Raw genomic sequence first — 57,671 nt, 5'->3', positions numbered from 1 at the left:
ACCTGTTCGTTGTCCCAGCTGAGGAAGCTGATCTTGGTTTTGCCAGCATCCGCATCGGATCCGCAGGCCGCCAACGGCAGCAGCATCGCCCCAGCGGAGACGGCTGCGATTACCGTCTTCGTGATTGCCTTGAAGTTCATGGTCTTCTCCTTTTCGCCTTGGGCGCCCGCGCCCGAACCCTGCGTTGGCGTGGCCTCTGCGCCTCGCCTCCTCTTTTGAATCGATTATTTGACACGATTCAAAAAGCTGATGACTCTGTTATACACCCATGATTTGAATCGTGTCAAATTGTTGAGATACACTATTGCGCAGTACAGGAAACGGATACCCCAGCATACGAGAGACAGCCGCTGTACCACCGGGAATCCAAGCGAATTGCAACGAAGGGGCTGAATATGGTCACCATGAGCGACGTGGCAAAGGCGGCCGGCGTGTCGCGAGCCACGGCATCGTACGCATTGCGAGGCGATCCGCGCATCGTGCCAGAAACCGCCGAAAAAGTGCGCACTGCGGCGCGTAGGCTGCACTACACCGCGAATCTGTCGGCAAGATCCCTGCGATCGGGACGCAACGGCGTGATCGGCTTGGCAATCTTCGAACTCGACCGCGCGTATCCGTCCGAAATGGGCGCGGCGATCTCACGAGAGGCGAGTCGACATGGCCTGCAGACCATCGTGCAGGAAACCTCCAATTCCAAAGAAGGTGAGGTCTCCATCCTACGCAAGGTGACCAGCCAATTGTGCGACGGCATGATATTCAGCCCCGGCAACGTCAGCGACGAGGAACTACGCGAGCTTTCCGGAGGCAAGCCGATGGTACTGCTTGACGACCTCTCCCCCGATCCCATCTTCGACACCGTGAACACACCATGCGAGATAGGCGCGCAAACTGCCATCGACCATCTGGTCGACGTCGGCTGCCAAAACATTCTGGTGGTCGGTGCCCGCTACGAAAGCCTTGCCGAAGATGCGCAAAGCACATCAGTGTCCGCCAGACGACTATACGGGTGCCTTAAAGCCTTCGACGACCATGGCATGGAGGTCTCGCCCGAGAACTTTCTGTACATCAACTGGAATCCCGAGGATGCACGAGCTCTCGCCCATCAAGTCGTGCGGTCAGGGCAGCGATTCGACGGCGTATTCTGCATGACCGACACGCTCGCCATGGGATTCATTCGCGGACTCGCCGACTGTGGGGTGCACGTACCCAACGATATGGCGGTGGTCGGCTTCGACGGCATCAACGAATCCGACTACTTCGTGCCGTCCCTCACCACCGTCAGCACTGATCTGAACGATTTGGCGGCCAAAGCCGTCAACCTGCTGCTCAAGCGCATCGACGAGGACGGCACGGATTTCAAGCCCGAAAAGCTCACAGCCGATTTCCGGCTCGTCCGACGCGAATCCACCGGAAGATAGACCGAACGGACACCGTCATCGTTCAGCGGGAACCGAGCCGGTGGTGCCGCGCTGGCGCAATTCGTATGGCTCCTCCATGACGTTGCCGACATGTTCGCCGTCAATGAGTTTGAGCAGCAGTTCGGCGGCCCTCATACCGGTGCCCACCACGTCACGGCCCATGGCGGTGAGATTCGGATAGGCTGCGGTACACATGAAGGAATCATCCCAGGACATGATCGACAGTTCATCGGGCACCGTGATGCCTTCGGCCGTGGCCACACCGAGTCCGGACAGCGCCATCACGTCGTTGTCGTAGATGATGGCCGTGGGGTGCTCGGAGAACGACAGCAGCCTTTTGGTGGCCTCGGAACCGGTTTCCGGCGTGTAATCGGTGTGCAGGCAGCGGTAGCGCATGCCCAGTTCGGTGGCCACGTCGGAGAAGGCGGAATCACGGATGTAGGAGTGCGCCAGCATCTCCGGGCCGGCCACTCGTGCGATATGGCGGTGGCCGAGATCATACAGGTATTGCACCGCCTGATGCACGGCGTCGGCGTCGGCGCTCGAGAGGGTCGACAGTTTGCCGGATACGGAAGCGTCCGCTATGGCGAGCACCGGCATCTCGGTATGCTCCTCAAGCAAGGTCACGCACGGATCGCCTAGTTCGATGTTGACCAGCAGCATGGCGTCCACATTGCCGGTGGCAATCCAGTCCTTGATGATGGACAGCTTGGCGTGCTCACCTACGGCCATGCGCACCAGCAGCGAATAGTCGTGCTTCTCGAGCTCGGCACCGAGGCCGGAGATGAGCTCCATCATGTAGGATTCCACCGCAAGCAGTTTCGGATCATAGCCGAGCACCAGGCCGATACGCTGGGTTTTGGATTTGGCCAGCGCCTGCGCCGCCCCGTTGGGCTTCCAACCCAATTCATGGGCGATCTTCAGCACCTTGGCCCGAGTGCCCTCGGAGACGCCGGATTTGCCGTTCAACGCATATGAGACCGCGCTGCTGGAGACTCCGGAAGCCTTGGCGACATCGAAAATCGTCACCTTACTTTTCTGCACGGCCATGCTGACGTATCCTTCTTCATCATTGAACTTAAGTGATTACTTAAACGGTTCTTTAGTTATCATACAGCAAAAGCGCCGACCAACCCCCCCGAATGCAAGTGTTTGCAACACTTTAATCGCTTAAGGTCGGCGACGCTTTCACTTATGTTCCGGCTTAACAAGCGGCATCAACTGAACATTCAGTGAATCATCACCTCATCTCGGCTGATGGACGCCCGATCACCACTCGCGTTTCAGATCGTTGGCGCTGCGCAGCACATTGACCGCGGCGAAGGCCTGCGGGTCGCCGTCGAAATCGGTGGCGATGCGCAACGTGACGCTCTCGCCCGGCAGCAGAGAGACCATGCCGGCATCCGCGTCGGCCTTGGCGTCGACCTTATCGGCCATGCAGAACAGGTCGCGCACATAGCTCTTGGCGGCGACCTTGAGTTCCACGCCGCCATCCACGTGGGTGGCCACGGCCTCAAACGCTTCAGTCGGCGCCGCGAGCTTCTGATCGATGACTTCGGCCGGATTGAAGATCACACGGGCGAAGGCGCCATCGGATGCAGTGGCCACGATCAGCTCGTTACCGGCATCGGCGTAATCCATGATTTCTTCGGCCAGGGGCAGGCCCACATGGCAAACCGCGCCAAGTTCGACGTCGAAGGTCTGGGAGGCGAGCACTTCGCCGGCCAGGGTCACGCGTTCAACCTTCCAGGAGCCCTTCCAAGCCTCGCGGGTGTCATTGAGCACAATCAATTCGAAGTGGTCGTTGGCCGTCCTGACGCCTTCCCAGCTGTGGGTCTCACGGTATTCCTCGGAAACGCGCGGCTGGATGGTGGCCAGGCGTGGCGCGAAGAAGTCACGGGAGGCGTACCACAGCGGCTTGCGGTGACCGTTGAAGTCGACGGCGGCCCAGGAGACGACCGGCCAGTCATCGTTGAGCTGCCAGATCAGCGCGCCGGCGTTGATCGGCTCGAGGGAGCGCATGTGCTCCACGCCGAAACGCATGGCCTGCGCCTGCTGCAGCTGGCATGCCCAGTGCCAATCCTCGATGTCGGCCCAGTTGTCGGTCGGGATGAGCCAGCCGTGCTCGCCGTCGGACGGCTTGCCGTTGACCACGCCGCCGAAGCTCACGTCGTCGAGATGCCCCGGGGTCAGGTGCGAGCGCATGCCGCGGGCGAGCTTGTAGTTGCCGCCGGAGGCCTTCTGGTGCACAAGCATCTGCTTGCCGAACGGCTCCAGCTTGTCGTCATGCACGGCACCGGTGAGCGTGCTCCATGCCGGCGGCGCCTGGTAGCCGAACTCGTCGGCGAAGCGCGGGGTGTACTGCGCGTACACGGTGTAGTCGGCGCGGTTCCAAGCGTCCCAGATGTGCATGGTGCCATCGGTGTCGAAGTTGGCGCCCACGAACTTGGTGAAGCTCATCGGAGAGCTCGGCAGATAGGCGGAACGGCCCGGATCGAGCTCGGCCAGCAGGGCCGGGAACAGCTCGGCATAGTAGTAGTCGCCCCACGGCTTCTCACCGTAGCCGTATTCGTTGGCCGGCAGGTCGTCGTCGCGCAGGGCCTGCTTGTAGCCGCCCCATTCGGAGTAGGCCACGTAGTTCTCGTTGGAGCCGTTCCACACGATGAGGCTGGCATGTTCGGACAGGCGGATGATGTGCTCGCGGGCCTCGGCCTCGACCTCGGCCTTGGTTTCGGCGTCTTCCGGGTAGGCGGCGCAGGCGAGCATGAAATCCTGCCAGACCATGATGCCGTTGCGGTCGCACAGGTCGTAGAATTCGTCGGATTCGTAGATGCCGCCGCCCCAGGCACGCACCATGTTGGAGTTGGATTCCACCAGATCTCGGATGCCGCGTTCGTAGTCGCGGTTGCTCACGCGGGCGATGAAGGCATCGTCCGGAATCCAGTTGTAGCCGTGCGCATGCACCGGCACGTCGTTGACGTAGATCTGGAACGGACGGCCGATGTTGTCGGCACGGGTGTCGACATGCACGGTGCGGAAACCGACATGGCCGTTCCAAGCCGCTTCGGCGGAATCGCCGGCGGTGACGGTGACGTCATACAGCGGCTGGTCGCCGTAGCCGATCGGCCACCACAGCTTCGCTTCCGGCACGGCGATGGTCAGCACGGTCTCGTTGCGGCCTTCGGCCACCGTACCATCGGCGGCGACATCGGTGCCGAAACCGGACAATTCGACATGCACCGGCACCGCGGCGCGCACGGAATGGCAATCGTACGGGGACATGATACGGCCCTTGCCGGCACGTTCGATCTCGACATGCACGTTGAGCAGTCCGGTGCCGTCGGCGGCCACATCGACCAGCGGACGCACGGAGGCGATGCGCACATCGGACCAGGAGTCGATGCCGATCTCACGCCAGATGCCGGCGTTGGCCACGTCGATGCCCCAGTCCCAGCCGAAGGAGTAGCTCGGCTTGCGAATCTGGTTGAACGCATGGTGCTCGGTGTGCGGGTAGTAGCCTCGGGCCTGCTCCATGCGGTCGGATTCACGCACCGGCGAGGTGAAGGTGACGGTCAGTTCGTTGGAGCCCTCGCGAAGCAGGTCACGCACGTCCCAACGGTAGGAGCGGTGGAAGTTGCGGGTGGAGGCGACCGGGCGGCCGTTCAGGGCGACATCGGCGATGGTGTCGAGACCGTAGGCGACCAGGTCGTGACGGTCGGCACCGTCGTCATGCCAATCGAACCGGCAGGTGAAACGCCAGTCGACGTCACCGATCCACTGCTGGTCGTTCTCGTTGGCGCCGTCGAACGGGTCGGCGATGAGTCCCGCGTTCAGCAGGTCCAGTGCGGCTTCTCCCGGCACGGTAGCCGGAATGCCTGCGGCGAGCGTTTCGCGCAGCGATTCAGGGGCGGCTTCGGTATTGACGGCCGTCAGCGTCCATCCGTCTGCGAGCGGGGCGAACGTGCTAGGAGTGTGAGTCATGCGAGGAATCCTTTGTAAGAAGAAAGAAGGTAAGGCCGTACCGGCGATGATATATCTCGGCACGGCCTTTGATGATGAAAAGAGAGTCTTCAGTTATATGGCGAAGGATTATTCCTTCACGGCACCTGCTGCGACGCCGTTGTATATCTGCTTCTGGAAGACCAGGAAGGCGATCAGGGCCGGCAGCAGGGTGATGATCACGCCTGCGCAGATCAGGTTGTATTTGGAGCCTTGCGGGCCGGTGAAAGCGTACAGCGAGATGGCCACCGTGCCGAGCTTCTGTTTGTCTTGTAGATACAGGTTGGCTGAGTAGTACTCGTTGTAGATGCCGACGCCTTTGAGGATCAGGCAGGTCACGATTGCCGGCTTCAACAGCGGCAGGAGGATGCGGCTGTAGATGGTGAAGTAGCTTGCGCCATCCATCAGGGCGGCCTCATCGAGGGAGATCGACAGGTTCTCGAAATATTGGATGAAGATGTAGATCGAGATGACATCGGTGCCCATCGACATGATGATGTAGCCCCACAGCGAGTTGATCAGGTGGAAGGTGCCCATGATCTTGTAGACCGCGACCTGCATTGCGATGCCCGGCAGCAATGCTGCCATCATGAAGGCGGTGCGGATCAGGGCGTTGCCCGGGAACTGGAAGCGGGACAGCACGTAGGCGAGCTGGGTTCCGATGATGGTGGTCAGGAAGCAGACGCACACGAGCACGATCACCGAGTTACGGAAGGCGATACCCATGTTTGACAGCTTGAAGGCCTCGACGTAGTTCTCGAAGTTGAGGATGTTCTTCGGGAACGTCATCACGGAGGTGGAACGCCATTCGTCGGTACCTTTGGCTGCGGTGAAGAAGCAGGTGACCAGCGGCAGCAGAATCCAGAACGTGATGAACACGAGGCTGAAGTACTTCAGGAAGCTCAGGATCCACAACTTGAGATGGTAGCCGAAGCTGACCTTTTGCACTTCGGCCTGCGGTGCGACGGTTGCAGTAGTCATCACGCACTCACCTTTCCGTTCTTGAACAATGGAGCCTTGCCGGCCTGGACCTTGTTGGCGGCTTTCATGGCGCGCCTGCGGGCCTTGTCGGCCTTCTTGGCCTGCTTACGGGCCTTTGCGGTGCCGTCATCGGCGTCTCTGAACAGGAAGCCCATGACTATCTTCTGTAGCAGTGTGCAGAAGATGATGATGATCAGCAGGATCACGGCCATGGCGGAAGCCAAGCCCACCTTCTGGTCGGTGTGTGCGATCTTGTCCATCTGCACCATGTAGGTGCCGGTGCCGTTGGCGCCAGAGGTGATGACGTACGGGCCTTCGAAGGCGGAGAGCGAGCCGGTGATGGACAGGATGATGTTCAACACCAAGATGGTTTGGATGCCCGGCAGGATGATGTGCTTGAACTGCTGCCACTTGTTGGCGCCGTCAATTTCAGCGGCTTCATACAGGGAGGAGTCGATGGACATGATCGCGCCGATGAACAGGATCAGGGTTGATCCGAGGTAGCGCCAGATGGAGGAGGCCACCAGAGACCAGTTGTTGATGGACTGGTCCCTCAGCCAGTACGGCAGGGTGTCCTGGGTGAAACCACACCACTGGAGTACGGTGTCGAGCACATAGCCGCGGGTGTAGAAGAACTTGAAGATGAAGCCGACTGCGATGCCGTTGATCAGGTAGGGGAAGAACATCGCACCCTTGAAGAAGGAGCCACCGCGAACTTGGAATGCCAGCACGGTTGCCAGATACAGGGCGAGGGCCACCTGGATAAGAGCGCCGGCCATGTAGTAGAGGCTGAGCTTCAGGGTGGCGAGCAGCTCCGGGCGGGTGAAGATATCGATGTAGTTCTTCATACCGATGAAGCGTGGAGTTCCGATGTACTTCATCTTGTAGAAGGAGTATCCACACATCTGGATGAACGGCCAGTAGGTGAACAGCACAAGTAGTGCGACCGGAATGACGCAGAAGGCGATGATGATGCTGACCTTCTTGTAGTCGCGCTTATGAGGGTTGAAAGGGATGTCGTCCACGGAAGTGGCCGTGGCACCCGCAATCGCGGTAGTCATGATTCTCTCTTTTCGTTGACTTACCAGTGACATGAAAGGCCGGCGGCCGCAACCGGAGGGGAGCGGTCGCCGGCAGGAGAAGGATATGGAGGAGAAAGTCGTCGAGGCTTTCAGGTTGTGCTGATCAGATGACGATCAGTACTTGGCTTCCGCGTCGTCGTCCTGCATAGCCTTGTACCAGGCGTCGTTCCATTCCTTCATGATGTCGTCGTAGGACTTGTCCTTGTTGGCGGCATGTTCGACGATGGCCTGGACGCGCTTGTTACCATTGGAGTTGATGCCCAGCTCGGAGTCGGAGTTGACTTCGGTGAACAGATCCTCTTCGCCTTCGAGGGAGTCCTCGTCAGGCTCCATGGTGACGTCCTTGAAGTCCTCGTAGATGGACGGCAGGTCGGTATCGCCGTACTTGATCGGGATGCCGCCTTCGTTCATGGCGTAGCCGGACTCCTCGGTAAGCCACTTGACGAAGATCATGGCGGCTTCCTGGTTGTCCTTGGAGGACTTCTTGTTGATGCCCATGGAGTAGTTGCCGCCCATGGAGGCATACTGCTTGCCATTGATGGAGATCGGGAACGGCATGTAGCCGATGTCATCGGCGTTATCGCCGGCCTGCTGCATCTGGGTCACGGCCCAGGCGCCCAGCACCATGGTGGCGATCTGTCCGTTGTTGATCATGCTCTTGGAGGATTCCCAATCGGTGGTGGAGTAGTCGTCTTCGGTCAGACCGTCGGCGACGGCATCGTAAAGAATCTTGTAGACGTTGTAGGCGTGGGTGCCGTCACCCGGATCCTTGAACGGAGCCTTGGTGTGAACCAGCTTCTGGTTCATGTACTTGGTGTCACCCGTTGCAGTGGTGCCGATATAGGCATCCCAGGCACCCATGGTGAAGCCGGCCGCGTAGTTGGTGTACAGCGGGATGGCGTCAGTCTTTTCCTTGATGAGCTTGAGATCGGCGATGAACTCTTCCGGAGTGGTCGGCAGTTTGGTGATGCCGGCCTTCTTGAAGATGGCCTTGTTGTAGACGACACCGGAGGTCTGGCCGTCGGTGGCGACACCGTAGGACTTGCCGTCGTAAGCCTTCTCGGAGGCGAGCTTGACCTGCTTCTGCATGGTATCGAGGGAACCGTAGGAGATGAAGTAGTTCTCCAGTTCGGATTTATCGACGGACGGAATCATCATGATGTCGCCCCAGTCGCCGCCCTGCAGGCGGGTCAGTGCGTTGTCCGCGTAGTTGGTATCGGTCTGGGCTTCGACCTTGATGTTCGGGTACAGCTTGTTGAAGTCGGCGATATAGGACTTCCAATTCTTACCCGGATAGGAATCCAGACCCATATCAGTGCGGCCATTGTAGAACTTAATGCTGGCCTTGATGTCCTTGCCGGTCTCGCCGAGCTTGATCTGGTCATAGGTCAGGTCCGTCACGCCGCTGGAGCTGTCGCTGCCACCGCAGGCCGCCATGCTCACCGCGCAGACGGCTGCGACGCCGGCTGCGACGATCTTCTTGAGATTCATCTTCTGATCCTTCCTTATGAATCATTGTTCATCACTGTTGAAGACTCGGCACCGATTCTTCGTTGGTGATGCCTCTCATCTCAGGCCTCTCTGCCTGCCCTTGATGAAGTGGTGACTATCACGATAAATGAACCCCTTAAGTTTGTCAAGCGCTTAAGTTGTGTCGTGTCGCGCCGAAACTGTGCGATTCTTCGGACAATCGCACATTCCCAGCATTCTCTCAATTTTCTTTAAACGTTGGAAAATCAGCTGTTTCGACATCTTATCGGAGCTTCAGCAAGCATTCAGTAAGTTAACATTAATGGCGTTAACGTTAATTTCTTTACCCGAGTGTCGTTAAGCGCTTAAGTACCCTTTGGTTACCCGTCACAATGCCGCAGTCACGCCGGAAATCGGCGCATCGCGCCAATCGGGGGTGTGACACGTCGGCAGACTTAAGCACGAACCGAATGCGCGACGGCCACACCCATCCAACCACCTCAATCATGGCGCGGACCACGGATGCTATCAACCCCCTTCAGCCACGTGAGGCGATGAAGTCGCGGTACCACAGGAAGCTGTCCTTCTTCGTGCGCTCCTGCGTCCCGTAATCGACGTAGGTGATGCCGAATCGCTTGGCGTAGCCGAAATACCATTCGAAGTTGTCGAGCAGCGACCACACGAAATAGCCGGTCAGCGGCACGCCATCGTCCAGCGCGCGCTTCGCGGCGGCGAAATGGCGCTGAAGGTAATCGATGCGATCGGCGTCATGCACCGACTTGGTGCCATCCTCGTTCACGACCAACCGGTCCTTGCAGGCCATGCCGTTCTCGGTGATGACCAGATCGACCTCCGGATAGCGGTCGTGCACACGCATCAACGTGTCATACAGACCTTGCGGGTCGATGTTCCAATCCATGTCGGTGTGCGGGCCGTCGGTCGGCAGCCAATCGACGTCACTGGCACCGGGATTCACGGACGGGCCGGTATCCTGCGGGAACTGCGGGCGGTCGCTCATGGCCACGCGATTGGTGGAATAGTAGTTGACGCCCAACACGTCGATCGGCTGGTGCGCATTCTCAAGGTCACCCGGACGCACGAAGCTCCAGTCGCAGATGCCCTTGGTGATGGCGAACAGCTCGTCGGGATAGCGGCCACGCAGCATCGGGTCGAGGAAGGCGCGGTTGGCGATCAGGTCGAGACGGTGGCAGGCGTCGGCGTCCCCACGGTTGAACGGCATGTTCAGCGTGACCGAATACTTCGACTTGTCGCCGACGATGCCTCGCACCGCCTGCACCATCAGGCCATGGGCGAGATTCAGGTGATGCACCGCCGGGAACGCGCCCGGGCCGAGTCCCAGGCCCGGAGCCTGCTCCTTCGCGCCGTAGCTCAGATACGAGGCGCACCAGGGTTCGTTGAGCGTGGTCCAGGTGTCGACACGGTCGCCCAGCCGCTTGGCCACGATGGCGGCGTAATCGCCCAACGCATAGGAGGTCACGCGGTTGAGCCAGCCGCCTCCGTCTTCCAAATACTGCGGCAGGTCCCAATGGTAGAGCGTCACGACCGGCTTGATGCCGTACTCGAGCAGGGTATCGACGATACGCTCGTAGAAGTCAAGGCCCTTCGCATTCGGAATGCCGTTCGGCGCGGGCACGATGCGCGGCATGGCGATGGAGAAACGATAGGCGTCCACGCCCAGATCGCTGAGCAACGCCAGATCCTCCCGCCAACGATGGTATGAATCGGTGGCCACGTCACCGGTGTCTCCGGCGAAGGTGGCTCCCGGGGTATGGCTGAAAGTATCCCAGATCGAGGGGCAGCGACCGTCCTCGTTCACCGCACCTTCGATCTGATAGGCTGCCGTAGCCGCACCGAAGACGAAATCCTTCGGGAATGTGTTCTCCATTGCACGTCCTTTTCTGAAGCGGTTAAGATACCGTTTTGGTCTTTTATTGTAAAGTACCGTTCCCGGCAACGCGCACGGCACGGGGTGCCATCGTCTCCCGAAACGTACGGCGCCGATAATGGCAGCATAGACGATGCGTTCCGACGGCGGGAACCAGAAGGTAAGGGGGCTTTCCATGCGTACAATCCCATTCGACGATCCGGCGCTGCGATCCATGGGGCGTATCGATGACGACGACCCGCGGGCTCCCGTGTGGGTGTTCCCCTATACGCAGGTCTCGTTCCGCTGCACCGGCTCCCGCATACGCGTGAAACTGCGCAACCACTGGAATTACGGCGATATCCTGCTCGGCGCGATCATCGACGGACTGGAGGTGAAGGTGCCCGTGCCAATCGACACCAAGCATGACGGCATCAGCATGGAGAACGGATATCCGAACAGGGTGCCGAACGCAAGCGGAGCCGAACTCGCCGCCATCACCGTCGACATCGCCGAACATCTGCCGGACATCGAGCATGAGGTGACGATTTTCAAACGTCAGGACGGCGGCATGTGCCATCTTGAGATGCTGGGCATCGAACTGGATGACGACGCGGCCATACTGCCGCCAGCCGATACGCGGCCGACGCGACGAATCGAGGTGTACGGCGACTCCGTCTCCTGCGGCGAACGCAATGAGGCCGTACGCTACGTGGGGCAGGCCGACCCGGAAGCCGATCTGAGCGGGTATTCCGACAGCTGGCATTCGTATGCGGCGATCGCCGCGCGGGCGCTCGGGGCGGAACTGCATGACGTGTCGCAGGGCGGCGCTCCCCTGCTCGACGGCATCGGCTGGTTCAATGCGCCCCATTACCTGGGCATGGAAAGCATGTGGGATCGGATTGAATACAATCCGGCGCTGGGAGGGTCGAAGCCGTGGGATTTCGCACGGTACACACCGCATGTCGTGCTTGTGGCGCTGGGCCAGAACGATGCGCATCCGCATGATTTTATGGCGGCGGATTACGCAGGCGAGACGGCCCGGCGCTGGCGTGCGAGATACGTCGACTTCGTGCATGCCCTACGTGCGAGGTATCCGAAGGCGCTGATCGTGCTCGCCACCACGATTCTGGTGCACGATCCGGCATGGGACCGTGCGATCGGCGAGGTGTGCGAGACGGTACGCGGCGAAGGCGACACCCGTGTGGAGCATTTCCTTTACTCCCGCAACGCCTCCGGCACCTACGGCCATCCACGTATCCCCGAAGACGAGGAAATGGCCGGCGAGCTGGTCGCCTATCTGGAGTCCTTCGGCCCGGGTCTGTGGGAGTGAGCCGGTCGGAGAATCCGGCGGTCCCGGCGTCCATCGGATGATCGGCCTACCGGCCTTCAGTCCTCGCGGTCGGTCAGGTCCAGGCGGAACGGCTGGGCGGGCAGATCGTCGCTGTTGAACAGGGGCGCCGGCCCCCAGCTGCGCCAGGCGTACCGCAACGCAACGGGTTTCGGCACCTCAGGGGTCGCCAACGTGATCGTGCCGATGCTGCGGCTGTTGATCGGAATGCCGAATTCCGTGGCGTTGTAGTCGACCACGTTGATCTTCGCATTGACCAGATCCTCGATGTCGCAATCCACGAAGATCGCGGCCGTCGCCCGATGGAACACGCCGTCGGCACCGGCCAGCTCGAAACCCGAACGGTCCGCGTTACGCACCAGCGAAGGCAGCCTGTCTGCGAAGTCATCATCGAAATCATCGGGGGTGACGCCTTCGAAATGCAGGCCGTGCGCATACCGGAAGAACAGGCAGACGTGGCCGTTCTCGCCACAGCGGAACCCCAAAACCGTGGGGCCATGCACCGGCACGTCGTCAAGACCGTAGATCTGCCGCAACGCGCATTCCGCCAGACGTTCGCCCGGCGTGCGCTTGTCGGTCGGATGCACGTTGTCGAATTCGCCGCAGTCGATGGTGCAGATGGCGTATACGTTGTCGATGGTCTGCGCCGCATCCCACTGGGCCTCGCGCAATACCGGCCACCGCATCGGATCGGTGCCCGCGGCGGCGTTGCCCTTATCGATCCACTGCGGCAGCTGCACGATGAGGAACGGCAGGTTCTCGCTCCACAACGCACGCCATTCGCCGATCATCATGCCGAGCAGTTCGCGGTAGGATTCGCAGTACGGCTCATCCTCCTCGCCCTGATACCACAGGAATCCGGCCAGCGAATACGGCATGACACGTTCGAGCATGGCGTGGAACGGGCCGGCCGGGCGCCACTGCGAGGTCGGCGTGACCGGCGGAGGCCACGGGCATTCGCCATACCGCTGGTTCAACGTATCCCAGGTGACATCCGGGTCCGCCTCGCGTGCGGCCGCTATCGAAGCGTTCCATGCGTCGAAACGTTCCTGCCAGGCGGAGGTCTCCAAGTCGAACTGCGCCTGCGTCTTGCCTGCGACCGCGTCGTTGAACCGGTTCAGATAGCCTTGCCCGGCCTCGCTGGATTGCAGTGCGTCCTCGCTCATCCAGCAACTGATCGACGTACCGCCGATATAGCAGTCGATGATGCCGATCGGCAGATCGGGATCGAGTTCATCACGTAGCTTGCGCGCGAAATAGTAGGCGACGGCGCTCATCACGCCACTGGTTTCCGGAGAGGATTCCTGCCAGCCGGAGGCGTTCTCGGCATTACGGTCGACCACGCCGGTTTTCGGCACGTTGTAGAAGCGCAGCAGCGGATCGGTGCAGTCTTCAAGCTCCGCTTCGGCATCGTCGCTGTTGCGCAGCTCGAGTTCCATATTGCTCTGGCCTCCGGCCAGCCAGACCTCGCCGATAAGCACGTCATGGAATTCGATTGAGTCGTTGCCCGCCGTCACGCGCAACGTGTATGGGCCGCCTTCGGACTGGGCCGGCAGCATGATATGCCAGTAGGAGAAGCCTTGCCGGGCCTCCATCGAGGCGTAGGCATGCGCCTGGGCCACCAGGGCGCCGTCAGGCGTGCGGATCTCGGCCGTGACCTTAAGACCGGCGCAGTCGGCATTCAGCGCGCCGAACACCGCAATCGGCTTGTTGCGTTGCAACACCATGTGCGAGGCGAAAATCGGGGCGATGTACAGCACTCCGGATGAGGTGCGGTCTTCCGCCGGCTCAGCCGAGGCCGTCATGTCGGAACCGGGTGCAGGACCAGTCGCTGTAACCATATCTTCTCTTCCTATCGAATCATCCTATGCACAAATCGTAGGCGAAAACTCGTTAAAAATCCGGCAACCAATCATCCTGCGAGTGTCTTCGCGATGCAGCGTCACCACCTACCACCCCCCTCGTGGCGGTGGCACGCGCCCGCAGAACCATATGTGGCGCCTTTCCCGCGTTCCCCGCACTCCTCCGCCCGTGAGACGTTCGGAACGTCATGCAAAAAAGGCGGCCACCCCTTTCGGGATGGTCGCCTTGTGCCGATATGCGGTCGGATGGTTTCAGTCAGCCGATCCGCGGACGCTCACTGCATCCGGGATCGCTACGCAGAGTTCACTGACAGGGTTCACTGCACAGGGTTCACTGCACCTGGGAGCGGGCGATCTTGCCGGTGAAGGTGGCCATATCAGCGTCGTCGTCCTGACCGTTGTTCCAGGAGAACATGGCGCGCAGCTTCGGACCGACGGTCTCGATGCGGACGTTGCCGTACTCCTCCTGCAGCTGCTTGAACTTCGGGGCGCCGGCATCCTGATCGTCGATGAACTCCTTGGCGAAGGAGCCGTCCTGGATGCGGCCCAGGTGGTACTGCATGCGCTTGCGGCAGTCCTCGTTGATGACGGTGTTGGTGTAGTCGCCGTACTGGGCGGTGTCGGAGCAGGACCAACGGGCCTTGTTCAGACCACCCTCGTTCATGAGGTCGACGAGCATCTTGAGTTCGTGGCAGACCTCGAAGTAGGCGATCTCCGGCTGGTAGCCGGCGTCGGTGAGGACCTCGAAGCCCATTTCGACGAGCTTGTTCACGCCGCCCATGAGCACGTTCTGCTCGCCGAACAGATCGGTCTCGGTCTCCTCCTTGAAGGTGGTCTTGATGGCGCCGGCGCGCAGGGCACCAAGGGCCTTGGCGTAAGCCAGGGTGATGTCCCAAGCGTCGCCACGCGGATCCTGCTCGACGGCCACGACGACCGGGACGCCACGGCCGGCAGCATACTCACGACGCACGATATGGCCCGGACCCTTCGGAGCGACCATGAACACCGGATGATCCTCGCTCGGCTTGATATAGCCATAGTGAATGTTGAAACCATGGGCGAAGGCGACGGCTGCGCCCGGCTTGATGTTCGGCTCGATGTCGTTGGCCCAGATGGTGCGCTGGTACTGGTCCGGAGCCAGAATCATGATGATGTCGGCCTCGGCGGCGGCTTCCGGAACGGACTTGACTTCCAGGCCCTGCTCCTTGGCCTGCTCGACGGACTTGGAGGTCGGGCGCAGGCCGACGACCACGTCGACGCCGGAGTCACGCAGGTTCAGCGCATGGGCGTGGCCCTGGGAACCGTAACCGATGATGGCGACCTTCTTGCCGCTGAGGACAGAGAGATCGCCGTCGTTCTCGTACCAGATTTGTGCAGCCATGGTATTGGCACTCCTTTTATCGTAGTGGGGTGAACGCGGGCAAAGCGTTCGGGGTTCTACTATTCGCAGATATGAAAATCGTGTTTTCATGCATGGATTTTGTCCTGCAAACTGGGGTCCATCCTACCCGAGCGCACTCCTAAACCGGCACCCAGTCCAAAAGGTGAGCCACGGTATTGGAAAATCGCCAACTCAAGAGAAGAAAACCGAAAACCGCCACCCGTATCGCAACGGATGGCGGTTTCGCATCCCGGCCGGATCAGGCCTGGATCAGTAGGCAATCAGCCTGCGCCCGACGGCGCGAAGACTCACTGAACCTGAGTACGGGCGATCTTGCCGTTGAAGGACTCGGCCATATCGGCGTCGGCGTCCACCTGATTGTTCCAGGAGAACATGGCGCGCAGCTTCGGGCCGACGGTCTCCAGATGCGGGTGGCTGTACTCCTCCTGCAGCTGCTTGAACTTCGGGGCGCCGGCGGCCTGATCGTCCATGAACTCCTTGGCGAAGGAGCCGTCCTGGATGCGCTTGAGCTGGTACTGCATGCGCTTCTTGGTCTCCTCGGTAATCACCGTGGAGGTGTAGTCGCCGTACTGGGCGGTGTCGGAGCAGGACCAACGGGCCTTGTTCAGACCACCCTCGTTGGCCAGATCGATCAGCATCTTGAGCTCGTGGAACACCTCGAAGTAGGCGATCTCCGGCTGGTAGCCGGCCTCGGTCAGCACGTCGAAGCCCATGTCGCACAGATGGTTGATGCCGCCCATGAGCACATCCTGCTCGCCGAACAGATCGGTCTCGGTCTCCTCGGTGAAGGTGGTCTTGATGGCGCCGGCGCGCAGGGCACCAAGGGCCTTGGCATAGGCGAGGCACAGATCCCAGGTCTTGCCGTCCGGGTCCTGCTCGACGGCCACGACGACCGGGACGCCACGGCCGGCGGCATACTCACGACGCACGATATGGCCCGGACCCTTCGGAGCGACCATGAACACCGGATGATCCTCGCTCGGCTTGATATAGCCGTAGTGGATGTTGAAACCGTGAGCGAAGGCCAGGGCCGCGCCCGGCTTCAGGTTCGGTTCGATCTCGGACTTGTAGACGGCGGCCTGATACTGGTCAGGTAGCAGGATCATCACCACGTCGGCCTCGGCGGTGGCGGCGGCCACGGACTGGACCTCCAGGCCCTGCTCCTTGGCGTATTCCACGGACTTGGAGGTCGGGCGCAGGCCGACGACCACGTCGACGCCGGAGTCACGCAGGTTCAGCGCATGGGCGTGGCCCTGGGAACCGTAACCGATGATGGCGACCTTCTTGCCATCGAACACGGACAGATCGGCGTCCTTCTCGTACCAGATAGTTGCTGCCATGATTGGCGCTCCTTTGATGTTGTGTGTTGTGATTGCGGGATCGAAAGTCTTCCCGGATTCTCGTGATGTTCTACTGTTTTCGGTTGTTGCGGCGGTCTGCGATCCCTGGGATGTTGCTCCCCCCGGATTGTGTCCGCGGAAGTCGCCCCACCTCTCCTGCGGAACTGTTCTAGTCCCGCTTTCCTTATGGTGATCACTGACGTTCACATAGTGGTTATGTTTCTCGTCAAACGGTTTTCCGTAGCGGTATCGACACCCTTACTTGGTGAAGTCGACGTCCTTCGTCTCCTTGCAGCTCAGCACGGCCACAAGGCAGCACAAGGCCATCACGCCAAGGTACAGGCCCACGGAATGCACTCCCCAGTGGTGGGACAGCCAGGTGGCGATGGTCGGCACGAATGCGGCGCCGACGATGGCGGCCAGATTGTAGCCGATGCCGGAACCGGAGTAACGCACATTGGCGTCGAACAGCTCGGGCAGGAAGGCGCCGATCGGGCCGAATGCCGTGCCCATCAGCGCGAAGCCGATGCACAGGAAGGCGAGGTTGGCCACGAAGTTGCGCTGCCCGACGACCGCGGAATCAAGCAGGAACGGGAACAGCAGCGCGAAGGCCACAAGGCAGCAGGACGAGATGACGATCACGCGCCTGCGGCCGAACCGGTCGGCGTTCACGCAGGAGATCACGATGAACGCGGCGAACACGCACACGGCCACCATCAGCATGAACAGATATTCCTGATTGGTGAAGCCGAGGTCGCCACCGCCGTCTTCCACGCTCTTGGTGCCCCATGCGAGCGACCAGGTCGCCAGCGTATAGAACAGCGTATAGGTGACGGCCACCAGGAACGTGGCCTGGATGACCTGCTTCCAGCTCTTCCTGAAGACCTCGGTAAGCGGCGACTTGACGACCTTCTTCTGCTCCTGCGCCATGCGGAAGATCGGAGTCTCCTCCATCTGCACGCGCACGACCAGACCGACGATCACCAGGACCGCGGACAGTAGGAACGGCACACGCCAGCCCCAGGAGAGCATGGCCTGGTCATCATTGAAGGTTTCCAGCAGGAAGTAGGTGCCGTTCGACAGGAAGAAGCCAATCGGAGCGCCCAATTCCGGGAAGGAGCCGTAGAGTGCGCGCTTGTCTTCCGGAGCGTTTTCGGTGGCGACCAGTGCCGCACCAGACCATTCGCCGCCCAGACCGATGCCTTGCACGAAACGGCACAGGCACAGCACCGCCACCGCGGCGACGCCCCACTGGTCATAGGTCGGCAGGCATCCGATCAGGAAAGTCGCGACGCCCATGGTGAGCAGGGAGACCACCAGCGTGGTCTTGCGACCCATACGGTCGCCGAAGTGACCGAACACCAGCGAGCCCAACGGGCGGGCGATGAATGCGATGGCGAAGGTCAGCAGGCTGGCCAGCAGCGCGACGGTCGGATTGGCGGTGTCTCCGAAGAAGACCTTCGGGAAGTAGTTCGCAGCGGCGGTGCCGTATGCGTAGAAGTCGTAGAACTCGATGGCGGTGCCGACCATGGAAGCGGCGATCACGGTCCTGACCGAATCGCGCACCATCGCCTGAGCCTTGCCAGCGGCTACCTCGACTGCACTCATTGATGTACTCCTGTACGTTCCGCGCGTTACCGACTCCCAACTTGCGCCGATAACGCTGTTCGTTCTCTCTTGGCGGCCACAATCCGTTTCGTTGCCTTCACGCCTTGTGGGCGGCAACGAAAAGGCCCCGCTGCTGCAGGGCCATCAACGTGTGTTTCGCGCGCCTCAAACCCTGCCTCCGTTGGCGAGGGATTGAAGCCGTATTGCTCGAATCAGTCCGCCAACGAAAGCGGAATAATAATTCGTGCGGACAGCAGTACGCGTGCGACCATTCCGTGCATCGTGGCGAACCTCCTTTCGCAAGATCTTGATGTTCGGCGAGCGCTTCGCCTGAACTAAGCGGTAAAGATAAGCGCGCCCACTCACCCTCTCCACCAAAGGTTCACTATGTGGACGCGCGCGATCACTTCAGCCGCATCGTCAGCACGCCGGCCGCCAGCATGAAGCCGATGGCGACGCCGAACAGCGGCAGATATGCGGCGAATAGGGTGACCGCAAGGGCACCCGCGATGACGCCAAGCAACGAGCCGAGCGTATTGGCCACGCTGAAGGCGGCCAGCGAACGGCCGACAGAGCGCACGTCCCGCAGGGTCGCCAGATTGAGGCCATGGCTGGTGCCGTCATACATCGCGTAGGCGAAGCCGGCGATCAGGGCGTACAGGCCGACGCCGAACAGCTTGTCGGCCATCATGTACGGGGCGGCGGCGCCGATCACGAACAGCACGCAGGAGGCGACGGCCGGAATACGGGCATCTTCGAAGACGCGGGCGACCGGGCCGAGCAGCGGCACGGCCAGCAGCGAGCCGACGAAAGCGGCGACGGCCATCATCGTCACGACCGCGCCGGCACCGGTCAGACCGTAGCCGGACAGTCCGTCGGCATCAAGACCGAATGCCGCGAGATACCACTGGTATACGGCGATCAGCGTGGTGGCGGCGACGGCCAGCATGCGCGCGACGAAGGCGACGGCGAATTTCGGCGCGCGCTTCGGCGGGCGGTATTGCGAGAAGAACGAGCCCTTACGTACGTCTTCACGCGGCATGTAGGTGCTGGACCCCTCACGAGGCAGTACGAGCAGCGTAACGGCGCCGGCCGCGATGAACCAGATGGCGAACAGCATGATTCCCGAACGGGTGGTGCCATCCCAGCCGAATGCGTCGGGATGCGCGGTGTGTCGGACGGCCACGAGAACACCGAGCAGCTGGCCGAGCGCGAGCCCTACGCCATGCCAGGAATCGGCGCGGTCGCGGAATTTGTCGGGCACCCGTTCACCGAACGCCGCGGCCAGCGGCATGGCGATCATGGCGTAGCCGGTCTGCATGAGCAGCCAGAACACGATGACGAGTTGCAGAAGGCTGCATACCGACAGAATCGCCAGCGAGGCGGCGCTCAGGAGCGTTCCGGCGATGATCCACGGGGTGCGGCGGCCGAGCGGGCCGAAGGTGTGATCGGAACCGACGGCGACCCAGGCGTTCATGAAGAAGCTCAGTACCATGCCGAGGGCCATGGTCAGGGCAAGGCCGGATACACGTCCGTCACCGACGAGCTGATCGATGCGCTGCGGAATGAGCACGGTGTCGAGTGCGGCGATCGGTGCGGCGAACAGCAGCGAACCGATCGCGAAGCCCGCGGTGAGGCGGCTGACCTGCAACTTGGTCGGCTTGCTGCCATCGGGGGCGGTCATCGGGTCGCGCAGATCAAGAAAGGAGGATTCCGGATTCGGCACGGCCGCGTCGAGATGCGCGGCCGCGGTCAGCGGCGAGCCGCCTTCCGCGAGACGTGCGGCCTGCACCTCCGGACGTTCGTTGGAGGCCTCCGGCACCCGCGGACGCTGCTGTACGGCCAAACGTTTCAGGGCGGATTTGGCTTCCGGCGTCAGTGTCTTCTCGTAGTCGGGGCGGTCGTCGATGCCGGGGCGGATGAACACCTGGCCGGGCAGCGGCGGCGGAGTGGGCATGGTTTCGTTCTGGTTATCGTCAGTCATGAAGTCTTCTCTCGAGGCATGTGGGAGCATATACGACGATCGCCCGAACACACTGCGTCGGTGCATTCGGGCGATCGTTCTGCGAGAGAAACTATATCAACACGCTGAGAATACGCTCACTTCACATGCTTGATGCGCATGATCAGGAAAGCGGCGATGAGCACGATGACGATGGCCACGCCGAAGACCACGGTGTAGGCGACTGCCGGGGTCTTAGAGACGCCCATCACGGCCTTCACGATCACGACGAGGATCGAGGTCATGCCGGAGCCGATCACGGTGGAGAGCGTGTTGGCAAGGTTCAGAATGCCGAGATCCTTGCCCGCCTCCTCCGGGTTCGGCAGCACGGAGACGTTCAGCGCCTGGTCGATGGCGTTGTAGACGCCGTAGCCGAGGCCGGCGATGCCGGCGAACAGCAGCATGCCGGTGGAGGAACGGAAGAGCATGGGCATCAGCGCGCCGACGGCGAACAGGCAGCTGGCCAGGGCGACCGGCAGCTTGCGCATGCCGATCTTGTCGGTGATCGGGCCGGCGGCGACGGCGGCGACCAGGGAGACCACCAGCGTGATGACGGCCATGGTGGCGATCAGGCTCGCGGCCTTGACGTCGGCTTCCGGATCGCCGGCGAACACATAATCCTGCGCGATGTACAGCTGATAGGTGTTGATCATCCAGTAGCCGCCCATCATCATGGTGCGGCCGGCGAGCGCGTAGTAGAAGTCGGGCGCGTTCTTCGGCGGGCGGAAGCTCATGAGCATCGACTTGACGTTGAGTTCGCCGCGGGCTTCGTCACGGTTGGACTTCTCGCGGGGCCAGATGATCACCACGACGATGCCGGTGAGGCTGAAGATGGCCATGCCCATCATCCAGCCGCCGAAGATGCCGGCCTCGCCCTGCTTGAGCAACTGCGCGCCGACGAAGGAGCCGAGGGTCTGCCCGACGGCGATGCCGGCACCATAGAAACCGGAGACGGTACCGCGGAACTTGTCGGGCACACGGTCGGACATGGTGGCCACGTACGGGGCGAGCATCATGTTGTAGCCGAGCTGCGCGCAGCACCACAGGAAGATGATGAGCGGTTCGGAGTGGGTCAGGGAAATGGCGCCGATGCTCAGACCGGTCACCAGACCGCCGGCGATCATCCACGGGGTGCGCTTGCCGAAACGGGAGCGGGTCAGATCGGAGAAGGTGCCGAAGATGATGTTGGCGAGCAGCGCCACGATGGAGCCGAAGATGTTGACCAGGCCGAGCATGGACTCCTTGCTGGCCGGGTCGATGGTCTCGAATACGCGAGGCAGGATGATGGAGCTCAGGGCGACCCACGGGATGGCGCAGGCCACGGCGGAGATGGTGAAGCCGATGCCGAGGCGGACGACTTCCATTTTGGTCGGGCGGTGGCCGTCGGCGGAGACCATCGGGTCACGCATGTCCATGAAGGCGGAGGACGGATCCGGCACAGCGGCGTCAACGGCTGCGATGGCACCGAGGCCGGAGCCTGCGGCTTCGGATGATGCGGCGAGGTTGGTGGCCTGCACCTGTGCATCGGTCTGGCTGGCGTCCCCGGCGCGACGTTCCGGCATGGATGTCGCCAGGCGGCTTACCGCCTCTTTTTGTTCCGGAGTCAAAGTGTTGTCATAATCCGGGCGGTCGTCGATGCCCGGGCGAACGAACTTGTCCATAATAAACCCCTTTTATATGGCTCGACCTCGATATCGAACCGGTTCGATATTATCTCGAAACCGAACGTAATTCAATTCTGATTCCCTCCGCGCGTGTCGAACCGGTTCGATACCGTTTTTACGCCTATGGAAAAGTCCCGGTCCCCCGATTCGCCACACCAAGGCACGCATCAGTCATGGCGGGCATGAAAAGGCCCGGATGCGCAATTCGATGCACATCCGGGCCCGTCTGCATTCGACGCGCGGCCCCGCTATGGACAGGCGCGACCGCACATCATCAGCCCTTCACCGCGCCGGAGGTGACGCCTTCGACGATGTACCGCTGCAGGAACAGGTACAGGATGAGGATCGGCAGCATGGCCAGCAGCAGCGCCGCCATGATCAGGCCGATGTCGTTGGAGTAGGTGCCGTAGAAGATCTGGGTCGCGATCGGGATGGTGTACAGCTCGCGGCGGCCCAGGACCAGGGATGGCAGCAGGTAGTCGTTCCAGAAGGCCATGGCGTCGATGATGGCGACCGTGGCTACGGTCGGCTTGAGCAGCGGGAACACGATCGTCCAGAAGGTGCGCCACTTGGAGCAGCCATCGATGCTGGCCGCCTCCTCAAGCTCGTTCGGAATGTTCGTCTTGATGGCGCCATGGAACATGAACACCGCCAGGGACACCGAGAAGCCGGTGTGCATGAGGATCAGCGTGATGCGGCTGTTCAGCACGTTGAGCAGACCGCCATACACGGAGACCAACGGCACCATGAGCACCTGGAACGGAATGACCATGGAGGCCACCATAAGCGCGAAGACCGCGCCGCCGAACCTCCACGAAGGGTTGCGCACGATCACGTACGCGCACATCGCGGAGAACAGGATGGTCAGGATCGTGGCGCTGACGGTGATGACCACGGAATTGCCGAACACGGTGAAGAAATTCATCTTCTCCATTGCCCGGGGGAAGTTGTCCAGGGTGAATCCGTGCTTGCCGATCAGCGCGAGCGGCTCCGTGTTGATGTCGGCCTTGGTCTTGAAGACGTTGATTACGACCAGGATGAACGGCGCGATGAACAGCAGCAGCACGATCGTCAGAACGACGATCATCAATGCATGCAGAACCTTGGTGCGAGTGCTGACTTGACCTTCCATTACGCTGCCACCTCACCTTTCTTGCCGAAGTACACCTGCAGCATGCCGATCACTGCGCAGACGATGAAGAGGACCAGCGCCTCCGCCTGACCGGTGCCGTAGTTCTTGTAGACGAACGCCTGGTTGTAGACGTGCATGGCCGCAAGCACCGACTGGTTGAACGGCTCGCCCTTGGTAAGCGAGAGGTTCAGGTCGTAGACCATAAAGCAGCGGGTGGTGCTCAGGAAGATGCACTGCACGAAGGAGGCGCGCATCAGCGGAATGACCACGTGCCACATGGCCTTGCCCTTGTTGCAGCCATCGATCATGGCCGCTTCCTTCAGGCTCTGGTCCACGCTCATGAAGCCGGCCACGTAGATCAGCATCATGTAGCCCGCGTATTGCCAGACCGATACGAGGATCAGACAGAACATCGCGCCGTTCGGCGTGGACAGTAGCGATGCGTGTTCGGACTGGGTGGCCGCCTCGGCGATGGCGACGAAGGCGCGGTTGAACACGAACTTCCATACGTAGCCCAGGACGATGCCGCCGATGAGGTTCGGAATGAAGAAGCCCGCGCGGAAGAAGTTCTGCCCCTTGATGCCGCTGGTCACCATGTAGGCCAGCAGGAAGGCGACGATGTTGACGAGTACGACCGAGATGACGGAGTAGACGAAGGTGCGGCCGAGCGACTGCCAGTACGCGGTGTCGGCGATGGCCGCCTTGTAGTTGTCGAGACCGACGAACGGCTTCTTCGCCGAAACGCCGTCCCAGCTGGTGAAGGTCAGGTACAGGCCGTAGAAGAACGGCAGGATCACGACGGCGAAGAACAGGATCGTCGCCGGACCGCCGAACATCAGGAACTGGCTGATTTTATAGGAAAGCTTGTTTTGTTTCATGATGAATCCCTTTTTGCGCCGGGGATGTAAGGCCTGCCGTCGGTGCCGGCGGCAGGCCCTGCATCATGTGCCCTGACGGATCAGGCGGTTTCGCCCGTGAACTTGGCGGTCTTCCAGTAATCCTGGATGTCCTTGGCGAGGGTTGCGCGATCCTCTTCGCCGGCGAGCCACTTCTGGAACTTGGCGCCCAGCACGGAGTAGTGGTCGTCCGGCAGGTAGTTGTAGTTCGGGATGAGCTTGCCGCCGTCGGCATAGGACTTCACGGACTTGCTCAGCGGGTCGGCGACATCGAGGGTGTTGCTCTTGAACGGGGAGACCAGCGCGGCGTCGTTGGTGATGAACTCCTGGCCTTCCTTGTCTTCGGCGAGCCAGTTCAGGAAGTCCTTGGCGGCCTTGCGCTGCTCGTCGGAGGTGTTGTCGGAGGAGTCGATGAAGAAGTACTTGGAACCGCCGCCGACGAGCTCCTCGTTGGTGCCGTCGTCCGTGTTCTGCGGGACCGGCATGATGCCCATGTTCTTGGAGTAGTCATACTGGTTGATCACGGACCAGTCCCAGTTGCCGCCGAACATGAAGGCGATCTCGCCTTCGGCCAGCTTCTGTTCGGTCACCTCGCGCTCCGCGGAGATGGCGGAGGACTTGGCGTAGTTGTTGTCCTTCATCACGTCGAAGAAGTTCATGAGGGAGGTCCACTTGGCATTGGAGTTGAGATCGACCTTGCCGTCCTTCATGTCAAGCAGGAAGGCGTTCGGATCCTCCTGCTCCTCGTAGACTTCGGGCAGGAAGTGGGCCGCCAGGGACCAGTCTTCCTTCATCACGCCGGTCGGGGAGGCCATGCCGCCGTCCTTGAGCTCCTGGATGAGCTCCTTGAAGGAATCGAGGGTCTTGTAGTCCTCCGGCTTGAATTCCTTGCCGGTGATCTTCTTGATGGCGTCGGCGTTGTAGATCAGGCCGCGGGCTTCGATGGAGACCGGGTAGCCGTAGGTCTTGCCGTCGATGCTGATGGCATAGTCGGTGTCTTTGACCCAGCTCTGATCGGACAGGTCGATGGCGTGCTCCTTAGCCAGGGAGTAGACATCCTTGGCGTCGACCATGGAGATGGTGTACGGATCCTTGGAGGCGTACTTGGTGGCGAGGTGAGCGGCGACGGTGTCGTTGGAGTAGTAGACCTCGACATCCACGCCCTTCTCCTTGGAGTATTTCTCTGCCATCTCCTCCATCTGGCTTTCGATCTCGACCTTGGAGTTGAAGATGGTGATCTTGGTACCGCTGGAGCTCGATGATCCGCATGCACCCAGCATGCCGACGGCCATCAGCGAAGCGACGACGGCAGCGCCGGCCTTCTTCCACGAAGAGAACTTACTCATTTCCAATCCCTTTCTATCCACTAAGCAACCCTGCTTAATGAGGTGTTCAAGGAGGGGATTCCCGACTTACGTTGTCGGAATTTCTCCGTCCTTGCCGTACAGGTTATCAAACCGGTTCGAGGGTGTCAAACCGGTTTAAGAAAACCCCTAGTTCACAGTCTTTTCATCAGCGTGTCGAGTCAAAGGATTGACGTATTGCAAACGTTAATATCTCAACGTCTCGAAAATGCCATCGGACCGCGCTATGATGGCTTCATACATGCACCCTATAGGGAACTGACCTTTGATACATCGATGTATCACAAGCACAACTAGGAATCAAGGAGATTTTATGGCGAACTGGTTGAACAACGCTATTTTCTATGAAATCTATCCGCAGTCGTTCAAAGACTCCAATGCGGACGGCATCGGGGATTTTCAAGGCATCATCAGCGCACTCGAATACATCCGCGATCTCGGCTGCAACGCCATCTGGATCAACCCCTGCTTCGACTCGTCGTTCTACGACGCCGGCTACGACGTGCGCGACTACTACACCGTCGCGGCGCGCTACGGCAGCAACGAAGACCTTGCGGCGCTATTCGAACGCGCGCACGAACTCGGCATGCACGTACTGCTCGATCTGGTGCCGGGGCATACGGCCATCGACAACCCCTGGTTCAAGGAATCCTGCAAGGACGAACGCAACGCATGGACCGACCGCTACATCTGGAGGCCGCTGAGCCAATCCCCCGACCTGAATTCGCCATACGCATCGATCCGCGGCTTTCTGGGCGGCATCGCGGAACGCCCGGATGCGGCGGCCGTCAACTGCTTCTCCACGCAGGCGTGTCTGAACTACGGCTTCGGCACCGTGACCGAGGACTGGCAGTTCGCGGCGGACTCACCGGAAGCGCAGGCCGGGCGTCTGCTCATCCAAGACATCATGGACTTCTGGCTGGGCCTGGGCTGCGACGGTTTCCGCGTGGACATGGCCGCCAGCCTGGTCAAGGAGGATTCCGACCATCATTGGACGTCGAAACTGTGGCGGCAGGTTCGCGAACACCTGGACGAGCGCTATCCGCAAGCCGTGCTCGTCTCGGAGTGGGGCAACCCCCACGAGGCGCTGCACGCCGGCTTCGACATGGACTTCCTGCTGCACTTCGGGCCGTCGCACTACCTGGACCTGTTCCGGGAGAATCCGTATTTCTCGGCCTCGGCGAACGGCGACATCAGGGCGTTCGCCGACACATACCGGAAGATGCTCGCCGACACCGCAGGCGGCGGCTACATCTGCATTCCGTCAGGCAATCACGACATGATCCGCATGCGCGACACCCTGACCCCCGACGAGATGAAACTTGCATTCACGTTCCTGCTGACCATGCCGGGCTGTCCGTTCATCTACTACGGCGATGAGATCGGCATGCGGTATGCGCATGGACTCAGATCCAAGGAAGGCGGCTATGAACGCACCGGCTCACGCACGCCGATGCAGTGGGATTGTTCGACCAATGCGGGATTCTCGGCCGCCCGCCGGGAGAATCTGTATCTGCCGGTCGACGGCGCCGCGGACGCGCCGAACGTGGCCTCGCAGGAGGAGGACGCCGATTCGCTGCTGCATGCCGTGCGCGCCCTGAACACCCTGCGTATGGCGCATCCGGCGCTGCAGGCCGACGGCGACATCGAATTCCTGCATGCGCAGGACCACGCGTATCCGCTTGTGTATGCAAGAACGACCGGCAGGGCCGGCGGCGCGGATTCCCGCGAACGCATCGTCGTGGCCATCAATCCGTCGTCATCCGAGGCGCGCTGCGCATTGCCGGCGGCATATGGCGGTGCGATCGGCGCAACGGAGGATGACGTGCTGTTCCACATCGGAGCCATCGCCGGCGTCAGGGAAGGCGAGCTGCGCGTTCCGGCGGGCAGTGCGACCGTCTTCAGATGCCGGTGACGACCGAAGGCATCGCACGCTTCGCGAGGGTGCGGCATGACATGGTCGCTCCGCCGGCATCGCGGCCGATGGAGCGGCCTTGCGCACCGATGGTCAGGGCCGCTGTATCTTTCGGCCCTTTGCGTCGATTTCGCCGTCGATGTGCCGGAAGATCCAGCTGTAGATCCAGGCGCAGCAGTACTGCGGCAACGTGACGCCCATCAACAGCAGCAGCGGAATCATGTAGACGAAGAACTGCATGTACAGCGCGGCGAAACCGGCGAGGATCACCAGCATGCACAGCGTGCGCGGGAAAAATCCGAACGCAAGCTTCGCGGCGTTCCCCAAGTGCACGGCGGTCGAATCCTCGTAACGGGACAGCAGCGGAAAGAAATATTGCGCGACGGCGACAAGCAGCAACCCCACGAAGGCCACACAGGCGACAAGCGGGCCACGCATGGACCCCATCGACCATGCGAGCATGCCGTCGACGGCGAGCACGACGGCGGCGAGCAGCAACCCGAGCCATGGCAGAATCGACTGCCTGAGGTTGCGTTTGAACGACTCGAAGAACTGGCGCGCTACATAGGTTTCCTCATGGCGGACCATGCGCCACAGCACGCTGTGCATGGCCGTGAACGCGGCGCCTGCGGTGACGATCGGGATGCAGCACAGCAGCGTGAGCACGTTGAGCACGATCAGGTCGAACAGCACGCCCATGATGGCGAAGAACATGTTGTTCTGATCGAAGAGCTTTGACATCTTTGGCATAACGCCCACCTTACCGGGAAGTGCGGGAAAGTTCCGGCAGGTCGCGAGTTGGCCGGCATGATTCCGCTGCGGGCCGGCGCAACGCCCCACGACGGGCCGGATGCGTACCGCCCGGCATGCCCGATGTATTTTGCCCCTCCCGCATCGCAGGAACGGGCGGGAGGGGCAACGGACATGCCGGACCTTACGGACGGTCGGCCTGGCGTCAGGCGACGACCGGCGGCTCGGCGATCAGATCGTCGGTGCGGTGTTCGCCGGCGGCGTCGGTCCACACGAGCGTGGCGACGGAGGCGGCGTTATCGACGCCAAGGCCCTTACCGGGCTCGAAGGTGAGCGTGGCGGAGGTGGTGGCGCCCTTCCAGGTGAAGCTGATGGACGTGTCGCCATCGGCCTCATAGGAGAAGTCGCCGTCGAAGGCGTCGAGTTCGTTGCGGAACTTCGCCAGGGCGTTCAGGGCCTTGACCACCGGGCGCTCGAGGTTCTCGTCGATCTCCGCGGTGGAGTAGTAGTGACGGTTGATGTCGCGGCCGTTGTTGGTCTTCTTCAGCAGCTCCATGTCGTTCCTGCCGGCGAGGGCGCCGACATAGTAGACCTGCGGGACGCCCGGCAGGAAGAACTGCACGGCGCGGGCTGCGATGTAATGCTGGTCGTTGCAGCCCAGTGCCGAGTAGTAGGTGCTGTTGACCTGGTAGAGGTCGAGGTTGGAGGCGGCGGCGCCGGTCGCGGCCTGGGACTCGCCGTGGGTGTTGGCATGAATGGTGTTGACGAGGGCGTCGACATCCTCATCCGGCACAAGGCCCTTGAGCGAGCGGTCCAGCTGATCGGAGCCGATGTCGATCACGCCGATGCCGTCGTGCGTATCGAGCACGGTGACGGCATTGTTCGGGCGGATGTCGGTCCAGTGCGCGACCGGCTCGACGTGGCCCGTGTTCAGCGAATGCAGCAGCAGCGGCGGCAGGGCGAAATCGTAGACTCGATCGACCTTCGAGGCGATCTCGACCTGCTTCTTGTAGTAGGAATGCACTTCGATGAGGATTTCGAGACCACGCTTGACGCCCTCCTCGCGCAGGCGGGAGATCAGCTTGAAGGTCTTCGGGGTCATGAAGCAGCTGGTGCCGGACTCCTTGGCGCCATAGCCGACGGCGTCGAGACGGATGTAGCTCACATGGGATGCGGCCATCTGGTCGAAGATCGACATGAGGTATTCCCAACCCTTGTCGGAGTCGGTGTCGATGTCGACCTGCTGCGGGGTGAAGCTCACCCATACCAGACGGGTCTTGCCGGCGAACTTGTAATGGGTGAACGGCAGACCCGGGCGCGGACGGTAGATGCCGGCCAGATCCTCTTCAGTGGCGCCGTTCGGGAAGACGGAGCTCATGGTCAGGAACATCGGGTAGTACTCGGATTCCTCGCCGTTGGCGAGCACGTCCTGGAACTGCTTGGATTCCCAGCTCATATGGTTGACGATGGCGTCGACCATGATGTCGTGGGTCCGGGACAGCTCGGCGACGTCATCCCAGTCGCCGAGTCGCGGATCGACCTTGGTGTGGTCAATCGGGTCAAAGCCTGCGTCGGCGCCGTCGAACGGGGTGAAGAACGGCAGAATATGTACGCCGTCGTACACGCCGTCGAAGCGGGTGCGCAGAATATCGGTCATCGACTTGATGGTGCCGTCGCCGAGACGGTCAGCGTAAGTGATGAGCTGCACTTTATTCTTCATGGGACCTCCCTCGGTTCCAATTGATGCATTGCCGGCGGCGTTCGGGACGCCGACCTTTCCGTTCGTTCCGGGGAGTGCCGCCCTCCCGAAATATCGAACCGGTTCGATATTACCGCCAAAGAGACGTCGTTGTCCAGTCGGCACCAGCCCGTCGGCGTGTCAGACCGACTCGGCGCGTTACCGGCGCGCAACGGAGGCGAGCGTTGCTATCTCAGCGAAATAACGATCGGAATCAAGGCCGTCCACGGTCGCGACGTTCGTCATATGCACACCGTCAAGACCGCCGTGCGCGACGATCGCATCCAACACCATGCGCTGCCAGCCGATCTCCATGTAAGGGTCCACCTCGGTACGGCCGAACGCGCGCATGGCGCACACCAGCGCGTGGGCGCCCCAATTCGACGTGCCCGCCACCACAAGCTGGTCCGTCGGCACCGTGCACGCGATGTTCGCGCCATGATCCACCACGCCCTCGATGGCGTAATCCTCGACGCGGCCCATGCCGATCTCGTTGCCGCCGTCGCCCACGCCGATGGTGTGCAGGCTCATAAGCGTCAGTTGGCTCAGGGGCGCGGTCCACTCGGTGATATCGATGCCGCGCATGTTGTGCGGACTGCCGTCGCGGGCGGGGCCGACGCGTTCGATGTAGATCAGGGTGCTGATGCCTTCGGCGCGCACCAAGTCAATCACACGGTTCAGCCAGGCATCGAACGGGGTGCCGCCTGGCGTGCATGTGTCCGATTCTCCCGAATCGGACACATGCGGGGCGTTATTCGCGTTCCGAGTGTCCGATTCTGGAGAATCGGACACATTGGGGGCGATGAGCACATGGTCCTCCGGCAGGAATCCCAACGCAGCCGGGCGGATCACCGGCTCGCAGCATTCGTCGCTGACCAGCCAGGCGTCCCCGCCAATCGCACGCAATGCCATGCACACTTCCAACGCACCCAACGGACCGTCCGTTTCGGCGGCCGGCCGATCGGCCTGAGGAATGAAGAATCCGGTGACCACCAGCGCCCGGGCCGGCAGACCGCTCCTGCCGGAGCGCCCTTCCCTGCCGGAAACCAGATGACGGGCGGCGCGGAACAGGTCGCCGCGCGAATACGTCATCAACGTCTCCGAACCGCGGCCGACATCATGTGCGGCCATGTTCGCGATTCTCGCAATGGTCGGGTAATGCCGCCAATCCAGAATGCTTTTGCGCATGTTCCCCTCCTCCAAGGCGTTCGCGCACGACAGTGCGGCGCTATTCGATGCATCCCAGGCTTTCGCCGTATTGGACGGGATCACCGACATGTGCGCTCCGATGTAATATGCCCGATGAGGGGGCTATGATCTCGGTCTCCATCTTCATGGCCTCGAGCACCGCGATCAGATCGCCCTCGCGCACCTGCGCGCCGTCGTCGACCAGCCATCGGGACAAGGTGCCGGTGATCGTGGATTCGATCGCCATGCCGACCTCATATTTGTCCGATTCTGGAGAATCGGACATCTGCGGGGCAAAAAACACATTCTGTTTGTCCGATTCTGGTGAATCGGACAAACTGGCGGCGAAGGCGGCGAGCGAGGCGAGACCCGCAGGCAATCCGAGACGGACCCGACGCCCATCGATCTCAAGCCAGCTCTCAACGGGATGCGTCGGCGCGCCCCGTCTGCCGCATGCACCTCCCGACAACGACGCGGCATCGACCGTCGGCAGGAATTCCTCCTCGATCCAACGGGTGTACACGCCAAAATCGGCATCCCCGGCAATAAAGGCGGGCTGCTCAAGCACCGCCCTGTCAAATGGGATGACCGTCGGGATCCCGGCAATCGCAAGCTCGGCCAATGCACGGCGGGCGCGGGCCAGACAGGCCTCACGTGAAGGTGCAGAAATCACCAGCTTGGCCAGCATCGAATCGAACTGGCCGGGAATCGAATCACCCGCGGCAACGCCGGAATCAAAGCGGACACCGGGACCGGTCGGAACACGCAATTTTTCGACGGTGCCGGGAAACGGAACGAAACCCAACGCCGGATCCTCCGCATTGATGCGAAATTCGATGGCGTGACCGCGCGCAGCGGGCGTACCGTCTTCCAAACCGGGAATCTCAGCGATTCGCGCGCCCTCGGCGACCGCAAGTTGCGCCGCGACCAAGTCGACGCCCGTCACGGCCTCCGTAACGGGATGCTCCACCTGAATGCGTGTGTTGACTTCCATGAACGACATGGTGCCGTCCGGATCGACGAGGAACTCCACCGTTCCGGCGCTCTCGTAGTGCGCCCTCTCACAGATGGCGACGGCTGCGGATTCGAGTCGCCGCACGGTCCCATCCGGCAGGAACGGAGCCGGCGCCTCCTCGATGAGCTTCTGATTGCGACGCTGCAGCGAGCAGTCGCGCGTGCCGACGGCGACAACGCTGCCGGTGCGGTCGCCCAGCACCTGCACCTCCACATGGCGGGGGCGTGCCAGGAAGCGTTCGATGAAGCAGTCGCCGTTGCCGAACGCAAGCTCGGCCTCATGCGTGGCGGATACGAAAGCCTCACGCACGTCTTCGAGCTGGTGCACCACCTTCAGACCGCGACCGCCGCCGCCATACACGGCTTTGATGGCCAGCGGCAGACCGTGCCGTTCGGCGAACGCCACGACTTCGGACGGCTCGCGCACGGGTCCGGTGGTGCCGGGGGCCATGGGCGCGCCCGCCTTGGCCGCGATGCGCCGGGCTTCGACCTTGGATCCGAGCGCGCGGATGGTATCGGGGCCCGGACCGATCCACGTCATGCCGGCGGCGATGACCGCTTCGGCGAAGTCCGCGTTTTCGGCAAGGAATCCGTAGCCGGGATGCACCGCGTCGGCATGCGCCTTCTTGGCGGCCCCTATGATTGCGTCGATGTTGAGATACGTGCTTTTCGCATCCGCCCCCTGCAGTGAGTAGGCTTCGTCGGCCAGATGCACGAACAGCGCGTCGGCGTCCGGGTCGGCATAAGCCGCAATGGCCGTACGGCCGGTGTCGTGGCACGCGTGGATGATGCGCACCGCGATCTCACCGCGGTTGGCGATCAGGATTCGCTGCAGTCTGGGCATTGCCGGATCTCCTTGTGTTCTTGCGATTGTGCGCACTGTTTGTCCGATTCCTGATTGTCCGATTCTGGAGAATCGGACAACTGTGACGCCAAAATTCGGTTCCATGTGTCCGATTCACCAGAATCGGACAAACAGCGGAAGCGGATTTGGGCACCCGGCGGCAGCTGCCCGGCCAGATTCAGCGACCGGGGCGTCAGCACGGCAATGACCGGGTAGCCTCCGGTCACGGGTTGGTCACGTAGGAAAATGACCGGCTGGCCGCTGGTCGGAACCTCGATGGAGCCCGGCGGCGTCGCCTCGCTCGCCAATTCCGCGGCATCACGCCGTTCCAGCGAACATTCGCCCTGCAAGCGTAGCCCCACACGGTTCGATTGCGCGGTGACCGTCCAGATCCGGTTGAGGAAGTCGCTGATTCCCGTTGTGGTGAACCAGTCGTCGCGCGGCCCCAAATGCACGTGGAGTTCCGTGATTTCGCCGGATTTCGGCAGATGTTCCGGCCATGGTTCCGGCAGTCCCACACTATTTCCGCATGTGCCGTCCCCGTCTGTACCGCCTTTGCCTGCGCCACGTCTGTCTGCACCACGTCTGTCTGTGCCGTCCCCGCCACCGCATGCCGTTATCGATGGGCTCGCCTCCGGCCGGCACACCGCCAGGAATTGCCCGGACACGATCGGCTTGGGACCGATGCCGCTCATGGTGTCGGTCGCGGCGGATCCGAGCGAACGTTCCACGTCGAATCCGCCACGCACCGCCAGGTAGTCGCGCAGTCCGCTGGACGGAACGCCGATTTCGATGGCTTCGCCGTCACGCAGCAGCATGGCCTCCTGCCTGATCACCACGGTGCGCTCGAGTGCATGCGCGCGGCCTTCTGCGTTATGTTGCGCACTCACGCCATCGTTTCGGTCGGCATTGCCGATGATGGTGATCGGCGCCGGCGCACCGGCCACGGCCACGACCGCATCGCCGTGCGCCACGAAGCGCACTCCCCCGCCGGTGATTTCCAGAACAGGGGCGTTCGCAGGATTGCCGACCAAGGCATTGGCGAGATGGGAGGAGCACGGATCGGCCGCGCCCGAACCGGTCACGCCCATATCCGCCGAGCGCCGCCCATCATCCTGGAAGGTGGTAAGCAGTCCCGGACGTACGGCCTCCAGCGCGGCGGTCGCCACGCCGGCTGAATCCGGGCCGCACCGTTTGCCTGCCTTCTGTTTGTCCGATTCTGGTGAATCGGACACATGGAACCGAATTTTGGCGTCACAGTTGTCCGATTCTCCAGAATCGGACAAACAGGAGACGGGGGCGGCCACGGCACGCTCGCGCACGGGAGTGAACCGCACGGCATCGCCCGGCTGCAGCAATGCGGGCGGGTCGGCATGCTCATCCCACATCGTCCTTTCGGTATGGCCGAGCAACTGCCAGCCGCCGGAACTCACCCGTGGGTAGACGCCGGAAAAGGTGCCCGCCAATCCCACCGCGCCGGCGGGAACGCTCAGTCGCGGCACTGTGCGGCGCGGCACGTCGAAGATCTCATCACCGCCGGTCAGGTAGGCGAAACCGGGCGCGAATCCGACGAATGCGACCGACCATGCGCGAGCGCAATGCCGCGCAATGATCTGAGACGCGGAGACACCCAGCAACCGGGCTATGTCGGCCAAATCCTCACCATCGTAGACCACCGGAATCTCAACGGTCCGCGAGCGTCGGCACACGTCAGCGGAAACGTCCAGCGCGCGCACCGCAGCGATGATGCCGGCACGGGAGGCGAGTAACGGGTCGAATGCGATCAGTATGGTGCGGGCTGCGGGAATCAGCTGGGTCACGGCGTCCAGAACGCTCCCGCGCGGTTTGTCTGCCGTAGTGGCGGAACGCAGTGCGGCGAATACGCGCAGGGTCTCGTCAAGATCGGCGAGTTCCACCAGCACGCCGCCGTCGCCGCAGGTCAGGAATCTCATGGCCGACGACCAATCGGGGGCAGGACGCCGCCATGCATGGCGTCGGATGCCTCGGGGTTGCTCGCACCGTAGCTGGACGCCCTGTCGGAATCGTGGCGTTTTGTCTCCCTATCCGCTGCGAATGCGTGCACTTCGATGCCTTCGGCTTCCAGATGGGCCCTCACGGCCCGAGCCATGGCCACGGCGGAGGGCGAATCGCCATGCACGCATACGGAATCAGCGTCCAAGGTCACCACGGAGCCGTCAATCGCCTCGACCTCATGCCGTGTGGCCATGCGCAGCACGCGTGCGGCCACCGCCACCGGGTCGGCGATCACCGCTCCGGACAGCCGGCGTGAGACCAGCGTGCCGTCCGGATTGTAGGCCCGGTCGGCGAAGGCCTCGTGGAATACGCGCAGGCCCGCATCCGCAGCCAGACGGCCGACCACGGCACCAGGCTGGGTGAGCACGCCCAGACTCGGATCAACGCAGCGGATTGCGTCGACCACCGCGGAGGCCTGAGCCTCGTCGTGCACGATCCGGTTGTAGAGCGCCCCATGCGGCTTCACATACCGCACGCCGGTGCCTACGGCGTGCGCGAGCCCCTCCAGCGCGGCAATCTGGTACATCACGTCCGCCTTCAGTTCGGCAGGTGTCACGTCGACGTAGCGACGCCCAAACCCGGCCAGATCACGGTAGGCAACGTGCGCTCCGACCGCAACGCCGCGCGAGCCCGCGACCTCGAGCGTGCGCAGCATCACCGAAGGATCGCCCGCATGGAATCCGCAGGCCACGTTCGCGCTCGAGACCACCGCGAGCAATGCCTCGTCATCGCCGAGTTTCCAACGCCCGAAGCTCTCTCCCATGTCGCTGTTCAAATCGATGCCGTTCATACCGCCCCTTCTGCCGTCTCCCGTTGTTCACACCGTGCGGTCGCCATTCACACCATGCGGTCGCCATTCACACCATGTAGTCGAGGTCCCGTTTGTCGGTGATGAACATATGCCCCGGCGCGTGCGTGATCGCGAATTCCGGTTTCGACGCCATCACCGCCGCCTGTGGGGTTACGCCGCACGCCCAGAACACCGGCACGTCGCCCGGCTCCAGGACCGGTTTGTCGCCGTAGTCGGGCTGTGTGATGTCGTCGATGCCGATTGCGGTGGAATCACCTATGCATACGGGTGCGCCGTGCACCGACGGATAGTATCCGGAGATCCGGCACGCGTCGGCCACCTGCCGTGCGGGAATGCCGCGCATCGACACGACCATCGTGGAATGGAAGGCGCCCGCCGGCCGGCATTCGATCGACGTATCGTACATGGGCACGTTGCGTCCGGCCGTGATGTGCCGCACCGGGATTCCGGCCTCCATCAGGGGAAACTCGAAGGTGAAGCTGCATCCGATCACGAACGTCACCAGATCGGACCGCCAGTAGTCGCGGATGTCCGGCGTCTCGGCCACCAGCTCGCCATGCCTCCACACGCGATACAGCGGCACGTCGGTGCGGATGTCGGCGCCCGGTGCGGTCGCCGGTTCGGTGACGCCCGGTTCCATCACCTCCAGCAGGGGGCAGGGTTTGGGATTGCGTTGCGCAAACAGCAGGAAGTCGAAGGCCTGTTCCTTCGGTAGGATCATCAGATTCGCCTGTGCATAGCCCCGCGCTATGCCGCACGTCGGGCGTACCTGCCCCGCACGGAACGCGGCGCGCGCCGCCGCGGGGGTGGATGCCGCATCGAGATCAGCCATGTTCACGCCTTCCTCGCCCATGCCTACGTCGTCCTCGCACCGACCGGCGCGACCCGCAGGCAACGGAAAACTCTTCTGCCCACCACGATGAACGCACAACGTTACGGTGTTTTGACTTTCGTGACGCCAATGTTTCAGGCTTGCAAATTGGCGGCTTCGCGCGGAAACATATCGCCACTAGGTTGGGCGCTGTACGGCGGCGTCGCGTCGCCGTCCCGATTTCATGCGTTGCGTCGGTTCCACGCGGCTGGCATTATGCAGTCGGCTTCGCATGATCGGATTGGCATGTTCATGTGATTGGGATTCGCGCCATCCGCACGATTCGCGCCGTATGGCTTACGCGATGGCTGCGCGCGCAGGAAGAGAGGTTCCCATGAGTTCGATCGTTCTGGGCATCGGCAATGGCAAGGCGCTGTTTGCAGGTACGTCCGTCGCGTCCGACAAGGATTTGGTGCGGTTCGCGGATCCGACGGACGACATCATCAACGCCTTCGATCTGAGCGTGCTGCGCGGCGACGGCATTTTCGAGGCGACCACCGTGTGGAAGGGCTTTCCGGTCTCGTTGGAGAACCATCTCAGGCGTCTCGCGCGATCCGCGAAGCTCATGGACATGCCCGAACCGAACATTCCGGCGATGACCCGCGCCGTGGAGCTGGTCATCGACCAGTATGACGATCCGGAACCCGGCCCGATGCTGCGCATCATCGTCTCCCGCGGCCTCGACCCGGACACCGGCGTGGGCAGGTCGGCCGACCGCACGCCCACCATCTTCATCTTCCTCGACGCCAAGGGCACGCTGCATTCGTTGGAGCCGATCACCATGGCGTCGATGACGCGCGGGTATCCGTCGGATATCACCGCCCGCGCACCTTGGCTGCTCAATGGCGCGAAGACCCTCAGCTACGCGTTCAACTGCGCCGTGCACCGCGAATGCGCGCGCCGGGGCGTCGGCGATGCGATTCTGCACACGGAGGACGGCTACACGATGGAATGCCCGAATTCCTCGATCGTGGCGCGCTACGGCGACGATTTCGTCACGCCCGACCCGCGCATCGGCATCCTCAACGGCACCTCGCAGCGTGAGATGTTCGCATGGGCGTTGCAGGAGGGTCACAAGGCGACCTATCGGAAGCTGCCGATCGCCGAACTGCGTGAGGCCGACAGCCTGTACATGACGCACGGTGGTTGGGCGATCCCGATCAGCGAGATCGATGGACGCGCCTTGGTCGTGGACACGGCGCAGATTCAGGCGATCAACGACGCGATCCATTCCGGACGCACGCATGACGCCGCGCTGGCAATCGGCCCGACCGGCGATTACGAGTGATCGGCGGCCGCTGACGCCGCACGCGTGGTGTCGCCCAACGCCAAGGTCACGGGAATGAGCACGGACGGCTCGAACGGGTTGTCGTCTTTTTTCAGGCTTGCCTTGGCCGCACCCGCATCCTCATTGACGATGACCTGCGTGATGTGGTCGGCGACGGACTGCGCGATCCCGACGAAATCCTGCACGACCGCGGTCATCCTCATGCCGGCGAGGTCGGTCAGATACGTGCCGTCGTAGGCGACGATCTGCAGATCCCGCGGAATGCCGATACCCCGCTGCAGCGCCTCGCGCACGCAGAAGGAAGCCCCGATATCGGAGCTGACCACCGCATCCACGCCATCCGGACCGACGCGGTCCAACGTCTCGTTCACCGCACGATGGTAGCCATCGAAGTCCATGACCTCGCCGGCCTCCACATATTCGTAACGGATGCCGGCCTTCGTCAGCTCCTGTTCGAGCGTCAGGTAATAGCGCACCGTGGGGAAGGTGGTCTTCTCCAAGTCGAAGGCATCCTCCACCTCGCCGCGGGCGGCCAGGTCGAAGAACTGATCACGCGGCCCGCCGATCATCACCACATGACGCGCACCGGTGCGAATGAGCAGATCGGCGATCAGGCGGCCGCCCTGCTCATGGTCGGAGCCCACCGAAGCGATGCCTTCCCCCAGCACACGGTCGAACGCGACGATCGGACGGCGGATGGATGTCCAATAATCGGGCGTATGCGCGGTGTGGGCGCTCATCACGATGCCGTCCATGATATGGCGGCGCAGCATCTCCACGTACTCGGCCTCGCCGTTCTCGGCATCGGCGGTGGAACACAGCATGGTGCTCAATCCCTGCCCGGCGAGCGCATGCTGCAGATTGGCCGTGAACGTGGCGAAAAACGGGTGGCGGATGGTCGGCACGATCACACCGACCATATTGGTGCGATTGTGGTACAGATTGCGCGCCAGCTCGTTCGGTACGTAATTCAGCGCGCTCATGGCACGCTGCACCCGATCGCGCATATCGTCGGACACATACCCCGTACCGTTCACCACCAACGAGACGGTGCTCAACGAGACTCCGGCCTTCTTCGCCACGTCGCGCATGCCGACCATGTTCATACTCCTTATTGCGCAACCGTTATCATGCTCATTGTACATAGTATCGAACCGGTTCAGCGAACGGTGTGTGCATCGTTTTACGTTCAGCGAGACGGCCGGCGGGGGCATACGCTCGCCGGCATACGAAAACGGCGCGAAGCCTGACGACGATTGCCGCCCGCTTCGCGCCGTTTGCCGCGTCCGACCGTGATCCGCGCCCACAATCCAGGCGCGGCGCCGCGGATCAGGCCGTAGGCACGGAACCTTCCTGCGAATGGTCGAAGACCGGCTTGTTGTCGGCGTCGTACTTGTAGACGCCGATGGAGGCCGAGCTCGGATCATGCGCGTCGTTGAACGCGCCGATGGAGGTCTGGCCCTTGTACTGGATCTCCTTGCCATCCTTGAGCAGGGCCAGGCAGGCCTTGTAGGAATCGCATTCCTCGCCCTTGGTGGAGCCGGAGACCGCCATGAGGTTCTTCTGCACGGTCTCGCCGTCCGTGGCGCCGCCCTTCTGCGCGGCGAGCGCGGCCAGCACGATGGCGTCGTAGGTTTCGGCGGTATAGGTGAAGTCGGTGACCTTGGAATTGAAGGACTTGACGTTCTTCTGGAATTCGTCGGTCGGGTGGGCGCCCGGAATGGTGCCGACGGAACCTTCCAGCAGACCGCTTTCGAAATCCTCGGAATGGTCGACGGTATTGCCGTCGGTCATGTACAGCTTATGGGTGTCGACGCCCTGGGCCGCAAGCTCCTTGACGAGCGGCACGGTCTGATCGAAGGCGATCACCAGCGTGGCGTCCGCATCGGAGGCCTTGATGCTGGTCACCATCGAGGAGAAGTTGGTTTCGGTCGGGTCGAAGGTGTCCTTCTCGCCGTAGACGACCTTCACGCCGGCATCCTCAACGGTCTTGACGACCACGTCTCGCAGAGACGTGCCGTATTCGTCGTTGAAGACCGCGATGGCAAGGTTCTTCACACCGTCCTGGGCGATGATCTGGCCCAGTACGGCACCCTGCACGGTGTCCGGCGGGATGGTACGGAAGAAGTAGTCGTTCAGGCCGGAGAACGCGGTGGACGTGGCGCCCGAGGAGATCATCGGCACCTTGGCGGAGGTGACCTGCTTGTAGGTGTTCTTGACCACGGAGCTGGACGGCGGGCCGACCACGACGGAGGGGTTCTTGGCAAGCACCGACTGCGCGGCGGAGGTGTTCTGGTCGGCATGGTCCGCGTCCGAGGTGTCGGCCGAGGTGATCTCGATGTCCTTGCCCAGCACGCCGCCGGCATCGTTGATGTCCTTCTGTGCGAGCTTCATGGTGGCGATGTTGGCCGGGCCGAGGTACGCCATGGAGCCGGTGAGCGGGAACAGGCCGGCCGCGATGAACGTGCCGGAATCGGATTTGGACGAGGCGGTTGAGGCGCTCGAGCCGGACGCAGACGAGCCGCAGCCGGACAGCATCATCGTCAGCGCGGCCGCCGCCGCGGTAATCGTAATCAGGGTCTTCTTGGAATTACTCTTCTTCATTGTCGTCACTTCCTCTTGTCTCTGTGATATCGCTTATTGCCGTGTGTATTGCCGCGGGAAAGCAAGAATCCGCATATTCCTACGGCCATCACGGTTGCGCTATCTGGAATTGTGCGGATTCTTGCGATTGGGGTCCGATGGCGGCCGTGCATCCCACGTTCGCCGGCCACCGTCAAAACCTGCCGTCAGTCAGTCGGAACGTCGCCGGACTGGGTGTGGTCGAAGACCGGTTTGTTGTCGCCGTCGAAGGTGTAGACGCCGATGTTCGCGGAGCTCGGATCGTTGTTCTTGTTGAACGGCCCGATGCCGGTCTGTCCGGAGTACTGGATCTCCTTGCCGTCCTTGAGCAGGGCCACGCAGGCCTTGTAGGAATCGCACTTCTCGCCGCCGTTCGCACCGGAGACCGCCGCCATGTTGGCCTGGATGGTCTTGCCGTCGGCGCTGCCGCCCTTCTGCGCGGCGAGGGCCGCGAGAATGATGCCATCATAGGTTTCGGCACCGTAGGTGGTGGTGTTCTTCAGGTCCACGCCCGTGGACTCAAGACGCTTGACGAAGTCGTCGGACGGATTGGTGCCGGGAATGGTGCCCTTCGATCCCTCGAGCAGGCCGGCATCAAGTTCGCTGGAATAATCGGAGGTGTTGCCATCGACGAAATACAGCTTGTGCATGTCGACGCCGGCGGAGGCGAGGGCCTTGAGCAGCGGCTTGGTCTGGTCGAAGGCGATCACCAGCGTGGCATCCGCATCGGAGGCCTTGATCGCGGTGGCGATGGAGGCGAAGTTGGTTTCGGTCGGGTCGAAGGTATCCTTCTCGCCGTAGACCACATCGACGCCGGCCTCACCGGCGGTCTTGATGATGGTGTCGCGCAGGCCGGTGCCGTATTCGTCGTTGAAGACCGCGACGGCGAGCTTCTGCACGCCATCCTGGGCGATCACGTTGCCGAGCACGGCGCCCTGCACGGTATCGGGGGCGACGGTGCGGAAGAAGTAGTCGGACAATCCGGAGAAACTGGCCGAAGTGGCGCCCATCGACAGCATCGGAATGTTCTGCGAGGTGATGGACTTGTAGGTGTTCTTGACCACGGAGCTGGAAGCCGGGCCGATGATGAACGACGGGTTCTTGCTGAGCACGGACTGCGCGGCGGAGGTGTTCTGGTCGGCATGGTCCGCGTCCGAGGTGTCGGCGTCGACGGTGGTGACGTCATTGCCCAGCACACCGCCGGCATCGTTGATGTCCTTGACCGCCAGCTTCTCGGCAGCCAGCTCAGGCGGCGCCAGGTAGGCCAGGGAACCGGTTTCCGGCCACAGACCGCCAAGCACGAACTTGGTGGTCTTGGCGCTGGAATCGGACGCGCTCGCCGAGCTGCTGGAACCGCTGGAACTCGAGCCGCAACCGGCGAGCGACATCACTGCGGCGGCAACCATGGCGGTCGTCGTAATCGACAGCTTCCTCATACTCCTCATGTTGATATGCTTCATGCGAATCACCATTTCCTCTCTTGATCCGACCGAATGCCGAACCCTTGGTGACGACTGCGATCATCGTGACTGCTCCCGACCGTTCGCAATCTTTACTTCGGAATATAGAAACCCCGCAAACCGAAAGTGTGTGCATGAAGTTAACCTGAGATGAAGTCCGAAAACTGTTGGAAACACAGGGATTTTCACTGGTTTTCAGGCATGGTCGAGCCGCCGGCGTGGCCATGGGCTCCGGAACGCCGGCGGCTGTGCGGGACGGGACTACCTGCCCTCCTCCTGGACCTCCTCCTCCAGATTGCCGAGGTACAGGGAGATGACCTTCGGATCCTCCATCAGGTCACGGCCCTTGCCCGAATAAGCGTTGCGGCCCTGGTCGAGCACATAGCCGCGATCGCAGATCTGCAGGCAGCGGCGGGCGTTCTGCTCGACGATGATCACGGAGACGCCGGCCTTGTTGACCTGGCGCACGCGGATGAAGGTCTCATCCTGCAGCATCGGCGACAGACCTGCGGAAGGTTCGTCGAGCAACAGCACGGACGGCTTCATCATAAGGGCGCGGGCCATGGCCACCATCTGGCGTTCGCCGCCGGAAAGCTGTCCGGCGAGTTGATTCCTGCGCTGCCCCAGCTTGGGGAAGATGGAGCATACATAGTCGAAACGCTCGTTGAACAGCTTCGGCGCCTGGAATGCGCCCATATGCATGTTTTCCGCGATGGTCAGGCTCGGGAACACGTTCTCGGTCTGCGGCACGAATCCGACGCCGCGGGAGACCAGCTTGTCGGCGCGCAGGTTGGTGATGTCCTCGCCCTTGAGCAGGAGCTTGCCGGAATGGATATGCACCAAGCCGAACAGCGACTTCAGGAGCGTGGACTTGCCGGCGCCGTTCGGGCCGATGATGCCGACGATCTCACCCTCATGCAGGGTAAGGGATGCGCCGTTGAGGATATTCACGCCGGGAATGTATCCGGCGACCAGGTCGACCGCGTCAAGCAGGGGTTCGCCCGCCGGCTCGCCCACATGGATCTGGGCGCGGGTCAGACGCTCCTTCCCGCCCTGAGTGTCCGATTCTGGTGAATCGGACATCTGGGACCCGAAATTCATTCCACGGATGTCCGATTCTCCAGAATCGGACACGGAACCCACCGGATTTCCCGTCTGGATGTCCGATTCGGGAGAATCGGACAAACCGGCCGGATTGGCGACGGTTGCGTTATCGTTCATCTCAGGCCTCTTTCAAATCTTCGAGTACGGAATCGTCACCAAGGTCGATATTGGCATGCGCGCCCAGATAGGCGTCGATCACCGCGGGATCGCTCATCACGGACTTCGGCTGGCCCTCGGCCACGATCTTGCCTTCGGCCATGACGGTGACCCAATCGGCGATATGGCGCACCATATTGATGTCATGCTCCACGAACAGCACCGTGGTGCCCTCCTCACGCAACGCCATGATGTGGTCGAGCAGCGACTGCTTCAATGCCGGGTTCACACCAGCCATCGGCTCGTCGAGCATCACCAGCTGCGGATCCGACATCAGCGCACGCGCCATCTCCAGCAGCTTGCGCTGGCCGCCGGAAAGCGCACCCGCATAATCATCCTTCTTCTTGATCAGCAGAAAGCGCTCCAGCAACGCCTCCGCCTTCTCGACGTTCTCCTTCTCCTGGCGCTTCCACATTCCGGGAAACAACGCACGGAACATGCCCTCGCCCGGCTGCACGGGCGCGCCGAGCAGCATATTGTCGAGCACGGTCAGGCGACTCATGACCTTCGTCAGCTGGAACGTACGGACCATGCCCATACGCGCCACCTTTTCGGGCTGCACGTGGGCCATGTCCTTGCCATCGAACTGCCACGTGCCCGTATTCGGCGTATCGAAGCCGGTCATCAGATTGAAGAACGTGGTTTTGCCGGCGCCGTTCGGGCCGATCAGGGCGGTGATGCCATGCCGTTCGATTTCGAAGTGGTCCACATCGACGGCGGTCATGCCACCGAATCTGCGGGTCACGTTGTCGGCGATCAGAATCGGGTCCGGCTTGTGCACGCCGGGCTTGTTCTCCACGAATTTCAGGTCTTCGGTGACTTTGTCGCCGTAGGCGGTGGAGATGAGCGTCTCGCCTTCCGGAGCCTTGGTGGCCCACTTCGCGAGGTCGTGGAACGGAACGCCAGGCTGGGAGATGTTCGTTGTATCAGGCATGGAAAGCCAACTCCTTTCGGTCACCCAACAAGCCTTGCGGCCTGAAGATCACCAGGCACATCAGCGCGACGCCGACGATCACCCAGCCGAGGGCTTCGATCTGATTGGAGGTAATCAGGGTTTCGGGAACGGTGTTGCGCATGACCTCCTTGACGAAGGTGAGCAGCACCCACAGCACGCATGAGCCGAGCACCGGGCCGAGAATCGTCGCGGCGCCGCCGAGCAGCAGAATCGTCCACACGTAGAACGTGACGGTGCGGCCAAGCGAATCCGGCTGCACGGAACGCGGCAGCACGAAGATGATGCCGGCCAGCGCACCGAACAGACCGCCGAGGATCAGCGACTCCATCTTGTACTTCGTAACCGGTTTGCCGAGCGAGCGGATCGCGTTCTCATCCTCACGGATGCCCTTGAGCACACGGCCCCACGGCGAGTGGAACCAGCGCCAGCACAGGAAGGCGGCGATGGCCACGAGAATCCAGGCCACGATGCGCAGCCACCAGGAGTTCGCGATGTTGTTGCTGTAGGTCCACAGCAGGAACGTGGTCGAACCATCGGGCAGCGGGGAGAGCGCCTCGAACTTCTCCGTGAAATCCTGCGGGGAGATGCCTGCGGATCCGCCCGTGAGATTCGTCATGGCCGTGGAGCGGCCGATGATGCGGATGATCTCCGCGGCCGCCAACGTGACCATGGCCAGATAGTCGGGACCGAGCTTCAGCGTCGGGATGCCCAGCAGCAGCGCGTATATCACGGCCAGCGCGAGCGCCGCGCATACGGAGGCGAACAGGTTGCAGCCCATCGACTGCGTGACCGCGAACCCGTAGGCGCCGAGCAGCATGAAGCCTGCCTGGCCCATGTTCATCAGGCCCGTCATGCCGAAGTGAATGTTCAGACCGATGGCGGCGAGTACGTATGCCGCGGTGGTCGGGGCGATCAGCTCGCCCGCCGCATTGGAGATGATAGTCATGATGTCCATGAATCAGCCCACCCTTTGCTGTTTGCCGAAGATGCCCTGCGGACGCACCAGCAGAACGATGATGAGGATTGCCAGCGCGCTGGCGTAACGCATGTCGTTGGGAATGACCAGAGAGCTCATGTCCGCCACGATGCCGATGACCAGCGAGCCGATGAGCGCGCCGTTGGCAGTGCCGAGACCGCCAAGGGTCACGGCCGCGAACATCAGCAGGATCAGCGTCGCGCCGGTATTCCAGGAAATGCCGTTGAGATAGACGCCGAGCAGCACGCCGGACAGGGCGGCCATGGCGCATGCCAGGACCCACACCACGCGCACCACCTGGTCCACGTTGATGCCGGAGGCGGCGGCCAGCGCGGAATTGTCGGACACGGCTCGCGTCGCGCGGCCAAGCCGGGTCTTGTATAGGAACAGCGTGACGCCGACGATCACAAGAATCGCGATCAAGGCGGAGATCAGCGTCGGCGCATCGGTCGTGATCGGCCCCAGCTGGAAGCTGTCCGGCACCGACTTGACAATGCCCTTGATGTCGCCGCCGAAGAAGAACTGGAACGTATACTGCAGCGCCATCGACAGACCGATGGTGACGATCATCTGCTGCATGGTGCCGACGTGGCGACGGCGTAGCGGGCTCCACACGATCTCGTTCTGAATCAGGCCGGTGACCGCACCGATCACGATGGCGAAGATCGCGGAGACGACCAACGGCATATGCAACATCTGCGTGCCGACGTACGCCATGAGGCCGCCGAGCGTGACCTGCTCACCGTGCGAGAACGACTGCAGGCCGGTGGTGCCGTACACGAGGTTCATGCCGACCGACATCAGGCCGAGCATCAGGCCGAAGATGATGCCGGAGTAAAGCTGCTGCCAGATGCGCTTACCGATGTTGGAACCGGACTTCTTCGTCGTCGCGGCGCCCGAGTCGGTGCCGGAGCTGCCGGAATCGGATTGGGTCGAGCCGGATCCCGCGCTGCCGGAGCCTGCGCTGCCGGAAGCCGCGGAATCGTTGGCCTGGTCGAAGCGGACCACGCAACGCTGCTTGTCGAAGCTGGCCTTCTTGATGGTCACCGTGGCGCTGCTCGACTGCAGACCGTGTTCCTCGGCCACGGATTCGTCGATGGTGACGGTGTAATCGCCATCATCCTTGACCGAAAACGCCCACTTGCCGTCGGCGTCGGTCTTCGTTTCCGCCTCTTCCTCACCAGAAAGCTTCACGGTTACGTCCGGAATCGCCTTCTTGTCGGCATCCTGCAGAATGCCGTTGACGCAACCGTTGTCGGAAGTCGGATTGCAGACGTCAACGGCATCGGCGGCCATGGCTGAATCAGGCGGTAGTACGAAAAGCATCGAAAGAGCGGCGAAGATCGAACACAGTATTACGATTCCCGATCGACGATGCCGTGCGATATGAGATACGGCTGTCATAGGATTTCCTCTCTTGTTGCTTCCACAACGTAGGAGAAGAAACGGCGTTCTCAGTTGCGCTCAGATTTCCGGAAGGTTACCCTCGCGCCGGAGTCGTAACACGAAAATTACGCGGGGAAGCCAACGGAAAGTCCCGCAGAATGAGTCGACCGGGGCGCCGAAATGGCCGAAGACGCCGCCGAGGAACGGAATGCGACCGCGGACGGCGCAACGGAGGTTCGCCGGATTTCGGCGGTCTCGACACGCTCCGATGCGCTCCGATGCGCACGTCGGCAGGCATTCGGGCAGGCATTCGCGTCAGCGGGCGAACGAAGCCAGTCCAAGACCCAACGCGATGCAGACCAGCGGCACCGCGACCGTCGCCACACCATATCCCAACGCCATCACAAAACGCTTCTTGCGAATCAGCGACAGCAACTCGTTGATGGCCGTCGAAAACGTGGAAAAACCGCCTAGGAAGCCAACCAAAAACAGCATGACGGTGTCGGAATCCACCGACTGCGCATAATACGACATCATCGCAACGCCCGCACACAACGAGGCGACGCCGTTGATCACCAGCGTCGACAACGGAAAGGAACGATTCCAGCTGCGCTGAATCGACACGTCAAGCACATAACGTGCCATGGCCCCGATACCGCCGAAGAAACAGAGCATCCAGATCATCAACGTACCTCCCCCGTGGTCGGATCGGCGACCAACGGAATCTCCGCAGTGACCGGCTTGGGCTCGAAACTCGGCAAATCCTCGGAAGGCGCAGGATTGTCCCGCCGCGTCACGCCGGCAAGCTCCGCCAGCACCGGGGATTCTTGCGATTCCAAGGATTCGGACTGTGCGGCCTGTGCCGCGGTGGTCGCCGCCGCCTGCGCCGCCGCAGCCGCTTCCAACGCGGCCTGCGCGGCGGAATGCGCCGCATCGGCCACTTTCACCTGCATATACCCCTCGGGCGGGGCGTCCTGCGCCGCCAATTTGTCCGATTCGCCAGAATCGGACAACCGTGAGCGTCTGCCGGCCTCCTGAGTGTCCGATTCTGGAGAATCGGACACCTGCAATGCCTCACGTACGGTTCTGCGCGTGCGCCGCGCAAGCAGCAACTGCATAAGCCCGACACTCATCGCGGATGCAATCACGCCTCCGATGAAACTGATCGCAAGATACAGCAACGCACCCGCCACATGATGCGTTCTCATTCCCTCCATGGCTTCCAGCATGAGACCGGACATGGTGGAAAGTCCCCCGAGCAATCCCAGACCGAGGCCACGGCTGGTGATCTGGCGTATGCGACGGGGCAGCCATGAGGCGACCGTCATATATTCGACCAGCATGGCGAACAAAAGGCAGGCCAGCATGTTCGACACGAATGTACCCGGCACGAACGGCTGCCCTTCGGCTGCCGGCATCATCACATCAAGCACGCGACGAAGCCCCACACCGACGAAACCGCCGACGAACACCACCAGATACATCAGCCCGTCGGCCAGAGGATTGAACCGCGCCTGCACGCGCTTCAACGGGGCGAGAGGAATCCGGGGAGGATTGGGAGCCGCAGCCGCACCTTGCGGCCGGGCGTCCGCATTGGCCGCCTCGGTCACACTGATCGACTGCGTCGCCGGATTCGGATCCTCCCCTGCATTCACCGGCTTGGGCGGTTCGGACTCGCCATCCGCTTGTCCGCCATGCAACGGGCCCCGTGTCTGCGATTCCATACCGCTCCCATTTCCTATTGTCCACAAAGCTTTCAGACGATCTCACGAACCACACCGTTCTCGCGACTGGGCCATACAACGATGCGCCGGCCGCAGATGCCGTCTTTCTGACATTGCACGAGTGTACACGCTGCCATGTCGCAATCCGACCACATGTCCGAATCTCCAGAATCAGACATGCAAACGGCGCTCACAGGCCGACATCACACAGCCGATGCATGGCGAGACGCACCTCACGCTCCTCCTCGCCGCTGAACAACACCACCAGATAGTCACCGGCACGCAATGTGGTATCCCCGCGCGGCACGGTCTCGCGTTCGCCGCGACGCAGTCCGATAATCAGGCAACCTGACGGCCATGCCACGTCACGTACCCGCTTGCCATCCGCTTCGGCACCCATCTCCAACGGAAGTTCCATCACCCCGCTGCCAACATGGCCCGGTATATTCGACTCCATGCCTTGCGCCTTCATATACCGCGCCAACAACTCACCGTAGATCGGCTTGGTGCGCAGCAAGTCGGAGACAAGAAGCGCGATGAAGGCCACCGCCGCAATCGGCAGCATGTGCGTCAACGTACCCGACATCTCAACGGCCAACAAGATCGAAGTAATCGGCGTCTTCACGGAGGCCGCCAACGTGCCCGTCATCACACAGACCGCAAATACGGCCACGGACTGCGCCTGCAATCCGACGAACTGACGTGCGGCCTCACCGCAGATGCCGCCAGCCAACGAACCGACCGCCAAAATCGGCATGAAAATACCGCCTGGCGTGCCGGAACCAAAACTGGTACCGGTGAAGATCATCTTCGCCACGAACAATAGGCACAGCATACCGATGCCTGTTTCGGCCTTTTCGGACAATGCGATGAGGTTCGACCCGCCTCCGAGCACATCCGGCAACCAGACGCCGACCGGCAGAGCGATCGCGATGGCGATCATCGGGCGACTCCACGCCGGAAGCCTGCCATATAACGTCTGCAGTCCGAGCAGGGAACGGTTCATCAGCGTACCGACCAAACCTGCGACGATCCCAAGCGGAATCAGCCAGACGTATTCGGTAAGAGGCAGTTGCTCGATCACGCCGAAATCCAGCACGGGACGCAATCCGAAACAATACTTCGAAACGAAATCGGCGGTCAGTGAGGCAGCCGTCGCACCCATCAGAATAGCGGGCGAAAAACTGCGATGAATGCCTTCGAGCGCGAACATCATGCCGGAAAGCGGGGCGCTGAACGCAGCGGAAAGGCCAGCGGCGGCACCGGCGGACACCAGATAATGCTCCTGCGCGTCCTCACGGCGTCGGCCACGCAGACGATGCGACAGAAACTGCGCCCCGGATGCGCCTATTTGGATGGACGGCCCCTCGCGGCCAAGCGACAGGCCGAACAGCGAGCCCAGCAGGCCGCCGACGAAACGGACCGGCAGAATGCTTTGCCAGCGCATCCTCAGACCGTTGATCACCACGCCATTGGTTTGAGGAATGCCACTGCCGCCGGCCATCGGCTCCTTGCCGACCATCCAGACGATGAGCAGGGCGCTGATGACGGCCGCAGCCGCCCACGGCGCAAGCAGCCATGGCTGGTTCCGAATCTGCGCGTACATCCAACGTGCGCAATCCGTGCCATATTCGATGCCAAGCCGGTAGACGACCACCAGCAGACCGGAAAGCAAGCCGACAGCGACACCGGCCGCGGCCATCTTCCACTTCAGATGGTCGAATCGTGGAATCAGCCTGTCGATGGTCGGAATCGAACTCATCGCATTGCGCTCCTGTCTTCCTGTCCATTATGCCTGCACCCCGAATGTCCGATTCTGGTGAATCAGTCATCCACGGCCTCACCATCGGTCCGCACGTGTCCGAATCTCCAGAATCGGACACTCACCGTATCCAAACCAGCCCTCGAATGTCCGATTCACCAGAATCGGACAAATAGGAGCGTCAGGTTACCCGTTGGTTGTCTGATTCGGGAGATTCGGACAAACAAACGGATAGCAAAAGGTGCCGGCCAGGCATACACCTGCCGACACCAATCATACGTATGCCGCCAATGATGCGTAGCGGAAATCAGTCGATGAGCGAGTTAATCTGGATGATGTGATCGCGCTGCGGGCCGGTGCCGATCACGGAAATACGGCATCCGGACAGTTCTTCAAGACGCTTGACATAATCCTGGCAGGTCTGCGGCAGGTCCTCAAAAGCATGCACCTGCGAAATGTCCTCGGTCCAACCCGGCATCGTCTCGTAAATCGGCTTGGCCGCAGCGAATTCAGCCTGATCGGTCGGCATATCATCGTGACGTTCGCCGTTCACGCTGTAGGCCACGCAGATCGGAATCTCCTTCAAACCGGTAAGCACATCAAGCTTGGTGAGCACGATATCGGTCAGTCCGTTGACCTGCGAGGCGTAACGATTCACGACCGCGTCGAACCAGCCACAGCGGCGCGGGCGACCGGTGGTCACACCGTATTCGTGACCTTGGGCGCGCAGCCACTCGCCATCCTCACCAAACAGTTCGGTTGGGAACGGACCTTCGCCGACACGGGTCACATACGCTTTGGAGACGCCGATCACGCGGGTGATCTTGGTCGGGCCGACACCGGTACCGGTGCACGCGCCGCCGGCGGTCGGGTTGGAGGAGGTCACGAACGGGTAGGTGCCATGATCCACGTCAAGCATGGTGGCCTGGCCACCCTCGAACAATACGGTCTTGCCCTCGTCAAGCGCCTTGTTCAGCACCAAGGAGGTATTGGCAACGTAAGGCTTCAGGCGTTCACCAAGCTTCAGCAGCTCATCGGTGGTCTGGTCCACGTCGATCGGACGACGGTTGTACAGTTTGACCAGCATCTGATTCTTCTGATGCAGGCTTGCCTCGACCTTGTCATGCAGATGTTCCGCGTTGAACAAGTCGTGCACCCGGATGCCGACGCGATTGATCTTGTCGGCGTAGGCGGGGCCGATACCGCGGCCGGTGGTGCCGATCTTATGCTTGCCGAGGAAGCGCTCGGTCACCTTGTCGAGCACGCGATGATACGGCGCGATGATATGCGCGCTTTCGCTCAGCAGCAGACGGGAGCAGTCCACACCGCGGCTTTCGAGGCCATCGATCTCTTCAAGCAGCACTTCCGGATCCACTACGACGCCGTTGCCGATGACCGGCGTGGCAGTCGGGCTGATGATGCCGGACGGCAGCAGATGCAGTGCGTAGGATTCGTCGCCGACCACCACGGTATGGCCTGCGTTGTTGCCGCCGTTGAAGCGCGCAACGTAATCGACCTTGGTGCCGATCAAATCGGTGGCCTTGCCTTTACCTTCGTCGCCCCATTGAGCGCCAATCAACACGATACCCGGCATAACGCACCTCCACGCTGTCGCCTTATTCCGCCGAAAACAGCGTACCTTGAGCCCTCTACTGAGTACCGCCGATTCCGTTCGTCCGATTCTGGAGAATCAGCCATGCACGCCCACCTTTCACCCCTTATTTGTCCGATTCTCCAGAATCGGTCATTCGGGCATACGCCGAGGCGCTCCGTCTGTCTGATTCACCAGAATCGGACAAATGGGAATCCGGCGTTCCCCGGGCATCGGCCCTCACCATCCATCCCGCGCCTACATTCTGCTCAGCTGTGCCACGGTCACGAACTCATACCCCTGCTTCTTCAGATCGTCGATGATCCCCGGCAGCGCCTCCACGTCCTGCGACCGGTCGCCGCCACCGTCATGCATCAGCACCACCGCACCGTTATGCGCATTGTTCAGCACCGCATCATGAATGGCCTGCGCTCCCGGCATCTTCCAGTCCTCCGTATCGATATCCCACAGCACGTTCATGTCGAGCAGGTCGGCGCACTGCTTCCACTGCTCCACGCCGAACGCACCGTATGGCGAACGCATCACCCGCGTCTCCAATCCGGACGCCTGCTTCAGATTGTCGAATCCGGCCTTGATCTCCGCACGTAGCTCGTCGCGGCCCATCTTCGGCATGTACGGATGCGTGTTGCTGTGGCTCGCCACCTGATGCCCTTCCGTAAGCATGCGCTTCTCCTGCTTCGGGTATTGCGCGGCGCTCTCGCCGACGTCGAAGAACGTCGCCTTCGCGCCCTTCTCCTTGAGTATGTCCAGGATCTTGTCGCTGTATTGGCTTGGGCCGTCATCGAATGTCAGTGCGATCACCTTGCGTCCGGCCGGTCGCGGCGAGCGCGACTGCACGACCAGGTTCTGCGGTTTTTGCGAGAACCCTTTGTCGACTTCCTTCTTGGATCTCCGTCCGACCCAGATCTCCTTTTTGCCGTCTTTACCAAGCTGTTTGACTTCCTGCAATGGCCCATTGTTGAGATCGATGTCGGTACCATATTTGACTGTGTCGTAGCGTACGGTGTGCGCTTCGGTCCGGTCCTTGCCGGATTCCACGGTGATCACGTCGTTGTCGGCCATGTGCGTGCCGTCAAGCCGCGAGGTCGCCACGACGGCGCCGTTACGTTTCACGACGATCGCCCCGCCGCCGCGTTTGTCGAGCACCTTACCGGTGATGTCCAGCAACCGGCCGGGCTTGGTGTTGAAATCATCGTTGTCACGCAGCAGGGTCGCGATCGTGCTGTCGACGCGAACGAGCCGGTTGACGCGATTGACGGTAATCGGAATGCGGCGCAGATGATAGTTCCACAGATACCAGCCACCCGTCGCACTGCCGACGGTCAGTACGGCCAGCAGCATCGCAAGTATGACGCGCAGCCAGGTGCGACGTTTGCGCGGCGGACGGACGCTATCCTCAAAAGACAGCTCTTCGATATCGTCTTCCAAAGTCATGCTGGTTTCTTTCGCCGCCATTTCCGTAATCGTATCGGGATTACCGCAATTGTAGGCGACGTTGCCGCATCGGCAAACGATCCGGTCGGCAAACGCCCCCGGAGTCACGATGTGGAAAGCAAAGTGTCACAAAACGAGACATAATGGAGACATGACTATCGCAACTCCTGAACGTTATGCCGAGATGCTGGATGCCGCACGCCGTGGCGGCTACGCATATCCTGCAATCAATGTGACCAGCACGCAGACGCTGAACGCGGCACTGCAGGGATTCGCCGAGGCGGAATCCGACGGCATCATCCAGGTGTCGGTGGGCGGTTCCGCATATTTCTCCGGGCAGTCGATCAACGATCGTGTGGTCGGATCGCTCGCATTCGCCGCATTCGCGCATGAGGTGGCAGCGCACTATCCGAACATCACGGTGGCGCTGCATACCGACCATTGCGCCAAGCAATATTTGGACGAATGGGTCCGCCCTCTGCTCGCGCACGAGGCGGAGCAGGTCAGGCGCGGCGAGGAGCCGACGTTCCAGTCGCACATGTGGGACGGTTCGACGGTTCCGCTGGAAGAGAATCTTGATATCGCCGAGGAGCTGCTGGAAAAGTCCGTGAAGGCGCACACCGTGCTCGAGATTGAAATCGGCGCGGTCGGCGGCGAGGAGGACGGCCATTCCGCGGAAATCAACGAAAAGCTGTATTCCACGCCGGCCGACGGCGTGCGTGTGGCGGAACGATTGGGATTGGGCGAGCATGGCCGCTACATGGCCGCGTTCACGTTCGGCAACGTGCATGGCGCGTACAAGCCGGGCGTGGTGCAGCTGCGCCCACGATTGCTGCACGACATTCAGGCCGAGGTGTGGGAGGCCGCGCATGACGGGCGTCTTGGAAGCGTTGACGCCGCACACGTTTCGGCTTGCGCACTGCCGGATATGCCGGAAGGCAAGCCGTTCCCGCTGGTGTTCCACGGTGGTTCCGGATCGTCGGCGGCCGAGATTGCGGAGGCAGTCAGCTACGGCGTGGTCAAGATGAACATCGACACGGATACGCAGTATGCGTTCTCCCGCGCGATTGCCGGACACATGTTCCGCAATTACGATTCCGTGCTGAAGATCGATGGAGAAGTCGGCAACAAGAAGTTCTACGACCCACGCTCGTGGGGTCGAGAGGCCGAATCCGCGATGGCCGCACGTGTGGTCGAGGCCTGTAAGCAGCTGGGTTCCGCAGGCCGCGCGCTGAAGTAGTTCCTCCGCACGTCCCTCCCCTCCATGTGTCCGATTCTGGTGAATCAGCCATCCGCACACCCCTGATCCCATGTTGTGTGTCCGATTCTGGTGAATCGGACACACAACATGGCAATTACCCTTCCGTTGTGGCTGATTCACCAGAATCGGACATGTGGGAGACTCGGCCAAGGTCGTGCGCCTGCCGGATCGGCTCACGTATCTCACGGCTCGCACATCTCACGAACCGGGCATGCCAAAGGACCGGATCACCCGGCGGGAGCAATACGGCAAAAATTCGGATACGGACAGGATTCGGGAACGAAGAGCGGAGGATTCTAGTAGGCGGCGCTGCGGAATCCCGCAAATGGCGAGACACGGGCGAGCGGATTACGCGGCACCCGAGCCGCATCCAGCCGCTGTCGTAGCGGTTCCCGGGCCCGGACATGTTCCATCTGGAATCTCACGACGTCAATCTTCAGCATATTCAGTTCGCTTTCACGGTCCTTCTCGCGTAGAATCACACCAATCGTGTCGCCGTCGACCGTCATGGACGGATCCACGTACTTCTGCCGACCGTCCAGCTCACCGACCACAATGCTGCCATCATCACGTTTCCATGAAAAATCAGGTCTGATATCACGCTCGTCCAGCGGACTCACGTAAGTAACCTGCACCTTCGGCTGCGCGAACCCCAATTCCAGCATCGCAGCGAACGCGGCCACCTCGCCGCCATTCTCGCACGCCGGCTCCACACGCTCCGCAACATAACGTGCACGGATGATGCCACCGATTTTTCTCTTGTTGTCGACGAACTCCCGCAGTTTCTCTTTCGTGAGATTGCCCTTACGCAAGCCAGTACAGCATACGATCATCGCATGCTCGAAATCCAGCATCCGCGCACAGTCCGCCATGGTCTGGATTTCCCCAGTGACCCGCATGCCATCCACGACTTTCGTCGGCGGAGGATCCTTGTAAAAATGTGCGATTACGAAGCCGTGACGGCCCGCCTTGGAACGTTCCGTTACTGCAATGTGCACATACCGCTGCAGTTGCAAAGTGGTCGAGTAGCCATACGCACCAGCGGCGGATGGCCCGCACAGCACCCAGTCCGGATGTTGGTGGCAGACCGTTCGGAGCGTCCATATGATGCGATTGGCATAAGAAAGCGCATTCCATTGCTGCGCGCTGATATAGCAGCCTTTCTTCGGCATGATGATCATGCCGGTGCGCATACGGCGCTGGAAGGCGCGGCGGTCCCTGGGCTGGTCGGGTACCGCAAGACGACGCCGCGCATGGGCTTGATGAAGCATCGCGTCCAGGCGTCGCTGAGCTTTCGTCACTCTTGCAAGGGGATGCTTGTGCATGTTCATGCGCACAAGATAGGGGATTTTTAGGCTGGTGCGCCGCAAAATCAGGGGTTGTGGTCGGAGGACGGGAGTTATCCACAGCTTCGGGCGTGTCGCGAGGCGGTCGGGTGGCCCGGTCCGGGGCATCCGCTTCGTCCGAAACGGCGGGAGTCCTTTTCCTCCGTCCCCCAGTTTGTCCGATTCTGGTGAATCAGTCATTCAATGCCGCCATATCACACCGTATATGTCTGATTCGGGAGAATCGGACAACTGGGATATAGGAGACGGAATGCATGTGACTGATTCACCAGAATCGGACACTCACGCAACGTACGGACCGGTCTACGTGTCTGATTCGGGAGAATCGGACACGTAGGAGGGAGCTAGCGGGTGCACCTCGCGAACCACAGATTAATCAGCGAGCCCGCCACCACCAGCACCACGCCGATCCAGAACGGCGCACCCAAAGCCACGCCGAGCAGCACCATGCTGGATGCGGTGGAGAATACGGGAGTGGCATATGAGCTGACGGCCAGTGTCTCCATGTTCCCATGCAACATGCCATACCCCCCAGCAGGCGTATCCGCCGGCAATCGACAGCGCACAGGCCACCAGCGCCACATATCCGCTTACCGGTGGCATGGACGTCGGCCAACCCTGACCGGATACAAAATGAATCACCCACAGCACCACAGCCACACAGCAGAAGAAAATCGTCGTACCGTCATAGCCGTCGGATATCGCAGGTGTCACGGTTGCATACACCGACCATATGAACGCTCCCGCGAGCGCCAGAACATACGGCAGTGGATTCGAAGCGATGTTGCGTATGGCCTCATGCACGTCGAGACTTTCACCTCCGACGGCCATCGCCACACCGATCGTCGCCACGATCGCGCCAGGCAACGCCTTCCAGACCGCACCACGTTTATGCGAGACCGCGGCAGTCATGAGTACCAGCAATGTAGGCCACAGATAGTTGACGAGGCTGACTTCCACGGATTGCGCAGCCGTCGAGGCAAGTCCGATTGACAACGAGATCGACGCCTCATATGCGATGAATGTGACACCGCCGATAATCAGATACTTGCGTGGTGCCTTACGAATCGGCGCCGGCCGACGTACGACCATCAGCGTTACACCGCCGACGGTGTATATCAACGCGGATCCGAGCGTCGCACCGAATGCATCGGCGACGAGACGCACCAGTCCGGCCATGAATCCCCACAGCACGATCGCGCACAGTCCGACGATCGTGCCCCGATGTGAAATCGCATGTCCGAGTAGCGGATTGCGCGTGGTCTTCCTCTCGTCTGTTTTCACGCGCACCATGCTACTTCACCCGCCCAACGGTTGTCCGATTCTGGAGAATCAGCCAACCAGGTTCCAATATCAGGTGCCTAGATGTCCGATTCGCCAGAATCAGTCACTCAATGCCATCAAATTGCACCATATGTGTCCGATTCTGGAGAAACGGACACATGGGATACATGAGACGGGGCGTGAATGTCCGATTCGCCAGAATCGGACACATAGGGTTCTGCGAAGAAACCGCCTACGGCACCCACACACCGCAGCACTCCAGAGTCACAGCCCACCGCCCCCATTCCAGCACTCGCCCTACCGCCGACCGGCGCGAATCTTCAGCAGCTGGATGACCGTGCTCGCAATGCCGCACAAAACGCCGCCAATCGGCCAGGGAATCCAGAAAATAGCTCCCCAGAAACCTGGATTACCGCCGTGCGCGGCATTCACATTGACGCCTACGAACAGCATGAGCAGTGCCACCACCGTTGCGGTCAGCATGATGATGCCGCACACCGCCCCGGCGAGTTTGTCGTAGTACTTGTCGGTCGCGTTCGTAGACTGCGTGGACTGCGGTGAGTTCTCGGAATCATCCTCCGCATTGCGCTCCTCGCTTTCGCGATTGTATTTGGCGAGTTTTGTGCGGTTAAGCCGCATGCTGGTGAAAATGAAGCAGAACACGGCTACGGCCGCCAGCG

The 57,671-nt window shown here is 61.6% G+C and carries 42 protein-coding genes and 1 pseudogene (2 of these 43 cut by a window edge); 5 read left to right on the top strand and 38 right to left on the bottom strand.

What is annotated here, in order from left to right:
• On the bottom strand, positions 1-140 hold the start of the coding sequence (locus BMOU_RS07060) for an ABC transporter substrate-binding protein (RefSeq protein ID WP_034876205.1). Its footprint begins 1,108 nt before the window's first position; the window shows 140 of its 1,248 coding nt (coding positions 1-140); the start codon lies at positions 138-140; its stop codon lies beyond the left edge, outside the window.
• A 264-nt stretch (positions 141-404) separates the two neighbouring features.
• On the opposite strand from BMOU_RS07060, the gene BMOU_RS07055 reads away from it, so the two are divergent.
• Complete coding sequence (locus BMOU_RS07055) at positions 405-1,418, top strand: LacI family DNA-binding transcriptional regulator (protein ID WP_160118301.1); 1,014 nt, start codon at positions 405-407, stop codon at positions 1,416-1,418.
• Between the two features lie 15 nt (positions 1,419-1,433).
• Here BMOU_RS07055 and BMOU_RS07050 read toward each other — a convergent pair whose 3' ends face one another.
• From BMOU_RS07050 to BMOU_RS07025, 6 genes are all read right to left on the bottom strand, one after another.
• Positions 1,434-2,468: a LacI family DNA-binding transcriptional regulator gene (locus BMOU_RS07050; protein ID WP_034876201.1), complete on the bottom strand. Its 1,035-nt coding sequence runs from the start codon at positions 2,466-2,468 to the stop codon at positions 1,434-1,436.
• Positions 2,469-2,687: 219 nt separating this feature from the next.
• On the bottom strand, positions 2,688-5,399 hold the full coding sequence (locus tag BMOU_RS07045; RefSeq protein ID WP_034876199.1) for a glycoside hydrolase family 2 protein: 2,712 nt from the start codon (positions 5,397-5,399) through the stop codon (positions 2,688-2,690).
• 108 nt (positions 5,400-5,507) lie between these two features.
• Complete coding sequence (locus BMOU_RS07040) at positions 5,508-6,398, bottom strand: carbohydrate ABC transporter permease (RefSeq protein ID WP_034876197.1); 891 nt, start codon at positions 6,396-6,398, stop codon at positions 5,508-5,510.
• On the bottom strand, positions 6,398-7,459 hold the full coding sequence (locus tag BMOU_RS07035) for a carbohydrate ABC transporter permease (RefSeq protein WP_034876196.1): 1,062 nt from the start codon (positions 7,457-7,459) through the stop codon (positions 6,398-6,400). Before BMOU_RS07035 ends, BMOU_RS07040 begins: the two co-directional genes overlap by 1 nt.
• Positions 7,460-7,594: 135 nt before the next feature.
• On the bottom strand, positions 7,595-8,971 hold the full coding sequence (locus BMOU_RS07030; protein ID WP_034876194.1) for an ABC transporter substrate-binding protein: 1,377 nt from the start codon (positions 8,969-8,971) through the stop codon (positions 7,595-7,597).
• A gap of 517 nt (positions 8,972-9,488) precedes the next feature.
• Positions 9,489-10,856, bottom strand: a complete 1,368-nt coding sequence (locus BMOU_RS07025) for a GH1 family beta-glucosidase (protein WP_034876192.1) — start codon at positions 10,854-10,856, stop codon at positions 9,489-9,491.
• Positions 10,857-11,031: 175 nt separating this feature from the next.
• Between BMOU_RS07025 and BMOU_RS07020 the strand changes: the two genes are divergently transcribed.
• Positions 11,032-12,168 carry a GDSL-type esterase/lipase family protein gene (locus BMOU_RS07020; RefSeq protein ID WP_034877382.1) on the top strand — a complete coding sequence of 379 codons (1,137 nt, stop codon included), beginning with the start codon at positions 11,032-11,034 and terminating at the stop codon, positions 12,166-12,168.
• Positions 12,169-12,224: 56 nt separating this feature from the next.
• Here BMOU_RS07020 and BMOU_RS07015 read toward each other — a convergent pair whose 3' ends face one another.
• From BMOU_RS07015 to BMOU_RS06975, 9 genes are all read right to left on the bottom strand, one after another.
• The gene (locus tag BMOU_RS07015) at positions 12,225-14,027 is read right to left on the bottom strand and encodes a sialate O-acetylesterase (protein ID WP_034876190.1); all 1,803 of its coding nucleotides are present in this window, start codon (positions 14,025-14,027) and stop codon (positions 12,225-12,227) included.
• 352 nt (positions 14,028-14,379) lie between these two features.
• Positions 14,380-15,429 (bottom strand): ketol-acid reductoisomerase, encoded by a 1,050-nt coding sequence (gene ilvC, locus BMOU_RS07010; RefSeq protein WP_034876187.1) that lies wholly within the window; start codon positions 15,427-15,429, stop codon positions 14,380-14,382.
• Positions 15,430-15,737: 308 nt separating this feature from the next.
• Complete coding sequence (gene ilvC, locus BMOU_RS07005) at positions 15,738-16,790, bottom strand: ketol-acid reductoisomerase (protein WP_034876185.1); 1,053 nt, start codon at positions 16,788-16,790, stop codon at positions 15,738-15,740.
• 258 nt (positions 16,791-17,048) lie between these two features.
• On the bottom strand, positions 17,049-18,398 hold the full coding sequence (locus BMOU_RS07000) for an MFS transporter (RefSeq protein WP_034876183.1): 1,350 nt from the start codon (positions 18,396-18,398) through the stop codon (positions 17,049-17,051).
• A gap of 403 nt (positions 18,399-18,801) precedes the next feature.
• Positions 18,802-20,382, bottom strand: a complete 1,581-nt coding sequence (locus BMOU_RS06995; protein ID WP_034876181.1) for an MFS transporter — start codon at positions 20,380-20,382, stop codon at positions 18,802-18,804.
• 116 nt (positions 20,383-20,498) lie between these two features.
• Positions 20,499-22,061: an MFS transporter gene (locus BMOU_RS06990; RefSeq protein WP_034876178.1), complete on the bottom strand. Its 1,563-nt coding sequence runs from the start codon at positions 22,059-22,061 to the stop codon at positions 20,499-20,501.
• 277 nt (positions 22,062-22,338) lie between these two features.
• Complete coding sequence (locus BMOU_RS06985) at positions 22,339-23,196, bottom strand: carbohydrate ABC transporter permease (protein WP_034876176.1); 858 nt, start codon at positions 23,194-23,196, stop codon at positions 22,339-22,341.
• Positions 23,196-24,074: a carbohydrate ABC transporter permease gene (locus BMOU_RS06980; protein WP_034876174.1), complete on the bottom strand. Its 879-nt coding sequence runs from the start codon at positions 24,072-24,074 to the stop codon at positions 23,196-23,198. Before BMOU_RS06980 ends, BMOU_RS06985 begins: the two co-directional genes overlap by 1 nt.
• Before the next feature lie 80 nt (positions 24,075-24,154).
• Complete coding sequence (locus BMOU_RS06975) at positions 24,155-25,438, bottom strand: ABC transporter substrate-binding protein (RefSeq protein WP_034876172.1); 1,284 nt, start codon at positions 25,436-25,438, stop codon at positions 24,155-24,157.
• Between the two features lie 331 nt (positions 25,439-25,769).
• On the opposite strand from BMOU_RS06975, the gene BMOU_RS06970 reads away from it, so the two are divergent.
• The gene (locus BMOU_RS06970; protein WP_034876170.1) at positions 25,770-27,371 is read left to right on the top strand and encodes an alpha-amylase family glycosyl hydrolase; all 1,602 of its coding nucleotides are present in this window, start codon (positions 25,770-25,772) and stop codon (positions 27,369-27,371) included.
• A 93-nt stretch (positions 27,372-27,464) separates the two neighbouring features.
• Here BMOU_RS06970 and BMOU_RS06965 read toward each other — a convergent pair whose 3' ends face one another.
• From BMOU_RS06965 to BMOU_RS06935, 7 genes are all read right to left on the bottom strand, one after another.
• A complete protein-coding gene (locus tag BMOU_RS06965; RefSeq protein ID WP_034876167.1) occupies positions 27,465-28,121 on the bottom strand; it encodes a YesL family protein in 657 nt (218 codons plus the stop codon).
• Positions 28,122-28,326: 205 nt separating this feature from the next.
• Complete coding sequence (gtfA, locus tag BMOU_RS06960) at positions 28,327-29,841, bottom strand: sucrose phosphorylase (protein ID WP_034876165.1); 1,515 nt, start codon at positions 29,839-29,841, stop codon at positions 28,327-28,329.
• A 177-nt stretch (positions 29,842-30,018) separates the two neighbouring features.
• Positions 30,019-31,047, bottom strand: a complete 1,029-nt coding sequence (locus BMOU_RS06955; RefSeq protein WP_034876163.1) for a glutamate cyclase domain-containing protein — start codon at positions 31,045-31,047, stop codon at positions 30,019-30,021.
• Between the two features lie 40 nt (positions 31,048-31,087).
• Positions 31,088-32,905, bottom strand: a complete 1,818-nt coding sequence (locus tag BMOU_RS06950) for an acetyl/propionyl/methylcrotonyl-CoA carboxylase subunit alpha (RefSeq protein ID WP_034876161.1) — start codon at positions 32,903-32,905, stop codon at positions 31,088-31,090.
• The gene (locus BMOU_RS06945) at positions 32,881-34,857 is read right to left on the bottom strand and encodes a 5-oxoprolinase subunit B/C family protein (protein WP_034876159.1); all 1,977 of its coding nucleotides are present in this window, start codon (positions 34,855-34,857) and stop codon (positions 32,881-32,883) included. The genes BMOU_RS06950 and BMOU_RS06945 overlap by 25 nt, the downstream gene beginning before the upstream one ends.
• Complete coding sequence (locus BMOU_RS06940; RefSeq protein ID WP_034876157.1) at positions 34,854-35,729, bottom strand: LamB/YcsF family protein; 876 nt, start codon at positions 35,727-35,729, stop codon at positions 34,854-34,856. Before BMOU_RS06940 ends, BMOU_RS06945 begins: the two co-directional genes overlap by 4 nt.
• A 67-nt stretch (positions 35,730-35,796) precedes the next feature.
• Positions 35,797-36,582: a putative hydro-lyase gene (locus BMOU_RS06935; protein WP_034877380.1), complete on the bottom strand. Its 786-nt coding sequence runs from the start codon at positions 36,580-36,582 to the stop codon at positions 35,797-35,799.
• A 373-nt stretch (positions 36,583-36,955) separates the two neighbouring features.
• On the opposite strand from BMOU_RS06935, the gene BMOU_RS06930 reads away from it, so the two are divergent.
• Positions 36,956-37,909, top strand: a complete 954-nt coding sequence (locus BMOU_RS06930; RefSeq protein WP_034876155.1) for an aminodeoxychorismate lyase — start codon at positions 36,956-36,958, stop codon at positions 37,907-37,909.
• Here the strand turns inward: BMOU_RS06930 and BMOU_RS06925 are convergent.
• The 12 genes from BMOU_RS06925 to BMOU_RS06870 all read right to left on the bottom strand — a co-directional run bounded on the left by BMOU_RS06925 (position 37,900) and on the right by BMOU_RS06870 (position 53,100).
• Entirely contained in the window at positions 37,900-39,009 is a 1,110-nt protein-coding gene (locus tag BMOU_RS06925; protein ID WP_034876153.1) for a LacI family DNA-binding transcriptional regulator, read from the bottom strand. The two genes, BMOU_RS06930 and BMOU_RS06925, sit on opposite strands and share 10 nt — an antisense overlap.
• A 229-nt stretch (positions 39,010-39,238) precedes the next feature.
• On the bottom strand, positions 39,239-40,513 hold the full coding sequence (locus tag BMOU_RS06920) for an ABC transporter substrate-binding protein (RefSeq protein WP_034876151.1): 1,275 nt from the start codon (positions 40,511-40,513) through the stop codon (positions 39,239-39,241).
• Positions 40,514-40,698: 185 nt separating this feature from the next.
• Positions 40,699-42,003: an ABC transporter substrate-binding protein gene (locus BMOU_RS06915; protein WP_034876149.1), complete on the bottom strand. Its 1,305-nt coding sequence runs from the start codon at positions 42,001-42,003 to the stop codon at positions 40,699-40,701.
• Positions 42,004-42,252: 249 nt separating this feature from the next.
• Positions 42,253-43,074, bottom strand: a complete 822-nt coding sequence (locus BMOU_RS06910) for an ABC transporter ATP-binding protein (RefSeq protein WP_051428961.1) — start codon at positions 43,072-43,074, stop codon at positions 42,253-42,255.
• Between the two features lie 139 nt (positions 43,075-43,213).
• Entirely contained in the window at positions 43,214-44,185 is a 972-nt protein-coding gene (locus BMOU_RS06905; RefSeq protein WP_034876145.1) for an ABC transporter ATP-binding protein, read from the bottom strand.
• The gene (locus BMOU_RS06900; RefSeq protein WP_034876143.1) at positions 44,178-45,161 is read right to left on the bottom strand and encodes a branched-chain amino acid ABC transporter permease; all 984 of its coding nucleotides are present in this window, start codon (positions 45,159-45,161) and stop codon (positions 44,178-44,180) included. Before BMOU_RS06900 ends, BMOU_RS06905 begins: the two co-directional genes overlap by 8 nt.
• A 3-nt stretch (positions 45,162-45,164) precedes the next feature.
• Complete coding sequence (locus BMOU_RS06895; RefSeq protein ID WP_034876141.1) at positions 45,165-46,586, bottom strand: ABC transporter permease subunit; 1,422 nt, start codon at positions 46,584-46,586, stop codon at positions 45,165-45,167.
• 297 nt (positions 46,587-46,883) lie between these two features.
• Positions 46,884-47,252 carry a fluoride efflux transporter FluC gene (locus BMOU_RS06890; protein ID WP_034876139.1) on the bottom strand — a complete coding sequence of 123 codons (369 nt, stop codon included), beginning with the start codon at positions 47,250-47,252 and terminating at the stop codon, positions 46,884-46,886.
• Positions 47,252-48,292, bottom strand: a complete 1,041-nt coding sequence (locus BMOU_RS06885) for a FluC/FEX family fluoride channel (RefSeq protein WP_034876137.1) — start codon at positions 48,290-48,292, stop codon at positions 47,252-47,254. The genes BMOU_RS06890 and BMOU_RS06885 overlap by 1 nt, the downstream gene beginning before the upstream one ends.
• Positions 48,293-48,482: 190 nt before the next feature.
• A complete protein-coding gene (locus BMOU_RS06880) occupies positions 48,483-50,054 on the bottom strand; it encodes a ClC family H(+)/Cl(-) exchange transporter (protein ID WP_034876135.1) in 1,572 nt (523 codons plus the stop codon).
• 307 nt (positions 50,055-50,361) lie between these two features.
• Positions 50,362-51,648 carry an adenylosuccinate synthase gene (locus tag BMOU_RS06875; protein WP_034876134.1) on the bottom strand — a complete coding sequence of 429 codons (1,287 nt, stop codon included), beginning with the start codon at positions 51,646-51,648 and terminating at the stop codon, positions 50,362-50,364.
• A gap of 255 nt (positions 51,649-51,903) precedes the next feature.
• Positions 51,904-53,100 carry a polysaccharide deacetylase family protein gene (locus BMOU_RS06870; RefSeq protein WP_034876133.1) on the bottom strand — a complete coding sequence of 399 codons (1,197 nt, stop codon included), beginning with the start codon at positions 53,098-53,100 and terminating at the stop codon, positions 51,904-51,906.
• Between the two features lie 151 nt (positions 53,101-53,251).
• Between BMOU_RS06870 and fbaA the strand changes: the two genes are divergently transcribed.
• Positions 53,252-54,340 (top strand): class II fructose-bisphosphate aldolase, encoded by a 1,089-nt coding sequence (fbaA, locus tag BMOU_RS06865; protein WP_034876132.1) that lies wholly within the window; start codon positions 53,252-53,254, stop codon positions 54,338-54,340.
• A gap of 317 nt (positions 54,341-54,657) precedes the next feature.
• On the opposite strand, the gene BMOU_RS06860 is transcribed toward fbaA, so the two are convergent.
• The 3 genes and pseudogenes from BMOU_RS06860 to BMOU_RS06850 all read right to left on the bottom strand — a co-directional run.
• Positions 54,658-55,887: a hypothetical protein gene (locus tag BMOU_RS06860; protein ID WP_235143741.1), complete on the bottom strand. Its 1,230-nt coding sequence runs from the start codon at positions 55,885-55,887 to the stop codon at positions 54,658-54,660.
• Between the two features lie 164 nt (positions 55,888-56,051).
• Positions 56,052-57,000, bottom strand: a pseudogene (gene yddG / locus BMOU_RS06855) (aromatic amino acid DMT transporter YddG).
• A 288-nt stretch (positions 57,001-57,288) separates the two neighbouring features.
• A protein-coding gene (locus tag BMOU_RS06850; protein ID WP_034876131.1) for a helix-turn-helix transcriptional regulator crosses the window boundary here: on the bottom strand, positions 57,289-57,671 show its 3' portion. It continues 838 nt past the right edge of the window; 383 of the gene's 1,221 nt are visible here — the last part of the coding sequence; its start codon lies off the right edge, out of view — the gene reads right to left on this strand; its stop codon occupies positions 57,289-57,291.

Source organism: Bifidobacterium moukalabense DSM 27321 (genome assembly GCF_000522505.1).
In the GTDB taxonomy this organism is placed as follows: Bacteria; Actinomycetota; Actinomycetes; order Actinomycetales; family Bifidobacteriaceae; genus Bifidobacterium; species Bifidobacterium moukalabense.
The sequence above is the reverse complement of the archived record's forward strand: the minus strand, read 5'-3'. Positions and strand labels throughout refer to the sequence as shown.

Excerpts from the sequence above, each read along its gene's own strand:
- BMOU_RS06985 (WP_034876176.1), bottom strand. The coding sequence starts at position 23,196 with ATGGAAGGTCAAGTCAGCACTCGCACCAAGGTTCTGCATGCATTGATG.
- BMOU_RS07025 (WP_034876192.1), bottom strand. The coding sequence starts at position 10,856 with ATGGAGAACACATTCCCGAAGGATTTCGTCTTCGGTGCGGCTACGGCA.
- ilvC (WP_034876187.1), bottom strand. The coding sequence starts at position 15,429 with ATGGCTGCACAAATCTGGTACGAGAACGACGGCGATCTCTCTGTCCTC.
- BMOU_RS07030 (WP_034876194.1), bottom strand. The coding sequence starts at position 8,971 with ATGAATCTCAAGAAGATCGTCGCAGCCGGCGTCGCAGCCGTCTGCGCG.
- BMOU_RS06975 (WP_034876172.1), bottom strand. The coding sequence starts at position 25,438 with ATGAGTAAGTTCTCTTCGTGGAAGAAGGCCGGCGCTGCCGTCGTCGCT.
- BMOU_RS06930 (WP_034876155.1), top strand. The coding sequence starts at position 36,956 with ATGAGTTCGATCGTTCTGGGCATCGGCAATGGCAAGGCGCTGTTTGCA.
- BMOU_RS06910 (WP_051428961.1), bottom strand. The coding sequence starts at position 43,074 with ATGTCCGATTCACCAGAATCGGACACTCAGGGCGGGAAGGAGCGTCTG.
- BMOU_RS06915 (WP_034876149.1), bottom strand. The coding sequence starts at position 42,003 with ATGGTGATTCGCATGAAGCATATCAACATGAGGAGTATGAGGAAGCTG.
- BMOU_RS07055 (WP_160118301.1), top strand. The coding sequence starts at position 405 with ATGAGCGACGTGGCAAAGGCGGCCGGCGTGTCGCGAGCCACGGCATCG.
- BMOU_RS06970 (WP_034876170.1), top strand. The coding sequence starts at position 25,770 with ATGGCGAACTGGTTGAACAACGCTATTTTCTATGAAATCTATCCGCAG.
- BMOU_RS06900 (WP_034876143.1), bottom strand. The coding sequence starts at position 45,161 with ATGGACATCATGACTATCATCTCCAATGCGGCGGGCGAGCTGATCGCC.
- BMOU_RS06870 (WP_034876133.1), bottom strand. The coding sequence starts at position 53,100 with ATGACTTTGGAAGACGATATCGAAGAGCTGTCTTTTGAGGATAGCGTC.
- BMOU_RS06875 (WP_034876134.1), bottom strand. The coding sequence starts at position 51,648 with ATGCCGGGTATCGTGTTGATTGGCGCTCAATGGGGCGACGAAGGTAAA.
- BMOU_RS06880 (WP_034876135.1), bottom strand. The coding sequence starts at position 50,054 with ATGAGTTCGATTCCGACCATCGACAGGCTGATTCCACGATTCGACCAT.
- gtfA (WP_034876165.1), bottom strand. The coding sequence starts at position 29,841 with ATGAAGAATAAAGTGCAGCTCATCACTTACGCTGACCGTCTCGGCGAC.
- BMOU_RS07015 (WP_034876190.1), bottom strand. The coding sequence starts at position 14,027 with ATGGTTACAGCGACTGGTCCTGCACCCGGTTCCGACATGACGGCCTCG.
- fbaA (WP_034876132.1), top strand. The coding sequence starts at position 53,252 with ATGACTATCGCAACTCCTGAACGTTATGCCGAGATGCTGGATGCCGCA.
- BMOU_RS06885 (WP_034876137.1), bottom strand. The coding sequence starts at position 48,292 with ATGGAATCGCAGACACGGGGCCCGTTGCATGGCGGACAAGCGGATGGC.
- BMOU_RS07040 (WP_034876197.1), bottom strand. The coding sequence starts at position 6,398 with ATGACTACTGCAACCGTCGCACCGCAGGCCGAAGTGCAAAAGGTCAGC.
- BMOU_RS06935 (WP_034877380.1), bottom strand. The coding sequence starts at position 36,582 with ATGGCTGATCTCGATGCGGCATCCACCCCCGCGGCGGCGCGCGCCGCG.
- BMOU_RS06955 (WP_034876163.1), bottom strand. The coding sequence starts at position 31,047 with ATGCGCAAAAGCATTCTGGATTGGCGGCATTACCCGACCATTGCGAGA.
- BMOU_RS07045 (WP_034876199.1), bottom strand. The coding sequence starts at position 5,399 with ATGACTCACACTCCTAGCACGTTCGCCCCGCTCGCAGACGGATGGACG.
- BMOU_RS07050 (WP_034876201.1), bottom strand. The coding sequence starts at position 2,468 with ATGGCCGTGCAGAAAAGTAAGGTGACGATTTTCGATGTCGCCAAGGCT.
- BMOU_RS06860 (WP_235143741.1), bottom strand. The coding sequence starts at position 55,887 with ATGACTGATTCACCAGAATCGGACAAACTGGGGGACGGAGGAAAAGGA.
- BMOU_RS06945 (WP_034876159.1), bottom strand. The coding sequence starts at position 34,857 with ATGAGATTCCTGACCTGCGGCGACGGCGGCGTGCTGGTGGAACTCGCC.
- BMOU_RS06890 (WP_034876139.1), bottom strand. The coding sequence starts at position 47,252 with ATGATCTGGATGCTCTGTTTCTTCGGCGGTATCGGGGCCATGGCACGT.
- ilvC (WP_034876185.1), bottom strand. The coding sequence starts at position 16,790 with ATGGCAGCAACTATCTGGTACGAGAAGGACGCCGATCTGTCCGTGTTC.
- BMOU_RS06965 (WP_034876167.1), bottom strand. The coding sequence starts at position 28,121 with ATGCCAAAGATGTCAAAGCTCTTCGATCAGAACAACATGTTCTTCGCC.
- BMOU_RS06980 (WP_034876174.1), bottom strand. The coding sequence starts at position 24,074 with ATGAAACAAAACAAGCTTTCCTATAAAATCAGCCAGTTCCTGATGTTC.
- BMOU_RS07000 (WP_034876183.1), bottom strand. The coding sequence starts at position 18,398 with ATGAGTGCAGTCGAGGTAGCCGCTGGCAAGGCTCAGGCGATGGTGCGC.
- BMOU_RS07020 (WP_034877382.1), top strand. The coding sequence starts at position 11,032 with ATGCGTACAATCCCATTCGACGATCCGGCGCTGCGATCCATGGGGCGT.
- BMOU_RS06905 (WP_034876145.1), bottom strand. The coding sequence starts at position 44,185 with ATGCCTGATACAACGAACATCTCCCAGCCTGGCGTTCCGTTCCACGAC.
- BMOU_RS06940 (WP_034876157.1), bottom strand. The coding sequence starts at position 35,729 with ATGAACGGCATCGATTTGAACAGCGACATGGGAGAGAGCTTCGGGCGT.
- BMOU_RS06925 (WP_034876153.1), bottom strand. The coding sequence starts at position 39,009 with ATGGTCGGCATGCGCGACGTGGCGAAGAAGGCCGGAGTCTCGTTGAGC.
- BMOU_RS06920 (WP_034876151.1), bottom strand. The coding sequence starts at position 40,513 with ATGAAGAAGAGTAATTCCAAGAAGACCCTGATTACGATTACCGCGGCG.
- BMOU_RS06950 (WP_034876161.1), bottom strand. The coding sequence starts at position 32,905 with ATGCCCAGACTGCAGCGAATCCTGATCGCCAACCGCGGTGAGATCGCG.
- BMOU_RS06995 (WP_034876181.1), bottom strand. The coding sequence starts at position 20,382 with ATGACTGACGATAACCAGAACGAAACCATGCCCACTCCGCCGCCGCTG.
- BMOU_RS06990 (WP_034876178.1), bottom strand. The coding sequence starts at position 22,061 with ATGGACAAGTTCGTTCGCCCGGGCATCGACGACCGCCCGGATTATGAC.
- BMOU_RS06895 (WP_034876141.1), bottom strand. The coding sequence starts at position 46,586 with ATGACAGCCGTATCTCATATCGCACGGCATCGTCGATCGGGAATCGTA.
- BMOU_RS07035 (WP_034876196.1), bottom strand. The coding sequence starts at position 7,459 with ATGACTACCGCGATTGCGGGTGCCACGGCCACTTCCGTGGACGACATC.